Below are 48,248 nucleotides of genomic sequence, written 5' to 3'. Positions count from 1 at the left end.
TCGGCTGATCCTCGGTGCCGGTCGCATCGCTCAATACCAACGTTGGCTGATCGGCGACAGCTTGAACATTCACATTCACGGTTTGGGTGGTGGTCGATGTCTCCCCGGTTTGCGGTTCGGTGACCACGCTGCGCACGGCCAACGAAAAATCCACATCCGAGTTTTCCGGCGGGGTCAGCACCAGATCCTTCAGGTCCTCGACCCGCAACTCCCAGCGTCCATCGCCCAGATCCTCACCGGCGGACAGGGTGGCACCCTCCGGGACGCCTTCGATGTAAATCTTGACCGTCTCGCTGGAGTCGGTCTGGTTGATTTCGATGTTCAGCGGTATGCCACTGTCCTCCTGGCCCACGACATCGGAGGTCTCCATGGTGATGCCATCCAGACGCGCCACGGTCTGGGCATCATCAATCGGACCGGATTCTTCCTCGGGTTCGGGTGTCTCTTCTTCTGGAGAAGACGTGCCGACATCCGGTTTTTCGGTGACCTCCGGAGCGGGAGGTGGAGCGGCCACCACCGGGGGCGCGACCTCGACGGAGGGCATATCGGGCTGATTGTTCGCTCCCGCCGAATTCGCGACGGGAGCGTTCCGTTCCTGGGTAGCCGCGGCGTCAGGTGCGGTCTGAGGCGTGACGGACTGGCCAGACACGTCGGTCTCGCCACGAATCCCGGTGTCGCCGGACTGGGACTCCTCACCGGTGGCGGCTTGATCGGGACGTTGGGACTGTTCCCGGTCGGCGGGGGCATCATCCTCCTCGCCGGGCTTGGACTCTTCCGCGACCGATCCCGACTGGGCGATGGCCTGTTCGATATCCTTTCGGCTTCCCATCTGCACGCTACCCATCACCACCATCTGCTCGGCAACGGTGTCGGACTGTTCGTTGGGATTCTCCTCGGCGGACAGGTCAACGCTCTTCACGTCTTGAAGAACGGTCATGTCATCGAGATTTTGACGATCCTCCTCGATGCCGATTTCATCCTTTTCGTTTTGCTGATTGTCAGACATGGCCGCACCCGCTTGGTTAACGTGACCGGAAACTGGCATGATGGGAAGATCCCCCTCACCCCCACCTAATAAATCACTTTGCAAGTTCTTCACAGCAAAAAAAATTTTCCTTACAGTTAATATACATTCATACTGCTTGAATTGGCTAGATAAAAAAGCTATCCTAGATCATAAGTGATAGAGAAGTCGGTTTGTAAAAGCTTGCCAATCTTGACATATCTGCAATGCAATTCTGACGGAAAGAATGTTTGTGGCATGAAAAAAACAAAACTATTCCATGGGGTTGGATGGCCAAAAACTCTAATTCCGAAAAACTTGATTGGCCGAAACATGTTGGACCTGGTGATAACTTCAACAGTCCTGAACGTGTTGGCGCTCGCCCTACCCCTGACCATGTTGCAAATCTATGACCGCATCCTGCTTTTCGAGGCGATCACCACCCTGGGACTGCTCACGACCGGCGTCTTGACCGCCATCCTGCTCGAGGCCATTCTGAAAATGGTCCGATCCTACGTCGGCAGCTGGCTCGGCGCCCGATTCGAACATCTGGCCGGATGCACCGCCGTCTACCGTCTGCTCGCCTCCAGCCTCGGACACATCGAACGCCAGGGCTCCGGCGCCCATCTGGAACGCATCAACGGCATTCACGCCCTCAAGGATTTCTACGCCGGCCAGGCGGTGCTCACCCTGCTGGATCTCCCCTTTGCCGTGCTGTTCCTGGTTCTGATCTATTATCTGGCCGGCTGGCTGGTGGTGATTCCGATCTTCATCTTCGGTCTGTTCATCGGCGTTTCCTTCCTGATCAGCCGCTGGCTCTACGATGCCGTGCAAAAACGAACCCTGTGGGAAGACCGACGCATCGACTTTCTGATCGAGGTTCTCAACGGGGTCCACTCGATCAAGGCCATGGCCATGGAAGCCATGATGCTGCGTCGCTATGAAAAATTGCAGGAGAGCTGTTCCAACGTCTCGCAACAGGTGGGACTGCTCGGGGTCACCTCGGGCAATCTGGGCATGCTCTTTTCGCAACTCAACATGGTGGCGGTGGTGGGTCTGGGATGTCTGATGGTCATCGAACAGAAACTGACCATCGGTGGACTGGCTGCATGCAGCATGCTTTCCGGACAGGCGATCCAACCCTTGCAGCGCGCCTTCGGCATCTGGGCCCGTTTCCAGTCGATTCGCGTAACCCGGGACCGGCTGGCGATCCTCTTCGATCTGCCCCCCGAATCCGACGCCGAGACCCCGGAACTGGACTCCGTGGCCGGGGGTCTGGAGATGCGGGATGTCTCGTATCGCTTCGCACCCGACAAACCACCGATTCTGGAGAACATCAACCTGACCGTCGCACCGGGCGAGACCATCGCCATCTCCGGAGGCAACGGCAGCGGCAAGACCACCCTGTTGTGGCTGATGCAAGGCGCGTTGCGCCCCTCTTCGGGAGCGGTGTTGATCGATGGCCGAGATATCGCCGAATTCGATCCCTCCAGTGTCCGCGGGAAAATCGCCTATCTGCCGCAATCCGGCATTCTCTTCAAAGGGACGATCATGGACAACCTGACCATGTTCCGGCCCTGGAAGGATACCGAGGCCGAATCCTTCGCCAGCCGGTTGGGGCTGCTGGATTTCGTCACCAAGATGCCCAACGGCTTCGAAACCCTGGTCGATGACGGTGCCGCCGAGATTCTGCCTCAAGGAGTCAAACAGCGCATCGCCATCGCCCGAGCGCTCCTCGACCACCCCAATCTGGTGCTCTTCGACGAGGCCAACACCTCCATCGACAGCCGGGGCGACGAAGAACTCAAGCAGGAGTTGATGCGTTTTCACGGCAAGGTGACCCTGATCATGGTCAGCCACCGCCCTTCGCTGGTTGCTCTGGCCGACCGGATCTACCGAATCCAGGATCGCACCCTGGTGCAGCAGGAGAAAAAGGAGAACAAACCACCCCCGCCTCCCGCACCCGGAGACCCCGCACCCGTCACGCCGCCGCCAGCCGTCACGCCACGACCTCCCGCACCCGTCACGCCGCCGCCAGCCGTCACGCCGCCGCCAGCCGTCACGCCGCCGCCCACCGTCACGCCGCCACCAGTCGTGACGCCTTCAACGGCGACTCCGCTCCGGCAGACGCCCAAGACGAACGCCTCCGCGCCCGTCGCGCCACCCGTTCAAACCGGGCGCGTCGATGCCAGGACGGAACCGACTCCGCAGTCCACCAACCCACCAACATCGGCACAGCCCCAACCGGAACAAGCTCCCACGCCTCCCGGACCGCCGATCCCGCGCCCGCTCCAGATCACCTTGCCGGAAAACCGGATCAAACCACCCTCGGCCCCAGGCACGCCGCAAGCGGGCAGTCCGCCCGCCCCGAATCCGGCACAGGCCTCCACGACGGATCAGACCAGACCAACGCCGGTCCGCCTGCCCGTACCGCCCAAGGGGGCTGACGAGACTTCAGGCCCGCGTCCGAATTTCAGGGAGTTGTTGCGCGCCAAGACCGCGGGGCAGCCCCCGCCCCCGCCCGCGACCAGCCAACCCGAACCCCTGGCCGTGACCCTGACCAAACCGGGGACCGCTCCGACCCGGCAGGCGAGGTCTGGAACGACTGACGACACGCCGACGCGACACGCAGTCCAGGGAATGGATCACGCCAGACCGGCTGGGCTGGCGACGGGCGGGACGAATGGCGACGTTTCGGATCCGCATGCTGCGAACGAGTCTGGCCAGGAGAGCGACGCGGACGTGATCACCAAACTTGCCTTCTTGAATTCCGGCGAGAAAAAGCCATGATGAAACGTCCGCAAGAGTCGCTGATCGACTATCCCAAGCCGAGCGGCATTCTGGAGGAGTTCGCGCGTCTGTCGGACTTCGGGGCCTGTCTGGTGCCGTTGCTGCACGCCCTCGGCTATCGCGGCGACCTGCGCCATGTGGCCGAGGCCCTGCCCCACTTCGCCGAATCCCTGGATCTGACCGCCATGCGCAACGTCATGGCCAACCTGACCTTCCAGAGCCATGAATTGCGCATGGCACTGACCGAAATCGATCCACGCCTGATGCCCTGTCTGTTCGTGCCCGATGACCGGGGCGCCATGGTCATCTACGAGCAGATCGGGGATCTGTGGCTGATCTTCGATGGCGCAACCGGGCAGATCGGTCGGATTCCACCCATGAATATCCAGGGATCGGCCTTTTTCTTCAAAATCTTCGACCACGAACTCATGTCCCTGGAGCAGAACCGCATCGGCTGGCTGCGCATGGCCACCAACCGTTTCCGACGCTACTTCTACTTCATCGTCGGACTCACCGCCGCCATCACCGTCCTCCAGATCGCCCCGCCGCTTTACTCCATGGCGGTCTACGACCGGGTGATCGGCTCCCACTCCATGCAGACCCTGGTCTATCTGGTGATCGGCGTGCTGCTCGCCCTGGGCTTCGACTGGATGCTCCGCGCCATGCGCGCCCGCATCCTCATGCACGTCGGCGCCCACATGGACAGCATCGTCAGCAGCGCCATCTTTCTGCGCATCCTCTCGCTCATCCCCTCCTACACCGAACGGGCCCCGATCGGCTCCCAGGTGGCACGGGTCAAGGATTTCGACAACGTACGCGAATTCTTCACCGGTCCCCTGGCCCTGGTCTTTCTGGAGATGCCGTTCACCATCGTCTTCATCGTGGTCATGGCCATGCTGGCCGGGTCTCTGGCCCTGATCCCCGCCATCACGGCACTGCTGTTCCTGGTGCTCTGGTTCGTCATGACCCCCCTGGTCGATAACGAAGGGGCCAAGGCACGACGCGCCCGCGCCAAACATCAGGAGTTCACGGTCGAGGTGCTCAACAAAATCCGCGCCATCAAATACCTGGGCGCCGAGGAGATGTGGTTCGAACGGTTCCGGGAACTCTCCGCCGAGGCGGCCATGCAGAACTTCCGCTCCTCGCTGATCACCGCATCCGTGAACACCATCGCCCAACTGCTGGTGGTCGCCTCGGGCCTGGTGACGGTCAGCCTCGGCGTGCTGCGCGTGCTGGCCGCCGAAATGACCGTCGGGGGACTGGTGGCCTCCATGATCCTGGTGTGGCGCGTCCTGGCCCCTTTGCAAAGCATTTTCTTCGCCATGACCCGCATGGAGCAGATCCGCTCCAGCGTCAAGCAGATCGACGGACTGATGAACGTCAAGCCGGAGTTCGAAGCCTATGCCCCCATCGAACCGATCAAGACCTTCAAGGGCGCGGTCAGTTTCGTGCGCGTCAGCCTGCGCTACACCAACGAGGCCGAGCCGGCCCTGATGGGCGTGAGCTTCGAGGTGAAACCGGGCGAGGTGGTGGTGGTGGTCGGCAGCAACGGCTCGGGCAAATCCACCATCATCAAGCTGCTGGCCGGACTCTACGTTCCCCAGGCCGGCAGTATCCGCGTCGATGGACAGGACATCCGCCAGATGAACCCCATCGAACTGCGTCACGCCGTGGCCTATGTGCCGCAACGCTGCGATCTCTACCACGGCACCATCGCCCAGAATCTCCGTCTGGCCCACGCCACCGCCAGCCTGGAAGAGCTGGAGGAGGCATGCCGCAAATCCGGGGCCCTCGAAGATGTGCGCGCCCTGCCGCGCGGCTTCGATACCCGCATCGGCGACAACACCGGACTGCTCTCCTCGAGTCTGATTCAAAAACTCTCCCTGGCACGCGCCTATCTCAAGCCGTCGCAACTGTTTTTGTTCGACGAACCGGCCAGCGCCCTGGACTGGGAGGGGGATCAAGCCTTCCAGAAAGTGGTGAACGGGTTGCGCGGCAAGGCAACGGTGTTTATCGTGACCCATCGTCCCAGCCACATGCGGTTGGCCGATCAACTGTTCTTCTTCGATCAGGGGTATCTGAAACTCGCCGGACCACCCGGCGAGGTGTTGCCCAAGATTCCCCAAAACCTGATCTGACCCCCACGGAACCGAATCTCGATGTCCTCCGAACCCGCCACCGAATCCAAAACCATCCCGACCGGAAATCGTCAACAACGCTTTCTGGCCCAATCCATGATCCTGGAAGAGGGCGGCTTGCCGCTGCTGATTCGCGCCACGGGCCTGTCGATCTCTCTGGCGGTGGTGGTCTTTCTGGTCTGGGCCTCCTTTTCGGTGCTCGAGGAGATGGCGCCCGCCCCCGGCGAGGTGGTCACCCACAATCCGGTGCAAAACGTCCAGCATCTGGAGGGGGGGATCATCCAACAGATCCTGGTCAAGGAGGGGGTGATCGTTGCCCAGGGGGATCCGTTGATCCGGCTCGACCCGGCACCGATCGAACCGGAACTCAAGCAGTATCAAGCCCGTCATCAATCCCTGGCCCTGCTGATCGAACGGCAGAGATCCTTTCTGGAGGGACGCACGCCCCGTTTCGCCGCAGTCGCGCCGGAGTATGCGGCCCTGGCCGCGGATCAGGAGAACCTGTTGAACAGCCAACGGGACTATCAGGCCAGCAGCGGAGAGGTGATCCTGCGTCAGATCGCGCAACGGGAGACCCAGATCCGCGAATTGCGCAACCAGATGGACCCCCTCGAACGTCGCAAGGAACTGCTGGAAGAGGAGCAGGCGATTCAGGAAAAAGGGTTGGAAAAGGGGTTGGTCTCGCAGTTGTCGGTGCTCTCCACCAAGCGGGAGAAGACCCGTGTCGTCGAGGAGATCAAACGCAATCAGGGCTCCATGGCCCAGACCAGGATGGAGATCCTGGAGTTGCGGGGCCGGTTGAAGGAGAGCGAGGAGCAGCGCCGCCACGAGGCCCAGAAGGAGCTGAACAACGCCCTCTCCGAGCAGGCCCAGGTGGACGAACTGATCGCCCGTCTGGAAAACCGCGTCACCAGACTGGTGATCACCGCGCCGGTCCGGGGGGTGATTCAGGAGATGGGGGCCAACACCTTGAAAGGGGTGATCCCGCCCGGCGGACTGGTGGCCAAGATCGTGCCCCTCGACGGCACGTTGCACGCCGACATCCGCATCACCACCCGCGACATCGGTCATGTGAAGGTGGGTCAACCGGTGACGGTGAAGGTTCTGACCTACGACTATGCCCGCTACGGAACGATTGCCGGCGAGTTGCAATCCGTGTCGCCGGATGCCTTCATGGATGAAAAGAAGCAGCCCTACTTCAAGGGCAAGGTGAAGCTCTCCAAGCACTACCTCGGTTCACATCCGGGCGTGAACGAAATCCTCCCCGGCATGACCGTGCAGGCCGACATCCATACCGGCAGCAAGACCTTGATGGCCTATCTGCTCAAACCGATCTACTCATCGATCAACGAGGCGTTCCGGGAGCGCTGAGCGGCACCTCGGAGGAGAAGGCGGTGCTCTCCCGCCACAACAACTCCGTGGCCTCCTCCAAGGTGGGGATGTCGGCGTGGGAGGCGGAAGGAGTCGGAGAGGAGAGCGGCGAAATGGATCCGGCCTCCAGATCCGGCTTGATCAACTCGAAATCGGCATCGATTCCGGTCGATTCGAGCATCTCCTGGGGATTGACCGGCTCGGCGGCAAAGATCGGGCGGGTGGAACCGGATGCACGCGATGGCATCGCCTCGATGGCGGCGTTGGGGACGACTTCGGGGGTGGCGGGAATGATCGCGCTCTTCTCCGGCACCGGGAAAGCGTTCTTGACAGGCGTGGGCAGGGGAGATGCGACCGTCGGGGCGTGATTCCGAACCGGGGTCATGTTCTCGTCGGGCTTCCGCCCCCATGGAACACGCTCGACGGGAGGCAGAACCGGCGGGACGACGGAGGTCAGAGCCGGCTGTCGCGGCGCGGACGCCATCTCCGGCTGTCGCGGCGCGTTCACCATCTCCCGGTTCGGCGCGGATGCCATCTCCGGCTGTCGCGGCGCGTTCACCATCTCCCGGTTCGGCGCGGACGCCATCTCCGGCTGTCGCGGCGCGTTCACCATCTCCCGGTTCGGCGCGGACAAAGGCTTGTCCGGATCCCCGCCCGGCAGGGAGGCACGCAGGATCCCCATGGCCGCCATCAGACGGTAACTGGCGGAAAGCTCTTCGTATTTCTCGTTCACCAGCGCGTTCTTGGCCGTGGTCAGTTCGTTTTCGGAGTTGAGCACGTCGAGCAGAGGCCGCAATCCCATCTTGAACTGCTCGTGGTAGGAGGCCGTGACCCGCTGTTTGGCCTCCAGATGGTCCTCCAGCTTGACGAACCGCTCCCGTGAGGTGCGGATCCGCTCCCAGGCGGTGCGCACCTCTTCGTAGACCGTCTCCTGCGCCTCGTCGTACAACCCCTGGCTGCGTCCCAACTGTTCGGCGCTCTCCCGCACCGTGGCCAGATCCGCGCCACCATGAAAGAGGTTGACGTTCATGCGCACCATGGCACGCACGTTTTCGTTGTAACTGCGCGTGCCGTTGACATTATCCGTGTTGGAGTAGCCCAGATCCAAGCCCACCTTGGGCCAATAGCGCGCGTAATTGCCGGCATGGGAGGCGCGACTCGACTCCAGATCCCCCTTGGAGCGTTTCAGGGAGGCGCTGTGGCGTGTGGCCCATTCGATCGCCTCCTGGAGGGATTTCGGCAGAAAACCGACCGGAGAGAGCGCCGGGTCGAGCACGCCCGGCTCCCGTCCCACCATGCGGCGGAACCGGGTCGCGGCCTTGCGCACCGCCCCTTCCGCGGAGGCCAGATCCGAGATGATCAGTTTGAGCCGGCTCTCCGAAAGGTCGGCATCCACCGAGGTGACGATGCCCAGACGGGCCATGTCGCGCACCCGCTCCAGGATCAGGGTGTGGACCTCCTCCTGTTCGCGCAGCAGGTGTTGCAACTCCCGCTGGCGCAGCACCTCGAGATAGGCGAGCACCGTATCCAGGGCGACCTCTTCGGAGGCCTGCTCAAGGGCGGCCTGTTCGGAACTCTCGCGGGCATCGTTTTCGGCCACCTGGTGCCAGGTGGAAAAGCCATCGAACAGGGGCTGATTGAGGGTAACCTGCATTTCGCCCCGTTGCAGCCGCACCTCCCCTTCCACCGGACGGGTGGAGGTGGTGTTGCTCCACTCATTGCCCGTGGCCAGGCTGAGATCCAGGGTCGGCAGATAGCCGGACACGGCGCGGGCCCGGCGTTCCTTGATGGCCTGGAGCGAGCGGCGTGCCGCTTCGATGCGCGGGGTATCCTTCAAGGCGGAACGCATGGCCTCTGGAATCGAGTCGGCCAGGGCCGAGGCGCACGGCAGGGCGATCGCCATGCACGACAGGCCACCCAGACAACGGGCGACTCCCCATCCAGGCCGCCCCATGCGTATACGATTGCCACCCGACATCCGATTGACACCCCTGACATGAACAAGAATTCACCCTTTACCTCCCATCCAGCAAGTCTCAAGCCAGATTGGCAAGGTTTGTCGGGTTTTTTCGAGATCGTCCACGGATCCCCGCTCCAAGGGGGCGTGTCGGAAGGTGCGGCGACAGGCGATCGGATCGGGCAGGACAGGGGCACAAAAGCAACCCAATCAAACGAAAAATGACAGAAATCGGGAGGTATAACTGGAAAAAATTGCAATTCAGGTCGAAATTGGCTGGATTTTCTTAAAGAAAGCGATTACACTGCCGCCCGAATCCATTTGGAAAACAGTGCTCCATTCAAGAAAGGTTCTGGCATGCCGGACGAACGGGCAGAACGGTTCGAAGTGTTGGCGCGGGTGCTTCTGGAGCTGCCGGGAAGGCGCGCCTTCATCGGCAACACGGTCAATGTGAGCGACAGTGGGGTCTACTTCGACATCGGCTACGCGCCAAACACACTGGAACTGCACGAGCTGGGACTGTTGCATCTCATGCCGCTCAACTCCGCGCCGATCCGGGCATGCACGGTGGCCCGGATCACCGAAACCGGCATCGCGGTCCATTTTCTGGAAGAACAGCCCAGCAGTTTCGCTTCCCAACTGTTGCCCGCCACGGAAATCGCCGCCTGAGCTGGAAGCTCCGGAACTCCTGCTCCCGGTGAGGCATCGCGTCTTGTCCGAAGACGCGATGCCTCTTTATGTCAGCACGCCCTGACCTGTCGCAAACCGCGATCGCGTCTCAAAGGCTGTTTGGCATTTGCCAAACGGCCTCTCAAAGACCACGCGAATAACGCTTGCGCTCGTGCTCCTTCAAGAGCTTTTTGCGCATGCGCAGGCTCTTGGGGGTCACCTCGACCAACTCGTCCTCGTTGATGAACTCCAGGCACTGCTCCAGGGAGTAGTTGAGGAACGGGGTGAGCAGAATGGCGTCATCGGAGCCGGAGGCGCGGATGTTGGTCAACTGCTTGCCCTTCATCGGGTTGACGACCAGATCCTGGTTGCGGCTGTTGATGCCCACGATCATCCCCTCGTAAACCGGCACCCCCGGAGGCACGAACAGCCGTCCGCGCTCCTGGAGATTCCACAGGGCGAACGCCACGGTCTTGCCGGCATCCATGGAGATCAACACCCCGTTGCGCCGCGCGCCCAGGTTGGGCTGGGTGAGCGGACCGTATTCGTGGAAGATGCGCGCGATGAGCCCGGTGCCCGAGGTCATGGTGCGGAATTCGGTCTGGAAGCCGATCAGGCCGCGGGCCGGAATCACGTAATCGAGCCGCACCCGGCCCCGTCCATCCGGCACCATGTCCTTGAGATCCCCCCGGCGCATGCCCAAGGCCTCCATCACCGCCCCCTGGTTGACCTCTTCCACATCCACGGTCAGCAGTTCGTAGGGCTCCTTGAACTCGCCGTTGAACTCGCGCAGGATTACCTCCGGACGCGACACGCCGAGTTCGTACCCCTCGCGGCGCATGTTCTCGATCAGGATCGACAGATGCAGTTCGCCGCGTCCGGAGACCCGGAAACGGTCGGAGTTGTCGGTTTCCTCGACCCGCAGGGCGACGTTGTGTTCCAGTTCCTTGAAGAGCCGTTCGCGCAGTTGGCGGCTGGTGACGAATTTCCCCTCCTGTCCGGCCATGGGGGAGTCGTTGACCTGGAAGGTCATGCTCACCGTGGGTTGATCCACGGCCAGGGGCGGCAGGGGTTCGACGTGTTCGATGTGGCAGAGGGTGTCGGAGATGCCGAGGTTCTCCACCCCGGTGAAGGCGATGATCTCGCCGGCGCGGGCGATGGGAACCTCGATCTTCTCCAGACCGAGAAAGCTGAAGATCTTGGCGATCTTGGCGTTGCGGCGCGTGCCGTCCGGGGCGGCCACGGTGACCAGGCTGTTGGCCGCCGCGATGCCGCGCTCGACCCGCCCGATGCCGATGATGCCGACATAGTTGCTCTTGTCGAGTGCCGAAACGCGCATGCGGAACGGTCCGTTCGGGTCCACGGCGGGGGGCGGCGTGCGATCGACGATGGTCTCGAAGAGGGCTTCCATATCCCGTCCCGGAACGTCGGGATCGAGGGTGGCCCACCCTTGCAGCGCCGAGGTGTAGACGACCGGGAAGTCGAGTTGTGCGTCGGTGGCGCCGAGGCGGTCGAAGAGGTCGAAGGTGCGATCGAGCACCCACAGCGGACGCGCGCCGTCGCGATCCACCTTGTTGATCACCACGATCGGCTTGAACCCCATGTCGAAAGCCTTGCGGGTCACGAAGCGGGTCTGGGGCATGGGACCATCCACCGCGTCCACCAGCAGCAGCACCGAATCGACCATGGAGAGCACCCGTTCCACCTCGCCGCCGAAGTCGGCATGGCCAGGGGTATCGACGATGTTGATGCGGTACTCGCGCCACTGGATGGCGGTGTTCTTGGCCAGGATGGTGATGCCACGCTCCCGCTCCAGGTCGTTGGAGTCCATGATGCGCTCCTGGACTTCGCCGCGTTGGGCGAGGGTTCCGGATTGCTGGAGCAGTTTATCGACCAGCGTGGTCTTGCCGTGGTCCACATGGGCGATGATGGCGATGTTGCGCAACAGATCAAGCACGATTGGTTTCCTTAGTTGGACAGATCTTTACGGGTCATGGGGCGCGAACATCCGGGCCATGGCTGACACCGAAAGTCACCGAATGGAAAAAATCCCATCAGTATAGCCAGAATGGAACGGCAGATCAATCCCCCGCGACCGCGCTTTTCGGCAATCCGGTCACTCGCTGATGGCGTCGAACCCCCCGCCCTCCCCGAAAGGCATGGGATTCTCCCCCTCCACGCGGATCACGATGCCGCACGGCACGCAGGCGATGGCGCGTCCGGCGCCCTGGACCCAGCCCGCGCGGGTGCCGATCATGCGCGGGCTGCGGTGCTCGAGCAGACGCACCCGTCCCCCCTCGACCTGCACCACCACCGGCCCCAGACGTCCGGCCACCTCGTGTTTCGCATCCGTGTCGAGTGCCAGTCGCAGCACCGGTCGATTGTCCCGCGAGACGATGGCGCTCTTTCCCGGCGTGGTCACGGTGAGCACGGCGGAAGCCAGGATCGTCACGGCGCTCACCCCCATCAACCAGCGATCCGCGGGCGTGACGGCGCGCCGGAACAAATCGAGCGGAGTCATGGGGTCGGGGGTGCGGCGATGAAGCCGGGGGTCTGGACGCGGCTGCCGTCCGCGCGGATCAGCAGGGCCGCGCAGTCCGGGAATTTCTCCAGCAGGGCCAGTCCTTTGGTTTCGCCGAGCACGAACAACGCGGTGCTCAAGGAGTCGGCCAGGAACGAACTGGGGGCCTGGATCGAAACCGAGATCAACCCGGAGCGGGCCGACTGGCCGGTGGCCGGATCGAGGATATGGTGATGACGCACCCCGTCGTGAAGGAAGAACCGTTCGTAATCGCCCGAGGTGGAGATGGCGATGGACCCCTTGATATCCATCACCGCCACCACGCCCTCGGCCTGCCTGGGATCGCGCAGACCGATGTGCCAGGGTTTGCCGCCCTTGTCGCCGACGATGCGCATGTCGCCGCCGGCGTTGATCAACGCATGGGCAATTCCCTCCCGCTCCAGGATCTCCATGGCCCGATCCACGGCATACCCCTTGGCGATTCCACCCAGATCGAGAGCCACCGACGCATGGGCCAGACGCAAGCGATGGGCGTCGATCTCGATGCCCGGACCCGTCAGGGTGGCGCGTCCGGCACGCCACGCCTCGATCCTGGCAGCCTCGGGCGGGGTTTCGGGAGGGGGATCGCGAGAGAACCCCCAAAGATCCGAAAGCGGACCCAGGCCGATGTCAAAGGCACCCCCCGAGAGCCCGTCGATCTCCATCCCCAGGGTCACCACCCGCTCCAACTCCTCGGAGAGCGGCTGCCAGGCGCCCCGTTCCGCCGCGTTCAGACCGGCGACCTCGCTGGTGGCCACGAATCGGCTCATCCGGGCCTCGATGCGCGCCATCTCCTCGAAGGCGGCGTTCATGGCCGGTTGGGCCCGTCCCTTCTCCACCCCCCAGGCGGAGATGGTCACCAGGGTGCCCATCAACAGACGGGTATCGGTCTGGATGCCGCGCGGAGCGGGGGCGAGCAGGGCGCGGACCAGGGCCACGATCAGCAACGCGCCGACGATCCCCGCGATGATCAGCCGTCTGCTCATCCCATGTCCCCCCACAGCACCTGACAGGCCACCACCGTGGCCATGGCGGCGGTTTCGGCGCGCAGCACGCGCGGACCCAGGGAGACGGTGACGAAACCCAACTCCTCGCGGGCCAGACGCACCTCCTCGGCGCTCAATCCCCCCTCGGGTCCGATCAGCAGAGTCACCGCCGCTCCGGGATGAGGCAGCGCGCGCAACCGCTCGCCCCGTTCTCCGGCGGACTCCCAAAACAGCAGACGCGGCCCTTCCGTGAGCAAGGGTGGCAGCTCCGACCAACCCACCGGATCGTAAAGCTCCGGGACGCGGGTGCGTCCGCACTGCTGGGCCGCCTCGATGGCGATGCGCTTGAGACGGCGAGATTTGTTGTCGCTCTGACGCGCGTCCGGACGGCAGACCCCATACCGGCTGATCAGGGGGATCAGGCGATCCACCCCGGCCTCGACCGCCTTTTGCACCGCCAGTTCGATCGCGCCGCTCTTGGTCAACCCGAGAATCAGGGTGACGCGCAGGGGAGAATCCTTCAAGGCCGGCACGAATCCGACCGGCTCGACCCACAGCGTGGGACCGGTTTCCACGATCGTGGCACGCCACTCGCCGGGTTCGCCACAAAAGAGGATCACCGTGTCGCCGCGTGTCAGACGCAGGGTGCGCAGCAGACGATTCCGCTCGGCCTCGTCGAGGGCCAAGCGTTCGCCGAGGCGCGGAGAGTGTGGGACGAACAGTCGCGGGATCATGGCGTTATCAAAAAATCGCGAATTTTTGGGATCCATTCCACCGAGGACACATTGCCCACGGACCCATTCCGAGATACTTTTTAGAAGGTATTGGGGGATTCCGGGAATGGGATCCCTCAACGCGCACGGTTCGAAGTACTGTTCGAAGCGTGCTTGAATCGACGGCTTCGCCAACGGGCGGGCCAGGGAACGCCCGTTGGCGAAGCCCCAGGGGTTAAACTACCACGCATCGCGGGTCTCATCCACCTGGATTCTTGGATTCTTGTTTATTGCGCGCCGATCGAACCGTTCCATGACGTTGCCCTTTCCACTACTGCCGCTGACGCCCTGGCATCCCCCCGATCCGTTTCCGGAGCTGGCTGACCTGGTGATCGCGCCACGCTACCGGGAGCTGCTCGCCAGCACCGACTCGTTGACGCGGCGTCTGGAGAATCTCACCGGTCTGCCGTCCCGGGTCCGCCTCGAAGAGCAGACCCGATCCACGACCGGCGCCGAATCCGAAGAACCCTGGGATCCCGACTGGCTCGCCACCGGGTCCGCGCCCTTTCTGATCCGCGCCGCCTGGCTGCGGCTCGGCGATCTGGAAATGGTCTTCGCCCACTCGAGGCTCTCCCTGGCCGGCATGGACCCGCACGTCCAGCAGGCCATCGAGGTGGGGGATCAACCCCTGGGATCCCTCTTTCTGGCCCGCGACGAACAGGTGGAACGTCGTCATCTGCAACTGTCCGCCTGTCGCGCTCCCGCCCTGGCCGAACGGCTCGGTCGGGATGCCGACCTGCCCTTCATCCTGCGTCGCTCCCTGTTTCTGGTGGCCGGCCAGCCGCGCGGTCGCATCCTGGAGCTTTTCCTGACGGATCTCTCCCGATGAATCGTCTGATCGCCCGCCTGCCCAAACCGTGGATGCGCGAATGCCTGCTCCTGATGCGCGTCGATCGTTCCATCGGCACCTGGCTGTTGCTCTGGCCCGCCTTGTGGGGGATGGTCGCCGCCGGCTCCGGCACGATCCACCTGGGGTGGCTGGTCGTCTTCTCGCTGGGAGCCTTCGTGATGCGCTCCGCCGGCTGCGTGGCCAACGACCTGGCCGATCGCGACATCGATCCCCTGGTCGCCCGCACCCGCAACCGCCCCCTGGCCGCCCGACGCGTCACCCCGACCCTCGCCAAACGGTTGCTGTTCGCACTGCTGGTCATCGCCCTGCTGCTGGGACTCACCCTGCCTGTCCAGGCATGGCAACTCTGTTTCGTCGGCGCGCTCCTCGCGGTCACCTACCCCTTCGCCAAACGGCTCGTCCCGGTGCCGCAACTCTATCTGGGCATCGCCTTCGCCTGGGGGGTGCCGATCGCCTGGGTGACCGTGGCCCACACGCTGGAACCCACCACCTGGCTGCTGTTCGGGGCCGCCATGACCTGGACCATCGCCTTCGACACCATCTACGCCATGATGGATCGGGAGGATGATCTGAAAATCGGCGTCAACTCCACGGCCATTTTTTTCGGCAGATACGACATCGCCGCCACCGGCCTGCTGTTCGTGGTAACCCTCGGTCTGCTGGTCGAGGTCGGGTTGCGACTCGGCATGGGCTGGGGCTATTTTCTGCTTCTTGGCGGGGCGCTTCTGCATGCGATCTGGCAGATCGTCTCGATCCGCGACCAGGAGAACAGCGCCCTGATGCGTGCCTTCGTGGCCAACAAGTGGTTCGGAATGCTCGTTTTTTCAGCGTTCCTCGCCGGAGGGTGACCCACCGCGAACAGGAGATCGCAAATTTTTTCTGGACAAACCACCCGGAAATGGTCTAGAGTTGCGGTTCTGGTTTCGGGGCGTGGCGCAGCCTGGTAGCGCACAAGCATGGGGCGCTTGGGGCCGGAGGTTCAAATCCTCTCGTCCCGACCAGTTTTTTTTCGCAGGCTTTTATTGATTTTCCCCCCTTTGAAGGCACGCTCGCTTTTGGATCGTGCTTTTTTTTATTCCCTCGCTGGAAAACGCCTTCAAAAAAAAAATACACACCCCTCTTGAAACTTCGCGCGGCATGGATATATCCAACAAGGTAGAGCACCAATCTGTCTTCCCTGGAGATTTGGAGAGCCGACCATGACCGCTTATCCCGTTGCCTTGCACCGCTCTTCCGAGCTGACCCGCGCCGAAGGTGGGGACAGCTTTCGCCAGTTCGTGCGTCACGCCTTCCAGGCCCCGATCCTCACCGCCGAGGAGGAACAGGAACTGGCCACCCGCTTCAAACGCGACAACGATCTGGAGGCTGCCCATCAACTGGTGCATGCCTACCTGCGCCTGGTGCTGAAAATCGCCCGTGAATACGGCAACTACCACCTGCACATGCCCGATCTGGTCCAGGAGGGGACCGTGGGGTTGATGCATGCCGTGAAAAAATTCGACCCCTCCCTGGGCAACCGCCTTTCATCCTATGCGGTGTGGTGGATCCGCGCCTCGATCCACGAATTCATCCTCAACTCCTGGCGCATGGTCAAGATCGCCACCACGCAGCTCAAACGACAACTCTTCTTCAAACTGCGCCAGGCCAAGGACTCCCCGCTCCCGTTGAACTGGGAGGAGGCCGAGGAGTTGGCCCGCAAGTTCGGCACCGATCCGTCCACCATCCTGGAGATGGATGGCCGCATGAGCGGTTCCGACACCTCGCTCAACCAGTCGATCCTCGAGGAGGATGGCGAGATCATCGACCTGATCCCGGACCGCCGCCCCAACCAGGAGCACCTCTGCATCGCCCATGAGCAAAAAAACCGTCAGCGCGACATGCTGCGCCAGGGGCTCAACCATCTGAATCCCCGCGAGCGGATGATCATCACCGAACGGTTTCTCTCCGAACGGCAACAGACCCTCGACACCCTCTCCACCACCCTGGCCATCAGCCGAGAACGGGTGCGCCAGATCGAAAAACGGGCGCTCGAAAAACTCAAGGCCTTCATGGAGAGTCTCCCCGACGGTCGCGAATTGGCCCTCGAGACGGTTTGACCAGCTCTGCATCCCCATTGTAAACTTGCAGGATGGGGGGAGAACCCGCACTCACCCCCCGTACCATGATGGACCTCCCTTCGGGAGTTCCATGGTAAACTTGACAGGATGGGGGGAGAACCCTCCACCCCCCGTACCATGGACCTCCCTTCGGGCGTTCCATGGCAGAATAGTCGACATGCCTGAAAACCCATGCAGCCGTTCCAGGCGTATCGTTCCGCTCTGAACCGCACCTGTTTTGGAAGGCGTCGTTTCTTTTTGCAAGGCTTCAAGCGTCGTTTCCAGAAACCGGAACCAACGCTCACGAAAGCCGCGCGCGACGCCTGTGTGGCCCCTCCTTCGGGAGTTCCACGACAATCCTGACAGATCCGGGCCATCTGGATGGGGATTCCTGGATGATCGACTGGCGCAACTGGCTTCCCCACGTCACAAAGCCCCCCGCACCCCGCCCATCGCGTCATCATCCACCCCACCCGACACCTCCCCCGAACACGTCCCCCATCGGCGTGCCGACCCTGTTTCTGGCCTGGATGATCCCCGGCATCCTCATCGGACTCCCCAGTGTCGGCGAACACCGCCCGGCCCTGATCGCCATTGCCCTGCTGCCCGCTTTCGCCGCCACCTGGTCACGCTTCGAGACGCGCCGGTCGTCGGTTCTTCTCCCCCTGCTCCTCGGCCTGATCTGGGGCGGCATCGTCGTGATCGGCTTCCCCCTGCCCAACCCGACGCCGTTGCCCGACACCCCCAAACACCGGATCACCCTAGAGGCCATCGTGGCCGATCGGGACGACCGGGACGATTCAACGGTGCTGCTCCTCGACGCGGCGCGCGGGGAGAACTGGCAGCCGGACGGGCTGGCGCGGATATCCCTGTATCGACAGAAAACAAACGTCCACCCCGGTGACCGGATCCGGCTGACCGCCCGCTTTCATCCCATGACCGGCGCGCGCAATCCGGGCGGGTTCGACTATCGGAACCATCTGCTCGAAAACAACATCGTCGCCACCGGTTCGGCATCCGGGGCGATCGAAACCATCGGCACCACGGAGACATGGTTCTGGAACCGACAACGCCAACGGATCGCCGAGTGGATCGGCGCCACCCTGCCCGAATCGCAACGGGGGCTGACCGAAACGTTGCTGGTCGGCAAGCGCGGCCATCTGGACAGCGCGTTGCAAAACGCCCTGTTCGTCTCCGGCACCTTCCACCTGGTGGCCATCTCCGGGCTGCATCTCACCCTCATCGGTGGCGCGGTCTTTTATCTCAGCCGCCTGCTGCTGACCCTGATCATCCCCCTCTCCCGTCGCTGGGATCTGAAACCCGCCGCCGCCCTCCTCTCCCTGATCCCGATCACCGCCTACGCTTTTCTGGCCGGATGGTCGGTCTCCACGCAACGCGCCTTCATCATGGTGGGACTGTTCCTGATCTCCGTGGCGCTGCGCCGGCAGCGTCAGGCGTGGCGCATCCTCACCTTGGCCGCGATTCTGATGCTCTCCTGGCAACCCTCGCAACTGCTCAATGCCGGCTTCCAGCTCTCGTTTCTGTGCGTGGTGGTGATTCTGTTTCTCAACGCGCATCTCCCGGCCCGCAACTGGCGCGAAAAATCGGTTTTCGCCCTTGCTTGCACCACAGTCATCGAACTGGTCATCGCACCCATCTCAATGTGGGCATTTCACCGCCTCACCCCCTTTGGAGTGCTGGCCAATTTTCTGATGATCCCCTGGGTCGGAGAACTCTCCACCCCGCTGGGACTGGTCGCCATGGTGGTGCAACCCGTCTGGCCCTGGCTGGGCAACGGCCTGATCGAACTCACCGGCTGGAGCCTGGAGATCTACCGCTGGCTGATCGAACAGATCGTCACCTGGCCAGGGGCGGACACGAGGATCGCCGGCCCCATCCTGCCAGGAGTGGCTCTGTATGTGTCCGCGCTGCTCGTGGCCGGCACCCTCCGCGACGCGGGCCCGTGGGCCTGGCGCCGGCTGGTGTTCGTGCTGGTGGCGATCCTCGGATTGCAGTGGCCCAGGAGCGCGATTCCGGAACATGAACTGCGCATGACCGTGCTCGACGTGGGTCAGGCGCTGTCCGTGCTGGTCAAGAGCCCGGGTGGCGGCTGGTCGCTCTTTGATGCCGGGGGCACGGTGAACGCCCGGTTCGACATCGGCGAGGCCACCATCTCCACCGCCTTGTGGCATCATGGGGTGGAACGGCTGGAACGGGTGGTGTTGAGCCATCCGCAACGGGACCACATGGCCGGCATGGCGCGGGTGATCCGCAACTTCCCGGTGGGATCGCTCTGGATCGGGCAGTGGTCGGACAAGGACGAATCCGGAGGGATGTTCCAGGAACTGATGGCCACCGCCGCCCGTCGCGACGTGCCGGTGGTGCGCATCCAGGGTCCGGCGGCCCTGCGCGACGGATCGGCGCTGATCCGCATGCTCCCGCCCATGGATGCCGCCACGAAAGCCTCTCTCAACGACCGCTCCCAGGCCATGGAGATCACCCACGGCGCCCATGCGTTTCTTCTGACCGGGGACATGGAAGCGCGCGAGGAGTCCTGGCTGATCTCCCGACGCGCCCTGGGTCCGATGAGCGTGGTGATCGTTCCCCATCACGGCTCGCGCACCTCCTCGACCCCGAACTTCGTTCAAACCACGCGACCCGAACACGCGGTGATCAGCGTGGGAGCGACCAATCCGTGGGGATTTCCCAAGCCCGAGGTGGTGCGACGCTGGGAGGAGGCGGGCGCACGCATCTGGCGCACCGATCGGCAGGGGGCCGTTTCGTTCATGAGCGATGGTCAACGGCTCGAAGTGACCTCCGCGGAGTGACGCGCCAGACTGAAACCCTTGGTGAATCAGGAACCGGACGGCACTTTGAGCAGGATCTCCGCAGCCTCGGCAATGGCGCGAAACCGTTCCGCCGCTCCCCCCCGATCCGGATGGTGCAGCAACGACAACTCCCGATAGCGACGCCGGATCGCCCCGGAATCGGCATCCGGACCCACCCCGAGCACGGCCCGTGCCGAATCCCGCCTCTCCCAGCAATCCAGACGCCGCCAGAATCCGGCCAACAGTGCGATCACCTGCTCACGGGTGGTCTCTTCCAGATGGGTGGTATCCAGATAGTATGCCCGCAACGGATCCGGGATCTCCACGGCCACGGGATCGCCCGCCCGCCACGGACGCAACACGATGCCCAGGCAGTGGATCTCCAGATCCCCGCGTTGCGCGCGCCGCAACTGCCCCTGCAACAGATAGAGCTGATGAAACAGAAAAAAATGGGTGCGGAACAGGGAGAGTTCATCCGACAGCACGCAGCCATCGAAGGGGGGTACGCCCTCCTTTTGCAGACGTTTCACCAGGTCGTATTCCCGCAAGCCCTCCGGATGTGCGGCGAGAATGCCCAACAAATGCCCGCTCAACGGCGTGGCCCCGGAGAGGTCGGAGAGCGGGGGATCGGCGGGAGATCTTGACAAATCAGGACAACCTCAATAGATAGGGTGGGCGACTGGATGGACCCGGAGCGGGATTTTCGGGCCCATGGCGTGAATTTCGCCCTTCAACCGACGAATCCGACCCGTCCGAAACACCTTTCAACCGCCCTATTCAACCCATGACCCTCTCGGGTCGCGATGGAGAGCGCAGCATGAAAATCAATCTGTTCGTCCTGGACGAGATGCAACCCGCCGCGATCAGCGCCCTGCTGACCCGCTCGGAGAACGACATCGAACGACTGTTGTCCGTGGTCGCGCCGATCATCGAGCGCGTCAAGAACGAGGGAGATGCCGCCCTGGTCGATTTCAACGCCAAATTCGACAAGGTGGAGATGCAGGCTTCCCAGCTCAAGGCCACCGAGGCGGAGTTCGAACAGGCGCATCGCAACCTCCCGGAGGATGTCAAGGAGGTGATCCGTCGCTCGGCGGCCAACATCCGCTCCTTTCATGAGGCGCAGATGCCCGACGCGATGTGGTTCAAGGAGATCCAACCCGGCATCATGGCCGGCGAAAAGATCACCCCCATCCCCTCCATCGGTCTGTACGTGCCGCGCGGCAAGGGGGCGTTCCCGTCGGTGATGCTGATGCTGGGTCTGCCGGCCAAGATCGCCGGCGTGGAGCACATCATGGTCTGCACGCCTCCCGCGCCGGGCGGACTGGTGGATGACGCCACCCTGTTCGCCGCCGAGTTGTGCGGCATCAAGGAGGTCTACAAGACCGGTGGCGCCCAGGCGATCGCCGCCATGGCCTACGGCACCGAGACCGTGCCCAAGGTGGTCAAGACCAGCGGTCCGGGCAGCAGCTACGTCTCGGCGGCCAAGCGGCTGTTGTACAGCAAGATCGATGTCGGCGCGCCGGCGGGTCCGAGCGAAGCGATCATTCTGTGCGACGAGCACGCCGATCCGTTCGTGGCCGCGCTGGATCTGTTGATCGAGGCCGAACACGGACCCGATTCCACAGCCATGCTGGTCACCCACGATCGCACGCTGGCCGAACGGGTGCTGGAGATCCTGCCGGGGCTGATCGCCGATCTGCCGGAACAGCGTCGCGACTTCTGCACCACCGTGCTCACCAACTACGGCGGCGTGGTGCTCACCTCCAGTCTGGAGGCCTCCATCGCCTTCACCAACGATTTCGCCCCCGAGCATCTCGAGGTGATGACCGAGGATCCCCTGTTCGTGGCCAACCGCATCCAGCATGCCGGCGAAATCCTGCTCGGCTCCCACACCCCGATCACCATCGGCAACTTCTCCCTGGGGGTCAACGCCATCCTGCCGACCGGCGGATTCGCCAAGACCTTCTCATGCGTCACGGTGTTCGATTTCCTCAAGCGCTCCTCCATCGGCTGGGTAAGCCGTCAGGGATACGCCAACATCAAGGATACCGCCCTGCGCTTCGCCCAGTACGAAGGGTTCGCCTCCCACGCCAACGCGATTCTCAAGCGTCCCCATTGAGTGACTCTCCGGATCGGGCATCCACCCCGCGTGGCCGCCCGATCCGGCATCCCTCCCTCAGCGCCGACCTTCTTCACGAACCGCCCGACGTCAAACGCACCCCTCCCGGCGTCAAACACCGCACGAACCGCCCGGCGCCGACCACAAACAATCCGCCGCCCCGCGCCAGACTCACGGACAGTGACGCACGAGCCGCAACCCCACATTGCCATGGCGGAACTCCGGGTCGAGGGCATATCGGGCCGTGGAACGCTGCATCTGGGCGTAGTAGTGCCAACTGCCGCCCCGGATCACCCGTTTATCGCCCTTTTGCGGACCTTGCGGATTCTCCTGATCCGCCCCCGCGTACCCTTTCGGGTCGTAGCGATCGGCGGTCCACTCCCAAACGTTGCCGCTCATGTCGTACAATCCCAGGCCATTGGCCTGCTTCTGGCCCACCGGATGGGTGGTGCCCTCGCTGTTGCGACGCACCCAACCCAACGACCACGAGCCATTCCCCCCGCAATACCGTTCCGGCTTGCCCGCCGATCGGCAGGCATACTCCCATTCAGCTTCGGTCGGCAGGCGGAAGCGGCACTGCCCCCCTCCCTGATTGAGCTTGGCGAGAAAAGCCTGCGCATCGTTCCAGGAGACCTGTTCCACCGGGCAATCATCCCCGCAAGCGGTGAAACGCGACGGATTGCTCCCCATCACCGCGCGCCACTGGGCTTGGGTCACCTCCTTCTGACCCAGCCAGAAGCCGTTCAAACGCACCGGGCGAACCGGTTTCTCGTCGCCGTCGCACCGCTCCTGCCAAGAACCGCATCCCATCTCGAAGCGTCCTGCCGGCACCTCCACGAAGCTCATGCCGGAGAGGGGATCACGCCAAATGGCGGGTATCGAGCCCTTGACCGTCTCGGCGGCTTTCTCGGCAGCTTTCTTGTCGGCTTTCTTGTCGGCGGCAGCTTTCTCGGTGGCGGACTTCTCGGCGGCAGCTTTCTCGGTCGCGGACTTCTCGGCGGCAGCTTTCTCGGCGGCGGCTTTCTCGGCGGCTTTCTTGTCGGCGGCGGCTTTCTCGGCGGCTTTCTTGTCGGCGGCTTTCTTGTCGGCGGCGGCTTTCTCGGCGGCTTTCTTGTCGGCGGCGGCTTTCTCGGTGGCGGCTTTCTCGGCGGCGGCTTTCTCGGCGGCGGCTTTCTCGGCGGCGGCTTTCTCGGCGGCAGCTTTCTCGGCGGCGGCTTTCTTCTCGGCGGCGGACTTCTCGGCGGCGGACTTCTCGGTCGCGGCCTTCTCGGCGGCGGCCTTTTTGTCAGCTGCGGCCCTCTGCTCGGCGACACGCCGCCGCTCCGCCTCGGCCCGCTCCTCGATCAAACGCCGCTCGACGGCCTGGCGCTCCTCGAGTTGACGCTGCTCGCTCACATGGTTCCAATAACTCAAACCAACCGCCAACAACAAAGATCCCCCCACGATCCATGTCTTGGCCCCGGTGGGATGCCACCCCTGGAACAGTGCGCGCCACAACCCGCTCAACGGGCCACCACCACGCCCCTCCGGCTTGATCTTCTCCAGATCCGTTCCACACCGCCGACAGATCTGCTCACTCTTGAACACCGGCATCTGACAGGTTGGACAATGCGACATGGCAATCACCCTTCAATGGCCCTTGAAACCCGGTCACGGATCTTGCACACGCGACTTCCGCAAACCGTTCAACCCCTCTTTCACACCGCATCGTAAGAGAGTTGGCGCTGTTTTTCAATAATCATGCATCCACTTGAACACCAACTTCTCGCGCTTGAGCCCACGGATCAGCGTCTCCAACGACTCGAGCGTCGATTGGACGTTGAAATGAAAGTCATGCATCAAAATCACGATCCTATCCGCTTTCACCGTCTTGCCACCCGTCAACCTCTGGCGAATACGGTTCAACAGCGACTCGACGGGTTCCAACGCACCCCTGCGTCCCGGACGCCCCCATTCGATGTCCCAGCCATAGATCACGAAACCGTTCTCGAACAGCTGTTCGATCCCCTTGGGAGCCTTGTTGGCGATATCCCTGGGATGGGAATCGGCACTTACGTAGCGATTCTCGTAACGCCAGTCGATGCGACCCGGCAAACGGGTCGGATAGGGTGGTTGCGTGAAACCAAGAACCTCGTTATTCTTGCGGAAATCGGCCAACATGCCATCCGGATCGGCATAAAAGGTCCGATACCGCTCCCAGGCGTGGCTGTAGGAGTGGTTGGCGATGCGTACCCACGGGGAGTCCTGAAGCAGCCTCAAGGTCTCGCGACGTTCGGCGTTGGCGACCACATGGTCGCCAACCAGAAAAAAGGTGCCCGGCACCTCCTCGCGGGTCAGCACGGCCAGAATCTCCCGCGTACCCGTGAGCGGACCATCGTCAAAGGTCAAATAGACCTGTTTGTTCTCCAGCGACTCCCCGGCCACCGCCGAGGCCATCGACCACCCGACCACCAGACCGATCAGGATCATCCAAACCGATTGTTTGCACACCGTCATCGCTTGCCGACTCTTTCCCCTCAGACCTGAACCCGGTTGAACACACGCACCATGAGCCTCGATCCTGCCATCACCCCGCCAGTCAACACCGAAGCGATGAAACCCGCCGCCGACAAACCAACCGGTTGGCGCCGCCGCTGGGCGATCCTGCGCGTGACCACCCGCCGGCAACTGATCACTCCGATGCTGCGCGGCAACCACGACCCCACCTTTTATGCCCGCGCCTCGGCTGTGGGGTTCTTCTTCAATTTCACCCCGACCGTCGGCGCGCAAATCCCCCTGCTGGTGGCGATCTGGACCCTCACCCGCACCCTCGTGCCGCGCTGGAATTTTCACCTCGGCGTGGCCTGCGCCTGGACGCTTCTGACCAGCGTGCCCACCGCGCCGCCGATGTATTACGCCTTCTATCTCACCGGACAACTCATACTCGGACGCTGGGAGAGCCCGGCGGGTTTCGATCTCTTCACCAATGCCCTGCACGGCATGCACACCGGATCCGACTGGCTGGAGTCGCTCTGGATGGAACTGACGCAGTTGTGGGATCTGTTCGGCATGCCGCTGTTCATCGGCTCTCTGCCGTGGGGATTCGGCACCGGCTGGCTCGCCTACATCTGGACCGTGCGCATGATCAACCGTCACCGCGCCCGCCGCCACGCCACCACCACCCGGAGGTCGCCAGGCGCCCTGCCCGACTCCTGATGCCGCACGCGCCCCGCTTCAACCCAAGACTCCTGATGCCGCACGCGTCCCGCTTCAACCCAAGGCGTCGAGATACCGCACCCGAAACCGCACCCCCAACTCCTCCTCGGCAATGCGCCGACAGGCGGCGATATCCACCCCCTCAACCCCCTGGATGGCCGTGGCCGTGATCTCCGGCACATGCGCCCGCGCGGCGCGCATGAACCCCTTCACCGCCTCATAGGATCCCGACAGGGCCGGACGGCAGATGCGCGTGTAGGTCGCCTCGTCCTGGGCGTTGAGCGACACCGACAAGGCATCGATCAATCCGGCGAAACGCGGCGTCACATCCGTGCCAAAAACCCGGTTGGCCAATCCATCGGTGTTGATGCGGATCCGCTTCGGACCGCGCCGCTTGATCTCGGCGGCCACCTCCAGCAGGGTCTCCAGGCGCAGGGTCGGCTCGCCGAAACCACAGAAAACCACCTCCTGATAACCGGACACATCCCCCAACGCCTCAAGCACCCGCCGGGCATCCGGATGACGGCGCAACGTCAGATCGTGCCCCTTGACCACGGTCTGCCCCTCCCATTTGGGACAGAATGCACAATGCAGGGTGCAAGCCTTCGTTAAATTGACATACAGGGCATTGCCGATCACATAGGCGAGTTTCTCGTCCTCTGCCGCCGAAGCGGGCCGATCTTCCTGGTGGATGCGGAACAGGCGAAGATAGTTCCCGGTGGTGACCCGCGCCACCTCCTCCAGGGGACGATCCAGCAGTTGCGCCAGAAACTCCGCCACACGCACCACATAGGCCGGTTCGTTGCGCTTGCCCCGATGGGGAATCGGCGCCAGATACGGAGCATCGGTCTCGATCAGCAGGCGCTCCAAAGGCAAGGTCCGGGCCACCTCTTGCAACTCACGCGCGGCCTTGAAGGTGAGAATCCCGGAAAAGGAGAGGTGAAACCCCTGATCCAGTGCCCAGCGGGCCATCCGGGCCGAACCGGTGAAACAGTGGATCACCCCGCCGCAGGTGGCCGCGCGCTCCTCTTCCATCACCCGCCGGGTCTCCTCTTCCGCCTCGCGGGTGTGGACCACCAGCGGCAACCCCATCTCTCGGGCGGCGCGGATGTGGTTGCGAAAAACGATCTCCTGTTGCGCGCGCGGGCTGAACTCGTAGTGCAGATCAAAGCCAGTCTCGCCGATGGCCACCACCTTGGGATGATGACAGCGGGCCAGGATCGCCTCCACCGAAAACTCCGGCACCTCGGCGGCATGATGGGGATGGATCCCCACCGACGCGTAGATATCCGGATCCTCCCCGATCAGCGCCAACAGCGGCTCCACCTCGCTCAAGCGGGTGGTGATGGCGTTGATCCACGCCACGCCCGCCGCGCGGGCCCGGTGCAAGACCTCCGGCAGGTCGTCCCGAAAATCGGGAAAATCCAAATGGGCATGACTGTCCGCAAAACGCAACATCGCTCAAGACTCCCCGCCGGTCGATGGTGAGGGCGCGCCGTCCGATCCACTGCCCTCGCCCTCGCGCCGCGCGCCGGAACCCCGTCGCCGGCGACGCCGACGCCGGGCCGGCTTGCCCGGCTCGGCCTGGGTGGACTCCTCCTCTCCGGCCTCATCACCGCCATCCTCGTCCCCCCTGGCCGACCCTCCGACAGCGCCGCCATCTTCGTCCCCCCTGGCCGACCCTCCGACAGCGCCGCCCGAAACCACCGGATCCCCGGTCGCGCCGTTCTCCATCATTTCGGAACCAGCCTGGGATCCGGCTTCGCCTCCGGCACCGCTCCCCTTCCCGCCGCGCCTCCGGCGTCGGGAAGGACGCTTGCGAACCCCCTCCTCGGTCTCCCCGGTCTCCCCGGTCTCCGTCGGCGCTTCGACCACCGGACGCGTTACCACCTCCACCTCGGCAACCTCGGCGGGACGTTTCCGAACCCGTGACCGTTCCACCGGCCTTTCGGCGCTCCTGTTCTCCGCGCGCTCGCCCCGCTTCTCGCCAGACTGACCCGCCCCATCCCGGATCACACCACCGGATGCCGCCCCGTTCGCACGGATTTCACCCCGGTTTCCGGACTCCTGACGCGGACAACGCATCGGCACGCCCCGCTTGCCTCGCGACAAACCGGTGGACGGCACCGGAGCGCGCGGCGTCTCATCCCCCTCCGTCGCGTCGCCACCCTCATCGGCATCCGGATTCACCGTGCCGACATACTCTCCGGCCAGTTTGTCCAGGTCCATGGTCTCGATCACACCTTCGCCAAACCAGATCTCCACCCGGTTGACCAGCGGGAACAGTCCGCGCACCACCCCCTCCCGGCCATCCTTGAGGGTCACCTTGGATTTGGGTTTGGGGAGATTCTTGCGCAACGCGAGATAGACATCGTTCTCATAGGCCAGACAGCACATCAACCGGCCACACACCCCGGAGATCCCCTCCGGGGTGAGCGACAGATCCTGATTCTTGGCCATGCGCACCGAAACCGGATGAAACCGGGTCAGGAACTGACCGCAGCAGAGCATCTTGCCGCACGGACCCAGCCCGCACAACAGCTTGCTCTCGTCGCGCACCCCCACATGACGCATCTCGACCCGCACGCGCAGATCGGCGGACAACAGCCGCACCAGATCGCGAAAGTCGATGCGCTCCTCGGAGGTGAAATGGATGATCGCCTTGTTCCCGCCCAGGGGATAGACCACCTTGGAGAGTTTCATCGGCAGTTTCAACGCGCGAATCCGCTCGCGACAGATGCGTTGCGCCTTGAGTTCCTGTTCGGCGCGCCCGTCGAGAAACCGCAGATCCTTGTCGTTGAGCCGCCGCACCACGCGCCGGATCGGACCAGGATAGGGTTCGGAGGGCAACTCGAAGATGTGACGAATGGTGGCCACCACCTCGCCATCGGCCACCTGCACCAGCAACCGATCCCCCACCGACACCGCGCCGGGGTCGCAGGCCACCCGATAGACCATGCAGGAGTCGGGAATCGTCATCCCGAGCAGTTTTCGACCCGCCGGCGCCACCACCGGCACCGGAATCTTCATCATCGGCGGCGCGTAAGGTTCCTCATCCGCGTCCAACTCCTCCAGATCCCCCGGACCGAAACCAGGCTCCGCCTCCCCGTCCCCGCCGGACACGTCCGGATCGTCCCCAAACGCCACGGACAGGTCATCCCTCCAGCCCAGGGACAACGCCCCGCCCTTCTCCTCCGGTCCCGGCGACTCCGGATTCAACGCCCCCTCCGGATCGTCCGGAACCCTATCCCGCCATGCGCCACTCATGTCAAAATGCCACTCCTCGCATCCGCGCCAGACGGATGAAAATCGACTCCAGGGTCAAACGCGGATTCAGATTGATCGTCCGGCACTCACGCAACAGGCTCGTGACCGCAGAGACGGTCTCCAGCCATCGCTCGACCTCCCCGGCCCTACCGCCCGCCACCTCCTGGTGGATCCGTTCCGCGCACCAGGTTTCCAACAACTCGGGCACCAGGGCAAACCGTTCCGACTCGCTCCAGACGCGCGCCGACTCGATCAAGTCCGCCAGGGAGCGTCCGCCCAGGGCGTCCAGATCGCAAAACAGACGTTGACGCCCCTCCAGCATCCCGACATCGCACCAGCGCAGCGCCACCCCGACGCTTCCCCCCGCCAGTCCGATCGCCGCCTGCCGCGCATCCGGATCACTCTCCGGAGCGAGTCGTTCCAACAACCGTTTCAGACTCGCGTCGTCCAGCAACGCAAAGCGCTCCTTGAGGCACCGGGAACGGATCGTCGGCAACAAGGCGCCAGGACGCTCGGTGACCAGAATCAACAACGATCCGGACGGCGGTTCTTCCAGAGTTTTCAACAACGCGTTGGCCGCGGCCTCGTTCATCCAGGCGGCATCGTCGATGATGGCGGCTTTCCAGGCCGCCTCCAGCGGGGTGAAGGCGATGAAACGGGTCAAATCGCGCACCTGGTCCACCGAAATGCGCGACTTGTTCTCCTCGACCTCAAGGATGCGCAAATCCGGATGGTGTCCTTCGGCGCACTTGCGACAGGTCAGGCACCGACCGCAACCCGAAACACCCGACGCCTCCCGGATCGGCGTGGGACAGAACAGGCTCTGGATCCAGGCCAGCGCCAGGGTGCGCTTGCCGACCCCGCCGGGACCGTGAAACAGCCACGCATGGCCGGGACGTCCCATCTCCAATGCGTGCCGCAAGCGGGCCACGATGGCGTCATGACCCACGATGGTGGAGAAAACCGATTCGGTCATGGTGCAACCCAAAGTTCGTGACAAGGCATGCGGCCAGTCGCCACTGGCATGCCGCCTCTGGCGGCCTGTTTTTTGGGCCCTGCGCGCGGGATCGTTTGGCCAAAATCGCAAAACGATCCCGCGGCCAAGGCGACGCGCAGCATTTTTTTCGCAAAAAGCACTTTTTTGCAGAGCGCGCCAAGAAAACAAAGACAAAACCTCGGAGGCGCTGCTTCCGAACCTCCGCCGGAGAGCTTCGGCCCCGGTCCGCCGTAACGGTTTACCATGGAACTCCCGAAGGGAGGTCCATGGTACGGGGGATGAGGGGGCTCCCCCCATCAGGCACGTTACGACATCACCACCGCCCGCCACACCGCCTCGGCCACCACCGCCTCGTCCGCATGCGCATCCACCACCCGCCACCGCTCCGGATCCTCACCCGCCATGGCCAGAAAACCAGCCCGCACCCGTCGATGAAATCCGGAACTCTCCCGCTCGAACCGGTTCGGACCCAACGCCCGCCCCAATCCCAACTCAGGATCAACATCCAACAGAATCACCCGGTCCGGCTCCAGCCCCTCCTGCACGAACCGATGGACCTCCCCCATCCACGCCAGATCCAATCCGCGTCCATACCCCTGATAGGCCAGCGTGCTGCCGGAAAACCGGTCGCACAACACCCAGGAACCCCGCGCCAGGGCCGGTCGGATCACCGCGCGCAGATGCTCGATGCGCGCCGCCAACATCAACAACCACTCAGCCCGCGGATCGAACGCCCCAGGCCCACCCCCCACGACCAGCTCACGAATCCGCTCGGCCATCTGACACCCGCCCGGCTCGCGCGTGGTCACCACCTCAACCCCCAACCCCCGCAACCGCCCGGCAACACCTGCCATCTGACTCGACTTGCCCGCCCCCTCGCCCCCCTCGAAGGTCACGAACCGGCTTGACCGGCGAAGATCGCCCGAGTCGGAATCCACGCCAACACCACCCGCCCCCCTCGGAAGACCCACGGCACCAGCCTCCCCCCTCGGAAGATCCACGCCAACACCACCCGCCGGATCGCCCTCAAGGCTGCTCATGAGGCTCCCTGGATCGAACCTCCCCGCGCCCACCGCGCTGATAACGGTTCACCTTGGCGCGATGCTCGGCATAGGTCTTGGAAAAATGATGCCCACCATCCCCGGTGGCCACAAAGAACAGCTCCTCGGTCGCCTCCGGATGGAGCGCGGCATGGATCGATGCCGCGCCGGGATTGCAAATCGGCGTCGGCGGCAAACCATGAATCACATAGGTGTTGTAGGGGGTCGGCGTGGCCAGATCCTTGCGGGTCAGATCGCCATCGAAATCAGGCAGGCCATAAATGACCGTGGGATCGCTCTCCAAACGCATGTGACGACGCAACCGGTTGTGAAACACCCCGGAAATACGTCCACGCTCCTCGGCCCGACCCGTCTCCTTTTCGATGATCGAGGCCAGGGTCAATGCCTCGAGCGGAGTCAGATTCACCTCCGGCGCGCGCGCGGGCCACTCCCGTTCGAGAACCTTTTTGGTCATGCGCACCATGCGGGTCAACACCTCTTCGATGGTGTCCCCCCGCACGTACTGGTAGGTCTCGGGAAACAGCCACCCCTCCAGGGAGGGAGCGTTCACCCCGAGACGACGCACGAAAGCGGTCTCGCGCACCCGCTGTTCGGCATCCGTCCAGCCGAGCTTGCGCAACCGCGCCGCAATCTCCTCGACCGTCACCCCCTCGGGAAAGAAGAATCGATGCCGCACCACGTCGCCATGTTCCATGCGGATCAACAACGACGCCGGAGACTCCCCGGCGTCGATCTGATACTCGCCGGCATGCAAACGGATCGGTCCCGGACGATGCATGCGCATCAACAAACCGAACCACACCGCAGATCCCACCACCCCCTGGGACTCCAGATGCAACGCGATCCGTTTCGGTCCCCACCCCTTGTCGATCATCACCCGCCTGGTCACGGGGGATGGGGTGTCGAGAAAATCGACGAAAGCGTAAGCGACCGCTCCCAACACAATCAGCCCCCCCAGCAACGCAATGGAGGCGATATGCAGGATCCACCGTTTCAATGAAACCGCTTCATGAGCAGGGTGGCGTTGGTGCCGCCGAATCCGAACGAATTCGACAGGGCATACTCGATCACCTTGTCGCGCGCCGTGTTGGGAATGTAGTCGAGATCACACTCCGGATCCGGATCGGTGAGGTTGATGGTCGGAGGGAGCACGCCATTCTTCAACGCCAACGCGGTGAAGATCGCCTCGACCCCGCCGGCGGCCCCGAGCAGATGACCGGTCATCGACTTGGTGGAGGAGATCATCACCTTGCGGGCATTCGCCTCGCCCAGGGCCAGCTTGACCGCCAGGGTCTCCATGTGATCGCCGATCGGCGTGGAGGTGCCGTGGGCGTTGATGTAGCCGATGCGCTCGGGATCGACCCGCGCGTCGCGCAGGGCGGCGGTCATGCACTGGGCCGCGCCCGAACCGTCCGGCTGCGGCGCGGTGATGTGATAGGCATCGCCGGACATGCCGTAACCGACCATCTCGGCGTAAATCGTGGCGCCACGCGCCTGGGCGGACTCCAGGGTTTCGAGCACCACCACGCCCGCCCCCTCGGCCATCACGAAGCCGTCACGCCCGCGATCCCAGGGGCGCGAAGCCCCGGTCGGGTCATCGTTGCGGCTGGTCAATGCCTTGGCTGCGGCAAAACCACCCACCGCCAGTTCGCAGATCGCCGCCTCGGCCCCGCCGGCCAGCATCACATCCGCTTCGCCACGCTGGATGATGCGCATCGCGTCGCCGATGGCATGGGCGCCCGTGGCGCACGCGGTCACCACCGAATGGTTCGGACCCTTCATGCCGTAACGGATCGCCACATGGCCGGAGATCAGGTTGATCAGGGACATGGGGATGAAAAAGGGGGAGATGCGCCTGGGACCGCGCTCCTTGAGGATGAAGGCCTGATTCTGGATGGCGGTCAGACCGCCGATGCCGGAACCGATGATCACCCCGATGCGCGTGGCATTCTCCTCGGTGACCGTCAGCCCGCAATCCTCCCAGGCCAGTTTGGCGGCGGCCACGCCGAAGTGCATGAAGAGATCCATCTTCTTCACGTCCTTCTTGTCCACCCACTGCTCGGGATCGAACCCACGGCACTCGCCGGCAATCCGACAGGCATACTCCGTGGGATCGAAACGGGTGATGGGACCGATGCCGGAACGACCTTCGGTCAATCCTTGCCAAACCGGAGCAATCCCGATTCCCAATGGGGACACCAATCCGATACCGGTCATGACCACGCGACGCTCAGACACAGCTCGCTCTCTCCTTAAGCGCGATGAACGGTCGGCACCGAGGCGCGAAGATCAGCCCGAACCCGCTCGGACTTGAGCCGTCAGGGTTCGATACGCATCCACGCCTGGCGCGCCAACCGAATTCGTGAAGAAAACCTGCCCGATGGGGATCTCCCCATGCGTGGAACTTCCGGCTCGGGAGTTCCACGCATGGGCGCGATCCACCGGATCAATCAAACCAGGTGCGACGATCAACCCTGATTCTTTTCGATGAAGTCGATCGCCTGCTGGACCGTGACGATTTTTTCAGCCGCGTCATCGGGGATCTCGCAACCAAACTCCTCCTCCAGGGCCATCACCAGCTCGACGGTATCCAGGGAGTCGGCGCCCAGATCATCGACGAAGTTGGCCTCCTCGGTGACCTGGCTGGCATCGACGCCCAGCTGTTCGACGACGATCTTCTTGACCCGTTCGGCAATGTTGCTCATGTTTGCATTTCCTTATTGATGGATGACAAAACCTGCCCAGTTGAAACCCAAGCCCCCGCGCCCGCCGTGATCGAATCCGCGGCGAGGCTTCAGGCCATGTGAAGACCTCCGTTGACGTGGATGGTCTCGCCCGTGATGTACCCGGAACGTTCGGCGGCCAGAAACGCCACCGCGTTGGCCACGTCTTCGGCCTCGCCCATGGTACCCAGGGGAATTCGGGAAAGAATAGCCTCTCTCGCTTTCGGATTCAACGCATCGGTCATCGCGGTACGGATGAATCCTGGCGCGACGCAGTTGACGGTGATGTTGCGGGAGGCGGTTTCGAGCGCGACGCTCTTGGAAAAGCCGATCAAGGCCGCCTTGGAGGCCACGTAGTTGGCCTGTCCCGGGTTGCCGGTGACGCCGACCACGGAAGCGATGTTGACGATGCGTCCGTAGCGGGCCTTCATCATGGGTTTGAGCACCATGCGCGTCATGTGGAAGACGCTGGTCAGGTTCACCTCGAGTACCCGGTCCCAATCCTTGGGCGACATGCGCACCAACAGGCCGTCGCGGGTGATGCCGGCGTTGTTCACCAGGATGTCGATGCGTCCGAACTTCTCCTGGGTCAGTTTGAGCGACTCCTCCAGACACGGCAGGGAGGTGACATCGGCTTCAAATGCCTCGGACTCGGGGGAGATGGCGCGCACCTCCTCGAGGGCCTCGAGAAGCCGTATCGATTCGTTGCTGATCAGAACGAGCCGGGCTCCGAGTTGGGCCAGACGCACGGCGATGACCCGCCCGATACCGCTGCTCGATCCGGTGACAATGGCGACACGATCCTGCATATCGACTACCCGCGTTCAATCAAGTCAAGATGAATGGATGATGGGGGGATCCCCCCACCTGCGGACCTCCCTCGCGGGAATTCCACGGTGATGACGATGGATGCATCCGCACAGATTACCAGAAGTCAGACATGGAGGGCAACGATTTGCAAGAGACAAAACATCCCGATCGTTGCAATCCGTGCTTCAAACCCGGTTTTCCGCCCGTTTTCTCAGCGCCCGCCAACAAATGACGATGAACAGAATGCCGCCGACCACCGCGATGGCGCCACCGGCGCCGGTCACCCCCATGGCGATCTTCTTGGCGAGGGTGTCCAGACCCTGGGCCTCGCCGGCGGTCTTGCGCTGGATCCCGAGAATGCCGGACCAGGCCAGACCGAATACGTGCAGCATCGATCCACCGGCATAGAGCCAGAGTTGCCAGAGCGTCAATCGGACCGGCGGCGCCGCGAACCCCAGACGCGGCAGCAGCAGATAGCCCAACCCCATGTAGGCCACGGTCACCGAGACGATCGAGCCATGATAATGAGAGGGAATGGTGACGTTGACCCCCTTGATCAGGTAACCGATTCCGCCACCCAGACCGAACAGCGCCAACGACAGGATCAGGGCCAGGCGCAACGGTCGGGCATGGGGATCCTCGGAAACGCCGTTCCGCCAGGCCAGAAAGGCGGCGAGTCCGGCTGGCAGGGCGGCAACGCCGTTGCCGTATTTCATCAGATCGGCAAAGCCCACCTGGAATGCGGCCTCGCCGGGCACGTAACGAGCGTGCAGCACCGGCGCGACCAGCACCGGGAGCGCCCCCAACAAAAACAGGAACGCCGCGACCCGCGGGGTCAGCGAATGGGTTCCGCCTCCGGCGGTGGCCAGCCACAGCCAGGCCACGATCACCAGTTGGGTATGGGTGAATTGCAGGACGTGTCCGCCGCCCCAGAAAAGCGCCTCGTAGTAAAGCAGACCATCCAGCCCCTTGTTGAGAACCAGATAGCTCCACGACCAGAAGATCAGGGATGCCACCAGGATCAACAGGCCGGTCCGCACGCCGAACCGGAGCGCTCCGGCACCGCTCGACCACCCTTCCGAGGGACGGGGGGTGAGCAGGGCATGCAGGGCCATCACCCCGACGCCGGCCAGAAACAGGATCAGACCGAGAAAAAAGGCACCGTTCTCGAGCACCGGGACATAGTTGTTCATGAAGGGGGCATCGACCCCCAGAAACGGCGCGAAGGTGATCAACAACGCGCCGATGGACGAGACCCCCAACGCCGCCAGACCGATCCGTCCGCTCCCCTGGCGCAGGTTGAAGCTCGCCAGCAGGCCGGCAACGGAGAGAAACCACACCAGAACCGACAGATCGACATGCACCACCAACGCGGTCTTGAAGGAGCCGGTCCAGGGGATCAGATCATGGATCATCGGCATGCGGGCGATCAGGATCAGGATCACCACCAGCCCGGCGCCGATCAGCGAATAGAGCGCCAGACAGAACCAGCCCACCGCCAAACGTCGCGCGGAGCCTTCGGGCATGGGCAGGGAGAATTCGTTTTCAGACATGCATCACCTCTTCGTGTCGCCAATCAAAACAAGCAGGACCATCCCCGCGATCGGGTCGGATCGTATCACCCCGGTGGGGAGACGCACCACCCCGCGCGATGTCCCGATCCATCGCACGCGTCACGGCTGACGCATCAGCGCCAACAGTCGCGCCTCGATCCCCTGGCCATCGGCGAGCACGCCCGCCAGGCTCGCGTCGAACCAGGCGCCCCGACAGCCGATCCGGATACCGGCCACAAGCATCGGATCGCTTCGTTCCATCACCTCGACCACCCCTCCCGCCCGGACCCGCGCCCGCAGAAACGCCAAATCCTCCGGAGGGAGTTCCGCGGGCCGGACAATCTCCCACGCACCGCCCGGCAGCAACGTCAACGCCTGATCGACACCGCTTCCAAGCCAGGCGCGCCGACCCTCCCCATCCCGCCAGCGGGCCAGCAGCGCCGTCTCCAACAGCTGTCGTTCCTGTTCCAGGGCGCGTTGGGTCAGCCGCATTTCGTGGTTGCGTCGCTCGATCTCGGCGCGCACCCGCGCGCCATGCAACGCCTGTTCCCGCAGTCGCCGCTCCTGGGCGACCATCTCCTTGACCCGCGCCCGCGCCTTGCGGTGCGCTTCGGCGATCAGACGGGCCGCCTCGACGCGCGCCTGATCCAGAATCCGCTCCCGCTCCTCCACCCGTCGGGACTCCACGAAAGCCAGCATCTGGTTCAAGGTGTGCTTCATGAGGCCATTCCCAAACGCGACCGCACCAGCCGTTCCAGATCCGGCGGCATCCCCCGTCCGGTCGCATCCGGCACCACCAGGGTCAGGGGACGCGCGGAGGTCGAAAACCGTTCCATAAGCTCGGGGGATAGTTCCCTGGCGCGGGAGGCGGAAAGAAGCACCAACTCCCAATCGCCGGCCAGAGCCTCCTCCACCGCGCGGGCCACCTCGCCCGGCCCGATATCACGCGCGCGCGCGCCAGTCAGACGCCAGGCGGCGGCATCGATCTCATCCCCGATGAAGAGCGGCGCGGGCATTCAGCCCAAACGATTCAGGATCAGGATCGAGACGATCAGACCGTAGATGGCGATCCCCTCGGCCAGTCCCACCAGAATCAGCATGCGGCCCATCAACTCCGGCTTTTCGGTGATGGCGCCGATGGCGGCGGCACCGACATTGGCCACCGCATAGCCGGCGGACAAGGCGGAGATCCCGGTGGCCAGGGCCGCGGCCAGATAGCCCATGCCCGGATCCAGCGACCCGCCCGGGGCTCCCGCCGCAGGAGCGCTGGCGACGGCTGGGGAGATGAAAAGAACCAGGCTGGCCCCAACGGCCAGGATGGCGGTGAAGAGAGTCAGGGCGATGGCGATCTTGGCGCGTGGCGACATGGCCGTTCCTTCCGCAAAAGAATCAAGATGAGAGCACGGTCAATCCGGCGGTGGCAGGGGTCGAAACGGTCGCCCGCCGCCGGTCAGAAACCGGACAAAAAATTCGAACAGGATCAATCGGGTGGTCTGCACCGACACCACCAGCCCCTCCAGAGCCAGGATCAGGCCATTGCCCAACAGCAGCACCATCCCGCCGGCCACCGCGCCGCCGGCCAGATCGGCCAGGGTCACCACAGCCTGGGAGAGGCCGGCATGGGCCAGGGCGAAGGCGCCGACCCTGGCAAAGGAGAAGGTGTTGACCCCGAGTTGCAGCACGGTTTCGAGCAGATGGGCCAGCCGCCCCGGCAGCCGGGACGGAGAGTCCAGGCCGTTGCCGACCACGAAGAGCCCCAAGCCCAGCAAAGCCAGATCGTACCCGATCGGCGTGAAAAAGGCGAGCAGCGCTCCCAGATAAATCAACACCACCCCGCCCTCGTGACGCCACCAGGCCGGGCCGTGACCGCTCCAATGGGCGCCCAGGGCGGAAAAGGCCACGCCGGTGAGGATCAACCCGGCCCCAAAGGTCAGGGGTGCGGCCAGCACCGCCAGGGGGTGGGCGGTGGGATGAAGCCAGAGGGGCGACAGAATCGCCTCGGAACTGAACAGGGAACCAAACAAAAAGCCGAAGAGAATCGCGGCAGCCCCACCGCCGATCAACAGCCAGGCCGCCTCGAAACGTTTGCGCAACGCCACGCCGACACCGAGCAGCACCGCCCCCTGGCCGACATCGCCGAACATGTATCCGAACAGCAGCGGCGCCACCACGGCCAGAAGCCGGCTCGGATCCACCTCGTCGCGGCCCGGCATGCCGAGCAACCGGGGAAAGAGTTCGAACGGCCTGGCCCACCAGGGGTTGACCAGGGTGAGGGGCGGATCGCCCGGCCCGTCCTCGGCGAGGGAGGCCAATCCCCGCACCCCGGCCCGACGCAGATGCCCGTTCACCTCGGCGGCCCCGATGCCCGGCGCCACCCACCCCTCGAAGCGGTGCAGGGTCTGCCCGGCTTCGACGGTGCGCGCGGCCTGGAAATACCACTTCAAATGGCGCACCGCCTGAATCCACGCGGCAACCCGATGGCGCGCGCCGATGGCCAGGAGACGCTCCTGGATCTCGCGGATCCAGGCCGAGGTGATTTGCAGCCGTCTGGCGGCCTTGTCGGCCACCTCCGGTCCGGTGCCGCTCGCCCACTCCGGCAACGTCATCGGACGGCCATGCAGCGCCGCCACCTGCTCGGACAGGGTGGCCAACGGCTGCTCGCGCCCCACGGCCAGCAGGAACATGCGCCGCTCCCCATGCAGCAGGCGGGTCAGAAGGCCGGGGACTCCCACGAGTGGCGGGGCCTCCAGGGGGAGGGCATGGATCACGCCGCGCACCCCGACCGATCCGGACCAATCCCGTCCGAACGGCTCCAGTCGCAACCCGCCGCTTCCCAGCGCCCCGGCCAGATCCCGCACAAGCAGCCACTCGGCCTCGCGGGCCCGTTGTTCGTGTTCGAGTTGAATCAGCGGTTCGGCTTCGGCGCCCCACGCCTCGAGCGCCGCCAGGGCCCCGTCGAGCAACTGCAACGGCGCGGCGTGGGGAATCGGCGGGATTTGCGCCTCTCCGAGCGCCTCGGGCCAGCCGAGCCGAAAACGCTCGACCAGGCCATCGAACCGCTTGAGTCGTTCCAGGATCTCCGGGGTGAGCACCGGTCGGACCTCCCCGGTCACGACCTCGGGTTCGAACGGTGCCGCGCGCGCCAGGGTCTCCAGTCCCAGGGGCAGATCATCGTCCACGGCCAGAAGCCGCAACCAGCGCGCCGCTCTGGGGCGGGCGATCATGCCGCCTCCGCATGGACGAACAGGGCGCGCCGGCACAACTCGCCACGCAGCCGCAGCAACTCCAGGGCGGCAAGCCCCAAATGGATGAACACCGCGCCCGGTCGCAACGCCTGCTCGCGAAACTGCCGCTCCAGCAGGGCGCGCGGCTGGGCTCCGATCCAATCGGTGTTTCCCGAAGGCTCGCCCGCGCCCAACGTGGCGACCACCTGACGGGCCAATCGGGTCAGCGCGGACCAGGTTCGTTCATCCGCCCCCCCATCCGGCCAGCGCTCCCGCCACGCTTCGATCCACCACGCGAAGGGATCCGTCACGTCGGCGGACATCTCCAACCGCTCCAACCCCTCGAGCCGCGCAAACCAGGCATGATCCGGACCCGAGCGTCGCGCCCGCCAGACCGCCACCTCCAGATCCGGCAACACCGCCCACCAGCGCACCGCATCCCGCCACGCCTCGGGGGTCCAGCCGGCGACCCGCTCCACATGTCGGATCCAGGCCAGCCGCATCCGCTCCTCCAGATGGTGGACATCCCCCCTGGGATCCACCCCCTCCAGCCAGGTGACCAGAAAGGTTTCGCGGGCACGAGCCAGAAAAGCTTCGAGCGAGACCACCCCGACCAGACGGTTCCATTGCGCCGCGGTCAACCGCTCGCCGTGCCGGGCCTGCAATCGGGCCTGAAGTCGCGCGAAACCGGGATCGCTCATCGGAATCAGCTCTCCGCCCCGCCGGTCAGCAGAGCCGCCAGTCGTCGCGCCGCCACGCCGGACTCGGCCCAAACCGAAGGATCGGGGGTCTCCCCCCCCTCCTCCTTGAAGAGCGCCGCGCGGCGGTGATGGCGTTGCAGGGAATCGAGCTGACGACGCAGGGCCCTGGCGCGCTCCTTTTGAATGGTCGCCATGCGCCGGTCCGCGCGCGCCTCGATCGAGGCCGCCACCCGACGCGCCTCCAACAACAGCATCTCGGCCTCCCGACGGCTCTCGGCCACGCTCAGAAAGGCATCCCGATCGGCCTCCAGCGCACGATTCATCGCCTCCTCGAGCCAGAGATCGGGAGATGTGTCATCACGATTCACGGTTGCGCCCCACGCTTTTGTTGGCGAATCCATGGAATATCCGGAAAATCCGTGCCGATCAAACGAAAGCCCCTCAATTCTGATTCCGATCCTTCCGCGCCCGTCCACCCCGACCATGCCGATCCCGACTGCCACCATGATAGCAAAAACCGACCGATCCACCAATCGATTCCAACACCGGAGCATGGAATCTTCCGTGCATCGGGCTTGACGGATGAAGCATAACGGAGGATATATAAACTTTTGCGGACCTTGCCGGTTTCGCACGATCGACCTTTCGCCCCCTTGAAGGACGAGCAGACCCGTGACCACCGCCAACCCCAACCCGGATCCCCTCACCCTCGAAGCTCCCGATCATCCGGTCCAGATCGCCGAATCGGTCTGGTGGGTCGGCTCGCTGATGGGGGACGATTCGTTTCAGTGTCATGTCTATCTGATCGTCCACGGCGACCACTCGGTGCTCATCGATCCGGGTTCGGTGCTGCTTTTTCCCATTGTTCTGGAAAAAATCCAGAAGATCATCCCCTTCCACCGGATCCGCCACTTCGTCTGTCAACACCAGGACCCGGACATCGCCGGGGTGCTGCCGATCATCGACCTCATGCCCGACCGTCACCCCCAGGCCACGGTGGTGAGCCACTGGCGCATCAACGCCCTCCTGAAACACTATGCCCTGCGCATGCCCATGCTCTGCATCGAGGAGAACGGCTGGCAACTCGATCTGGGCGGCAGAATCCTGAAATTCATCTTCACCCCCTATCTGCACTCGCCGGGCGCCTTCTGCACCTTCGAGGAGAGCACCGGCATCCTCTTTTCCAGCGACCTGTTCGGCGGCTTCACCGAAACCCTGCATCTGTTCGCCCAGGACGAACGGGTGATGGAGGGAATCCGCTTTTTTCATGAACACTACATGCCCAGCCGGGAGATCCTGCTGCACGGTCTGTTCAAGCTCGAAAGCCTCCCCTTGCGGCTCATCGCCCCCCAGCACGGCAGCATCATCCCGGAACGGCTGATCCCGTTCGTCTTCACCCGCTTGAAGGAGATCGACTGCGGCCTGTATCTGATCACCCACAGCTGCTCGAACGTGCAACGCCTGGTGATGCTCAACGACCTGCTGCGCAAATCCATGGAACGGATGGTGATGAGTCGGGATTTCTCCGAAGTGGTCAACACCCTTTTGCATTCGGCCATGCCGCTGCTGCCGGTCAAGACCCTGCGTTTCCATGGCCTGCTCCACGACCAGACCATCCGCTTCGGGCCCGAGACCCACTATCGCGGCGCGGTGACGCAACCGCCGGCAACCCTGCGCGATCGCCTCGGCCTTCCGCTCGAGGCGTGGCGCCAGCCGGATGGCTCCGTGCTCTTTTCGGTTTCAGGCTCCCCCTGCACGGAGGAGACGACCGATCCGGAGGTGGTGCAAACGCTGATTCTGCCCCTTTTCGCGCCGGGCAGGCCGAACGTCGATGGGGTGGCCACCCTGGGGTTGACCGAAACGATCACCCTGGATCCCGAAACCCGCTCCATCCTCGAACAGCTCGGACTGCCGCTGGGGGTGGCGCTGGAGCGAGAGATCATCTTCCACTCCCTCAACAAGGAGCGCGAGAAGTTCTATCAGATCTCCACCCGCGATCAACTGACCGGCCTGTATACCCGTTTTTACATGCGCGACGCCGTGGCCCGACTCTGCGATCTGCACGATCGCGGCCATCAGTCCGGATTGGCCCTGGCCGCCTTCGACATCGACCATTTCAAACGGGTCAACGACACCTTCGGCCATCCCGAGGGGGACGTGGTGCTCAAAATGGTGGCCGGGGTGCTGCTGGAGAGCGTGCGCGTCGAGGATGTGCCGGTGCGCCTGGGAGGCGAGGAGTTCGTGATCTTTCTGATCGCCGCGGATCTGGAGGGGGTGACAAGAATCACCGAACGGATTCTGGAAAAGGTGCGCGCCCTGACCTTCACCGGAGCCATGGCCGGTGAAAAAGTGACCATCAGCTGCGGCCTGGCCTTTCGCGACCAACACGAAACGTTGGATGCGTTCATGCAGCGCGCCGACCTGGCCCTCTATGCCGCCAAACGCGGCGGACGCAACCGGGTCTGCCTGGCCGGCGGCGCGTCCACCGAGGCGTAAAACGCCCTCACACGCCCGCCACGAAGGCCACCACCCCCTCGATCAGCCCGGTCACCCGCGGGTCGTCCGGATCCGCGCCGTTCAACACGTTGCGCGCCACCGCCTGGCGCAATGCCGCCCCGTCTCCCGCGTCCCAGGCGGCCAGAAAGGCATCGCGACGTCCCGTGGCCTGACGCACCAGTTTTTTCATGCGCCGCGCCATGCTCAGATCGGTCACCCCGCGCTGGCGCAGACTCTCCTCCAACCCTTCGAAGGTCATGTCCCACAACGCCTGGGCCACCTCGTCCTCGCCACGATGGTGCAGCCGATGCACCACCCCGGCCACGAGCAGGATCATCACGTCGAAACGCAACGGGAAATCATCCGTCACCCCGAGCCGGTCTCCGGCGCTCCAACCCAACGCTTCCGTCACCATCCGATCGTGCAGAGCCATGATCCAGCTCCTGGAAGCACGCTCGATCCGATTTTTCTCCCGATTCCGCCACAACCACCACATGGAAACTTGGCTCCCGCCTCCCGCCGAGGGTATCATGAAACGAACCGGTAACCACCGATCCCCTCAAGACCCGGAAAGATCATGAACAAAACCTCACATCGCATGCCATTGGCCTGGACGCGCGCACTCATCGTGGCCCTTGCCCTGGCGGGCTGTCAAGCGCAGATCCACGAAAGCGGCGTCATTCTCGACGAAGACGCCCTGCACCGCATCCACGCGGGCATCACCACCCGCGCCCAGGTGCTCGAACTCCTCGGACCGCCCACCCTGGTCAACCCCTACCGCAGCAACCGCTGGCTGTATGTCCAGGATCGCAAATTCAAGAACATGCAGCGCACCTTCGCACGGGTCGCCAACCGGGTCGAAATCACCTTCGACCGCTCCGGCGTGGTCCAGGATGTCCGGAAAAACTTCTCCGACAAGCCCTGGGATCCCACCACCCTCCCGGAAGCCGACAGCGACAAGGGTTGGATGCACTGGCTCTGGGACACCCAGTATGCCCATCCGGCGGTCAACCCGCACGGACCGGCCCCAGCCGATGCGTCCTCACCGGACAAGTCCTCCGCTGGAGACGCCGACGCGTCCCCCTCCTCAGCCGACGAGAAAAAACCGTGGTGGAAATTCTGGTCGCGCGGCGAAAAAACCACCCTGACCTCGCCGCCCGCGCCCTCCCTCGACGATCACCCGCCGCTCCACGACGGGGATGGCGCCCTGCCCGGCTTCCTCGCCCCCTCGGAGCGTCTGCGCGCCCCCCTGCGGGATCCGCTCGCCCGCGAGCCCGGCCCGGCGGACGGAATGGAAGAACACCCGGATCCGCTCCTGTCGGGACAGGATGCGCTGCACAAGGAGGCGGAAGCGGGACTCCAGGAGAAGCGTTCGCCCGAGAGCGATGCCAAGGATCCCTGGTGGAAATTCTGGTCGAGCGATCCCAAACCCTCTGCCCCGCCCGAGCAGACCCCCAACAAACTCCAGGGTTCGGGACTCATCAAGGAATGACCATCGCGCTCATCGGTGGAACCAGCCTTCTGGAATCGCGCCGTTTCCAGGACGCGGCCCCACGCCGGATCCAAACCCCCTACGGCGCGGTCACGCTGCTCGAACAGGATGGCCTGCTGTTTCTGCAACGCCACGGCCTGGGCACCTATCTGCCTCCCCATCTGATCAACCATCGCGCCAACCTCTCCGCGCTGCATCTGGCCGGGGTCAAGAAAATCCTGGCCATCAGCTCGGTCGGCAGCCTGCGCCGGGAGATCCCGCCGGGAACCTTCCTGGTCCCGAACGACTTCCTCGCCCCATGGGTCAACCTCTCCCTGTTCGAGGATGCCCGCGGCCATCAGACCCCCGGTTTCGACGCCGCCTGGCGTCAGCATCTCCTGAATGTCTGGCGCCAGACCGATCTGCCCAACCCCCACGACGGCGGGGTCTACTGGCAAACACGGGGGCCCCGTTTCGAAACCCCGGCGGAGATCCGCATGTTCCAATCCCATGCCCACGTCGTCGGCATGACCGTGGCCTCGGAGTGCATCCTGGCCGCGGACCTGAAAATCCCCTACGCCGCCCTGTGCGTGGTCGATAACCTGGCCAACGGCCTGGATGAATCCCCCATCACCTTCTCGGCCTTCAAGGAGCAGGTCAAGGCCAACGAGGCCACGCTGCTGCTCATTCTGGAAACCCTCCTGCTCTCGCTCGCGCCATGAACCTCTTCATTCGTGATGCCCGCCTGCCGGATTACCCGGATCCGGTCCACATCGCCATCCAGGATGGTCGCATCCTGGCCATCGGTCCGGAAATCACCCCGGCCACGCCCGAAATCCCGATCCTGGATGCCGGCGGTCTGGCCGCGACCCCCGGCCTGGTCAATGGCCACACCCACGCCTCGATGACCCTGTTCCGGGGGTTCGGCGACGACATGCCCCTGATGCAGTGGTTGCAAACCCGCATCTGGCCCGCCGAGGCCCGACTCGACGAGGAGGATGTCTACTGGGGCGCGCGGTTGGCCTGTCTGGAGATGATCCGCTCCGGAACCGTGGCCTTCGAAGATATGTACTGGCACTTCCACGGCATGGCGCGGGCGGTCGAAGACAGCGGCCTCAAGGCGGGAGTGGGCGCGGTGATGATCGACGTGGCCGGCCCCGAACAGGGAGAAGCCTGCCGCCGACTGGCGGAAACCACCTTCGAGGAGTCGGGCCGCTACTCGGATCGGGTCCGCTTCACCCTCACCCCGCACGCCATCTACACGGTCAGCCCGGAGAGCCTGCGCTGGACCGCCGATTTTTCCGCGCGTCACGATCTGCCGGTCCACATCCATCTCTCCGAAACCGGGCACGAGGTCGAGACCTGCCTGAAAAATCACGGCGTGCGACCGGCATTCCATCTGGATCGTCAGGGACTGCTCACCCCACGGGTGATCCTGGCCCACGGCGTCTGGCTGGATGACGACGAACTCGATCTGATCGCCCGACGAGGCGCAACCCTGGTCACCAACCCGGTCTCCAACATGAAACTCGCCGTGGGCGGGGTCTTCCCCTTCGCCCGTGCCCAGGCGCGCGGCATTCCCATCGCCCTGGGCACCGATGGCGCGGCCTCGAACAACACCCTCGATCTGTTCCAGGAGATGAAATTCCTCGCCCTGATCCAAAAACACGCCCAGCACGACCCCACCGCCCTGCCCGCCCACCAGGTGTGGGAGGTGGCGACCGGCGCCAAAGCCCCGCTGGTGGGCCAGACCGGTCAACTCACCGTCGGCGCGCCGGCGGATCTGCTGCTGCTGCGCCACCACGAGCCGGAGATGACCCCGGAACACGATCTGATCTCCAATCTGGTCTACTCGGCCACCGGACATGTGGTGGATACCATGATCGTCGCTGGCCGGATCCTGATGCGAAACCGCGTCGTGCCGGACGAGGCGGAGATCCGACGCGAGGCGCGCGAACGGGCACGGCGGGTGTGTACGCCGTGAACGTCACGGTCGAACTCAAGATCAAACGCGGCGAGGGCATCCATGTCACCCGCGTCGCCATCGCCGGCCAACCGGTCGGCGAGGATCGCGCCGTCTCCGACGAAGAGTTGGCCACCTTGCGGCTGGTGGTGGATGGTGTCCGTCAACTCCTGAACCATCCCGGCCCGCCCGGCATGGCCGAGGATGCCATGCGCGCGGTCGGCATCGAACTGTTCCACACCTGGCTCTCCCCGGTCTGGAAACGGATCCTCCCGGCCCTGCCACCCGCCGGCCAAACCACCAACCTGGCCATCGTCAGCGACGCACTCGAAATCCTGCTTCTCCCCTGGGAGGCGCTGCTGCCGCCAGAACGCGATCCCCTGGGACTGGACATGGCCTTCGCCATCCAACGCCGCGTCCTGGGGCTGCCACCCGCAAACCGCTGCCGCGCCCTCTCCCCCGGTCCGCTACGACTGCTCTTTCAGGCCAGCGCCCCGGATGGATTCCCCATCGCCACCACCACCCAGGCTCGGGATGCCTTCGCGGCCTGCCTGCCGGACGACTCCCAACTCGATGCCCCGCGCATCGACCTCCGGATGGTCGAAAACGGCACCTGGGACGCGCTCCACCAGGAGATCGATTCCCATCAACCCCACGCGATCCACCTCTCCGGACCTGCCCTGATCCGCGGCACCCAGGGATTCTTCGGCTTCGAGGAGCCGGAAGACCGGCTGGTCGATGCCCGCACCGCACGGGAGATCGTCCACGAACTGCTGCGTTTCTCCGGGGCCGGAATCCTGATCATCTCCGGACGCGAACAGGGCAAATCCCCGCCCCTGGCCGCCACCGGAGCGCTCTGTCAGGGTCTGATCGCCTCCGGCGAGTTTCCCATGGCCCTCGCCTGGCCGGAAACCCTGGAGAGCGACGCGGCACGACTGTTCTTCGGCACGCTGCACACCGCGCTCGCCCAAGGCGAACGGGTCGATGCCGCACTCACCCGCGCCCGACGCGCGCTCCTGCCCCTGACCGCCACCTCGGGCCGTCCCGATTGGTTGCTGCCGACCCTGTACGCACGCGGCGAACAACCCCACCTGTTCCACGGCGCATTCCAGCTCGCCCATCGCACAAAATGGTTGCATGAGGCGCCGAAATGACCAATAGTATCCCCAGACATGAAGACCGATCACGGCTTCATGAGGTGAGCATCCTCAACATTCATCAAGTCCATTATCTAGGAAGGATCAGGCATGAAACCCGGTAAAGTTCTGGTCGCGCAAGGCGGTGGTCCCACGGCGGTCATCAATCAATCCCTGGTGGGCGCGGTCCTCGAAGCCCGCAAGTTCCCGCGGGTGGAACGGGTCTACGGCGCCCTGCACGGCGTGCGCGGCATCATCAACGAGGATTTCCTGGACCTGACCCAAGAGACCACCCACAACCTCGAACGGGTCGCCGATACCCCCGGTTCCGCCCTCGGTTCCACCCGCGACAAACCAGACGAAAAATACTGCGCCGAAATCCTCAAGGTGCTCATGGCCCACAACATCCGCTGCTTCTTCTACATCGGCGGCAACGACTCCTCCGACACCCTGCGCATCGTCGAGGACTCCGCCAGGAAGGCCCAATACGATCTGATCACCATCCACATCCCCAAGACCATCGACAACGATCTGATGGTCAACGACCATACCCCCGGCTTCCCCTCGGCGGCACGCTTCGTGGCCAGCGCCTTTGCCGGCATCAACCTCGACAACCGCGCCCTGCCCGGCGTCTATGTCGGGGTGGTCATGGGCCGGCACGCCGGATTCCTGACCGCCGCCTCGGCCCTGGGCCGCAAGTGTCGCGATGATGGTCCGCATCTGATTTATCTGCCGGAACGCAACTTCGAGATCGGGCAGTTCCTCTCCGAGGTCAAATCGATCTACGACAAACTGGGACGCTGCGTCATCGCCGTCTCCGAGGGGATCCACGACGCCGAGGGGACCCCGATTCTCTCCTCCATGCTGGCCCGCACCTTGGAAAAAGATGCCCACGGCAACGTCCAACTCTCCGGAACCGGCGCCCTAGCCGATCTGCTCACCAACGCCATTCGGGATAATCTGGGCATCAAACGGGTGCGCGGCGACACCTTCGGTTACCTGCAACGGTCGTTTCTGGGCGTGGTGTCGGATGTCGATCAACGCGAGGCGCGCGAGGTCGGCGAAAAAGCCTGCCAGTTCGCCCTGTGGAACAACGCCTGCGGCACCGTGACTCTGCACCGCGTCGGACACTACGCCGTGGAGTATCGCCTGGACCCGATGATCTCGGTGGCGGGCAAGACCCGCGTCATGCCCGACGCCTTCATCACCCCCCAGGGCACGGACGTGACCGATGCCTTCAAGTTCTATCTCACCCCTCTGTTGGGATCCGGCATGCCCGATGCCTTCCGGTTGCGCGCCCCGCGCGTGCCGAGAATCCTGCCGGGGAGTTGATGGAAGGGACGGAAACGATGGTGGGGCTGTTTGCCCGGGGAGTGGATCGGACTCAAGGAACGGGCACGATGGGACGGCTTGACCGGGGAATGGCTGGACGTGAAGGGATGGAATCGATGGGGCTGCTTGACCGGGGAATGGCTGGACGTGAAGGGATGGAATCGATGGGGCTGCTTGAC

The 48,248-nt window shown here is 64.0% G+C and carries 41 protein-coding genes and 1 tRNA gene; 17 read left to right on the top strand and 25 right to left on the bottom strand.

What is annotated here, in order from left to right; all coding sequences use genetic code 11:
• Positions 1 to 1,006, bottom strand: a 1,006-nt coding sequence (locus ACV4UY_RS09055; protein WP_491607277.1) for a hypothetical protein, incomplete at its 3' end; no start/stop codon positions are given.
• A 330-nt stretch (positions 1,007 to 1,336) separates the two neighbouring features.
• On the opposite strand from ACV4UY_RS09055, the gene ACV4UY_RS09050 reads away from it, so the two are divergent.
• Genes ACV4UY_RS09050 through ACV4UY_RS09040 form a run of 3 tightly spaced genes read left to right on the top strand, consistent with a single transcriptional unit; the run spans position 1,337 to position 7,302 of the window.
• Complete coding sequence (locus ACV4UY_RS09050; protein ID WP_491607276.1) at positions 1,337 to 3,793, top strand: peptidase domain-containing ABC transporter; 2,457 nt, start codon at positions 1,337 to 1,339, stop codon at positions 3,791 to 3,793.
• The gene (locus ACV4UY_RS09045; RefSeq protein ID WP_491607275.1) at positions 3,790 to 5,931 is read left to right on the top strand and encodes a peptidase domain-containing ABC transporter; all 2,142 of its coding nucleotides are present in this window, start codon (positions 3,790 to 3,792) and stop codon (positions 5,929 to 5,931) included. The genes ACV4UY_RS09050 and ACV4UY_RS09045 overlap by 4 nt, the downstream gene beginning before the upstream one ends.
• Positions 5,932 to 5,952: 21 nt before the next feature.
• On the top strand, positions 5,953 to 7,302 hold the full coding sequence (locus tag ACV4UY_RS09040) for an HlyD family type I secretion periplasmic adaptor subunit (protein WP_491607274.1): 1,350 nt from the start codon (positions 5,953 to 5,955) through the stop codon (positions 7,300 to 7,302).
• Here the strand turns inward: ACV4UY_RS09040 and ACV4UY_RS09035 are convergent.
• The gene (locus ACV4UY_RS09035) at positions 7,277 to 9,280 is read right to left on the bottom strand and encodes a TolC family outer membrane protein (protein ID WP_491607273.1); all 2,004 of its coding nucleotides are present in this window, start codon (positions 9,278 to 9,280) and stop codon (positions 7,277 to 7,279) included. The genes ACV4UY_RS09040 and ACV4UY_RS09035 overlap by 26 nt on opposite strands.
• Positions 9,281 to 9,616: 336 nt before the next feature.
• On the opposite strand from ACV4UY_RS09035, the gene ACV4UY_RS09030 reads away from it, so the two are divergent.
• Positions 9,617 to 9,928, top strand: coding sequence for a PilZ domain-containing protein (locus ACV4UY_RS09030; RefSeq protein ID WP_491607272.1), 312 nt, complete (start codon positions 9,617 to 9,619; stop codon positions 9,926 to 9,928).
• A gap of 142 nt (positions 9,929 to 10,070) precedes the next feature.
• Here ACV4UY_RS09030 and typA read toward each other — a convergent pair whose 3' ends face one another.
• From typA to ACV4UY_RS09010, 4 genes are all read right to left on the bottom strand, one after another.
• The gene (gene typA, locus ACV4UY_RS09025) at positions 10,071 to 11,885 is read right to left on the bottom strand and encodes a translational GTPase TypA (RefSeq protein WP_491607271.1); all 1,815 of its coding nucleotides are present in this window, start codon (positions 11,883 to 11,885) and stop codon (positions 10,071 to 10,073) included.
• Positions 11,886 to 12,044: 159 nt separating this feature from the next.
• On the bottom strand, positions 12,045 to 12,449 hold the full coding sequence (locus tag ACV4UY_RS09020) for a NusG domain II-containing protein (protein ID WP_491607270.1): 405 nt from the start codon (positions 12,447 to 12,449) through the stop codon (positions 12,045 to 12,047).
• The gene (locus tag ACV4UY_RS09015; protein ID WP_491607269.1) at positions 12,446 to 13,474 is read right to left on the bottom strand and encodes an FAD:protein FMN transferase; all 1,029 of its coding nucleotides are present in this window, start codon (positions 13,472 to 13,474) and stop codon (positions 12,446 to 12,448) included. The genes ACV4UY_RS09020 and ACV4UY_RS09015 overlap by 4 nt, the downstream gene beginning before the upstream one ends.
• The gene (locus ACV4UY_RS09010; RefSeq protein ID WP_491607268.1) at positions 13,471 to 14,208 is read right to left on the bottom strand and encodes an RsmE family RNA methyltransferase; all 738 of its coding nucleotides are present in this window, start codon (positions 14,206 to 14,208) and stop codon (positions 13,471 to 13,473) included. Before ACV4UY_RS09010 ends, ACV4UY_RS09015 begins: the two co-directional genes overlap by 4 nt.
• Positions 14,209 to 14,500: 292 nt before the next feature.
• On the opposite strand from ACV4UY_RS09010, the gene ACV4UY_RS09005 reads away from it, so the two are divergent.
• The 5 genes from ACV4UY_RS09005 (at position 14,501) to ACV4UY_RS08985 (ending at position 20,021) form a co-directional block, all read left to right on the top strand.
• Positions 14,501 to 15,076 carry a chorismate--pyruvate lyase family protein gene (locus tag ACV4UY_RS09005; RefSeq protein ID WP_491607267.1) on the top strand — a complete coding sequence of 192 codons (576 nt, stop codon included), beginning with the start codon at positions 14,501 to 14,503 and terminating at the stop codon, positions 15,074 to 15,076.
• A complete protein-coding gene (gene ubiA / locus ACV4UY_RS09000; protein ID WP_491607266.1) occupies positions 15,073 to 15,945 on the top strand; it encodes a 4-hydroxybenzoate octaprenyltransferase in 873 nt (290 codons plus the stop codon). Before ACV4UY_RS09005 ends, ubiA begins: the two co-directional genes overlap by 4 nt.
• Before the next feature lie 76 nt (positions 15,946 to 16,021).
• Positions 16,022 to 16,098: transfer RNA gene (locus ACV4UY_RS08995), tRNA-Pro, on the top strand.
• 198 nt (positions 16,099 to 16,296) lie between these two features.
• A complete protein-coding gene (locus ACV4UY_RS08990) occupies positions 16,297 to 17,193 on the top strand; it encodes an RNA polymerase factor sigma-32 (protein ID WP_491607265.1) in 897 nt (298 codons plus the stop codon).
• Positions 17,194 to 17,699: 506 nt separating this feature from the next.
• Complete coding sequence (locus ACV4UY_RS08985; protein WP_491607264.1) at positions 17,700 to 20,021, top strand: DNA internalization-related competence protein ComEC/Rec2; 2,322 nt, start codon at positions 17,700 to 17,702, stop codon at positions 20,019 to 20,021.
• Between the two features lie 26 nt (positions 20,022 to 20,047).
• On the opposite strand, the gene ACV4UY_RS08980 is transcribed toward ACV4UY_RS08985, so the two are convergent.
• Entirely contained in the window at positions 20,048 to 20,668 is a 621-nt protein-coding gene (locus ACV4UY_RS08980; protein WP_491607263.1) for a DNA-J related domain-containing protein, read from the bottom strand.
• A gap of 170 nt (positions 20,669 to 20,838) precedes the next feature.
• Between ACV4UY_RS08980 and hisD the strand changes: the two genes are divergently transcribed.
• Positions 20,839 to 22,140 (top strand): histidinol dehydrogenase, encoded by a 1,302-nt coding sequence (gene hisD / locus ACV4UY_RS08975; RefSeq protein WP_491607262.1) that lies wholly within the window; start codon positions 20,839 to 20,841, stop codon positions 22,138 to 22,140.
• 171 nt (positions 22,141 to 22,311) lie between these two features.
• Here the strand turns inward: hisD and ACV4UY_RS08970 are convergent, their stop codons facing one another.
• A complete protein-coding gene (locus ACV4UY_RS08970; protein ID WP_491607261.1) occupies positions 22,312 to 23,757 on the bottom strand; it encodes a formylglycine-generating enzyme family protein in 1,446 nt (481 codons plus the stop codon).
• Between the two features lie 114 nt (positions 23,758 to 23,871).
• Complete coding sequence (locus ACV4UY_RS08965) at positions 23,872 to 24,636, bottom strand: polysaccharide deacetylase family protein (RefSeq protein WP_491607260.1); 765 nt, start codon at positions 24,634 to 24,636, stop codon at positions 23,872 to 23,874.
• Positions 24,637 to 24,687: 51 nt separating this feature from the next.
• On the opposite strand from ACV4UY_RS08965, the gene ACV4UY_RS08960 reads away from it, so the two are divergent.
• Positions 24,688 to 25,335, top strand: coding sequence for a DUF2062 domain-containing protein (locus ACV4UY_RS08960; RefSeq protein ID WP_491607259.1), 648 nt, complete (start codon positions 24,688 to 24,690; stop codon positions 25,333 to 25,335).
• Between the two features lie 54 nt (positions 25,336 to 25,389).
• Here ACV4UY_RS08960 and ACV4UY_RS08955 read toward each other — a convergent pair whose 3' ends face one another.
• From ACV4UY_RS08955 to ACV4UY_RS08885, 15 genes are all read right to left on the bottom strand, one after another.
• Entirely contained in the window at positions 25,390 to 26,793 is a 1,404-nt protein-coding gene (locus ACV4UY_RS08955; protein WP_491607258.1) for a TatD family hydrolase, read from the bottom strand.
• Between the two features lie 3 nt (positions 26,794 to 26,796).
• On the bottom strand, positions 26,797 to 28,602 hold the full coding sequence (locus tag ACV4UY_RS08950) for a PSP1 domain-containing protein (protein ID WP_491607257.1): 1,806 nt from the start codon (positions 28,600 to 28,602) through the stop codon (positions 26,797 to 26,799).
• 1 nt (position 28,603) lies between these two features.
• Entirely contained in the window at positions 28,604 to 29,578 is a 975-nt protein-coding gene (holB, locus tag ACV4UY_RS08945) for a DNA polymerase III subunit delta' (protein WP_491607256.1), read from the bottom strand.
• 326 nt (positions 29,579 to 29,904) lie between these two features.
• A complete protein-coding gene (tmk, locus tag ACV4UY_RS08940; protein ID WP_491607255.1) occupies positions 29,905 to 30,639 on the bottom strand; it encodes a dTMP kinase in 735 nt (244 codons plus the stop codon).
• Entirely contained in the window at positions 30,626 to 31,657 is a 1,032-nt protein-coding gene (gene mltG, locus ACV4UY_RS08935; RefSeq protein ID WP_491607254.1) for an endolytic transglycosylase MltG, read from the bottom strand. Before mltG ends, tmk begins: the two co-directional genes overlap by 14 nt.
• Entirely contained in the window at positions 31,654 to 32,898 is a 1,245-nt protein-coding gene (gene fabF / locus ACV4UY_RS08930) for a beta-ketoacyl-ACP synthase II (RefSeq protein ID WP_491607253.1), read from the bottom strand. Before fabF ends, mltG begins: the two co-directional genes overlap by 4 nt.
• 230 nt (positions 32,899 to 33,128) lie before the next feature.
• Positions 33,129 to 33,365 (bottom strand): acyl carrier protein, encoded by a 237-nt coding sequence (locus tag ACV4UY_RS08925; protein WP_420904952.1) that lies wholly within the window; start codon positions 33,363 to 33,365, stop codon positions 33,129 to 33,131.
• 89 nt (positions 33,366 to 33,454) lie between these two features.
• Positions 33,455 to 34,192: a 3-oxoacyl-[acyl-carrier-protein] reductase gene (fabG, locus tag ACV4UY_RS08920; RefSeq protein WP_491607252.1), complete on the bottom strand. Its 738-nt coding sequence runs from the start codon at positions 34,190 to 34,192 to the stop codon at positions 33,455 to 33,457.
• 186 nt (positions 34,193 to 34,378) lie between these two features.
• Positions 34,379 to 35,746 carry a cbb3-type cytochrome c oxidase subunit I gene (locus ACV4UY_RS08915; RefSeq protein WP_491607251.1) on the bottom strand — a complete coding sequence of 456 codons (1,368 nt, stop codon included), beginning with the start codon at positions 35,744 to 35,746 and terminating at the stop codon, positions 34,379 to 34,381.
• Positions 35,747 to 35,866: 120 nt separating this feature from the next.
• On the bottom strand, positions 35,867 to 36,466 hold the full coding sequence (locus ACV4UY_RS08910; RefSeq protein ID WP_491607250.1) for a hypothetical protein: 600 nt from the start codon (positions 36,464 to 36,466) through the stop codon (positions 35,867 to 35,869).
• A complete protein-coding gene (locus ACV4UY_RS08905) occupies positions 36,463 to 36,762 on the bottom strand; it encodes a hypothetical protein (protein WP_491607249.1) in 300 nt (99 codons plus the stop codon). Before ACV4UY_RS08905 ends, ACV4UY_RS08910 begins: the two co-directional genes overlap by 4 nt.
• Positions 36,763 to 37,113, bottom strand: a complete 351-nt coding sequence (locus tag ACV4UY_RS08900; RefSeq protein ID WP_491607248.1) for an ATP synthase subunit C — start codon at positions 37,111 to 37,113, stop codon at positions 36,763 to 36,765.
• A gap of 39 nt (positions 37,114 to 37,152) precedes the next feature.
• The gene (locus ACV4UY_RS08895) at positions 37,153 to 38,970 is read right to left on the bottom strand and encodes a V-type ATP synthase subunit I (RefSeq protein ID WP_491607247.1); all 1,818 of its coding nucleotides are present in this window, start codon (positions 38,968 to 38,970) and stop codon (positions 37,153 to 37,155) included.
• Entirely contained in the window at positions 38,967 to 39,671 is a 705-nt protein-coding gene (locus ACV4UY_RS08890; protein WP_491607246.1) for a hypothetical protein, read from the bottom strand. The genes ACV4UY_RS08895 and ACV4UY_RS08890 overlap by 4 nt, the downstream gene beginning before the upstream one ends.
• Before the next feature lie 5 nt (positions 39,672 to 39,676).
• The gene (locus ACV4UY_RS08885) at positions 39,677 to 40,039 is read right to left on the bottom strand and encodes a hypothetical protein (protein WP_491607245.1); all 363 of its coding nucleotides are present in this window, start codon (positions 40,037 to 40,039) and stop codon (positions 39,677 to 39,679) included.
• A gap of 304 nt (positions 40,040 to 40,343) precedes the next feature.
• Here ACV4UY_RS08885 and ACV4UY_RS08880 point away from each other — a divergent pair, with 304 nt between their 5' ends.
• Positions 40,344 to 42,167 (top strand): oxygen-binding di-iron domain-containing protein, encoded by a 1,824-nt coding sequence (locus ACV4UY_RS08880; protein ID WP_491607244.1) that lies wholly within the window; start codon positions 40,344 to 40,346, stop codon positions 42,165 to 42,167.
• Positions 42,168 to 42,174: 7 nt separating this feature from the next.
• Here the strand turns inward: ACV4UY_RS08880 and ACV4UY_RS08875 are convergent, their stop codons facing one another.
• Positions 42,175 to 42,600, bottom strand: a complete 426-nt coding sequence (locus ACV4UY_RS08875; RefSeq protein WP_491607243.1) for a ubiquinol-cytochrome C chaperone family protein — start codon at positions 42,598 to 42,600, stop codon at positions 42,175 to 42,177.
• A 144-nt stretch (positions 42,601 to 42,744) separates the two neighbouring features.
• On the opposite strand from ACV4UY_RS08875, the gene ACV4UY_RS08870 reads away from it, so the two are divergent.
• The 5 genes from ACV4UY_RS08870 (at position 42,745) to ACV4UY_RS08850 (ending at position 48,069) form a co-directional block, all read left to right on the top strand.
• Positions 42,745 to 43,659 carry an outer membrane protein assembly factor BamE gene (locus ACV4UY_RS08870; RefSeq protein ID WP_491607242.1) on the top strand — a complete coding sequence of 305 codons (915 nt, stop codon included), beginning with the start codon at positions 42,745 to 42,747 and terminating at the stop codon, positions 43,657 to 43,659.
• On the top strand, positions 43,656 to 44,360 hold the full coding sequence (locus ACV4UY_RS08865) for an MTAP family purine nucleoside phosphorylase (protein ID WP_491607241.1): 705 nt from the start codon (positions 43,656 to 43,658) through the stop codon (positions 44,358 to 44,360). Before ACV4UY_RS08870 ends, ACV4UY_RS08865 begins: the two co-directional genes overlap by 4 nt.
• Positions 44,357 to 45,622, top strand: a complete 1,266-nt coding sequence (locus ACV4UY_RS08860) for an amidohydrolase family protein (RefSeq protein ID WP_491607240.1) — start codon at positions 44,357 to 44,359, stop codon at positions 45,620 to 45,622. The genes ACV4UY_RS08865 and ACV4UY_RS08860 overlap by 4 nt, the downstream gene beginning before the upstream one ends.
• Entirely contained in the window at positions 45,619 to 46,755 is a 1,137-nt protein-coding gene (locus ACV4UY_RS08855) for a CHAT domain-containing protein (RefSeq protein ID WP_491607239.1), read from the top strand. The genes ACV4UY_RS08860 and ACV4UY_RS08855 overlap by 4 nt, the downstream gene beginning before the upstream one ends.
• Before the next feature lie 93 nt (positions 46,756 to 46,848).
• Entirely contained in the window at positions 46,849 to 48,069 is a 1,221-nt protein-coding gene (locus ACV4UY_RS08850) for a 6-phosphofructokinase (protein WP_491607238.1), read from the top strand.
• Positions 48,070 to 48,248: the final 179 nt, after the last annotated feature.

This window comes from Candidatus Magnetaquiglobus sp. (assembly GCF_058402785.1).
The sequence above is the reverse complement of the archived record's forward strand: the minus strand, read 5'-3'. Positions and strand labels throughout refer to the sequence as shown.

Coding starts and splice junctions, on each gene's coding strand:
- ACV4UY_RS09050 (WP_491607276.1), top strand. CDS start 1,337: ATGTTGGACCTGGTGATAACTTCAACAGTCCTGAACGTGTTGGCGCTC.
- ACV4UY_RS09045 (WP_491607275.1), top strand. CDS start 3,790: ATGATGAAACGTCCGCAAGAGTCGCTGATCGACTATCCCAAGCCGAGC.
- ACV4UY_RS09040 (WP_491607274.1), top strand. CDS start 5,953: ATGTCCTCCGAACCCGCCACCGAATCCAAAACCATCCCGACCGGAAAT.
- ACV4UY_RS09035 (WP_491607273.1), bottom strand. CDS start 9,280: ATGTCGGGTGGCAATCGTATACGCATGGGGCGGCCTGGATGGGGAGTC.
- ACV4UY_RS09030 (WP_491607272.1), top strand. CDS start 9,617: ATGCCGGACGAACGGGCAGAACGGTTCGAAGTGTTGGCGCGGGTGCTT.
- ACV4UY_RS09020 (WP_491607270.1), bottom strand. CDS start 12,449: ATGACTCCGCTCGATTTGTTCCGGCGCGCCGTCACGCCCGCGGATCGC.
- ACV4UY_RS09015 (WP_491607269.1), bottom strand. CDS start 13,474: ATGAGCAGACGGCTGATCATCGCGGGGATCGTCGGCGCGTTGCTGATC.
- ACV4UY_RS09010 (WP_491607268.1), bottom strand. CDS start 14,208: ATGATCCCGCGACTGTTCGTCCCACACTCTCCGCGCCTCGGCGAACGC.
- ACV4UY_RS09005 (WP_491607267.1), top strand. CDS start 14,501: ATGACGTTGCCCTTTCCACTACTGCCGCTGACGCCCTGGCATCCCCCC.
- ubiA (WP_491607266.1), top strand. CDS start 15,073: ATGAATCGTCTGATCGCCCGCCTGCCCAAACCGTGGATGCGCGAATGC.
- ACV4UY_RS08990 (WP_491607265.1), top strand. CDS start 16,297: ATGACCGCTTATCCCGTTGCCTTGCACCGCTCTTCCGAGCTGACCCGC.
- hisD (WP_491607262.1), top strand. CDS start 20,839: ATGAAAATCAATCTGTTCGTCCTGGACGAGATGCAACCCGCCGCGATC.
- ACV4UY_RS08970 (WP_491607261.1), bottom strand. CDS start 23,757: ATGTCGCATTGTCCAACCTGTCAGATGCCGGTGTTCAAGAGTGAGCAG.
- ACV4UY_RS08965 (WP_491607260.1), bottom strand. CDS start 24,636: ATGACGGTGTGCAAACAATCGGTTTGGATGATCCTGATCGGTCTGGTG.
- ACV4UY_RS08960 (WP_491607259.1), top strand. CDS start 24,688: ATGAGCCTCGATCCTGCCATCACCCCGCCAGTCAACACCGAAGCGATG.
- ACV4UY_RS08955 (WP_491607258.1), bottom strand. CDS start 26,793: ATGTTGCGTTTTGCGGACAGTCATGCCCATTTGGATTTTCCCGATTTT.
- ACV4UY_RS08950 (WP_491607257.1), bottom strand. CDS start 28,602: ATGAGTGGCGCATGGCGGGATAGGGTTCCGGACGATCCGGAGGGGGCG.
- holB (WP_491607256.1), bottom strand. CDS start 29,578: ATGACCGAATCGGTTTTCTCCACCATCGTGGGTCATGACGCCATCGTG.
- tmk (WP_491607255.1), bottom strand. CDS start 30,639: ATGAGCAGCCTTGAGGGCGATCCGGCGGGTGGTGTTGGCGTGGATCTT.
- ACV4UY_RS08925 (WP_420904952.1), bottom strand. CDS start 33,365: ATGAGCAACATTGCCGAACGGGTCAAGAAGATCGTCGTCGAACAGCTG.
- fabG (WP_491607252.1), bottom strand. CDS start 34,192: ATGCAGGATCGTGTCGCCATTGTCACCGGATCGAGCAGCGGTATCGGG.
- ACV4UY_RS08915 (WP_491607251.1), bottom strand. CDS start 35,746: ATGTCTGAAAACGAATTCTCCCTGCCCATGCCCGAAGGCTCCGCGCGA.
- ACV4UY_RS08910 (WP_491607250.1), bottom strand. CDS start 36,466: ATGAAGCACACCTTGAACCAGATGCTGGCTTTCGTGGAGTCCCGACGG.
- ACV4UY_RS08905 (WP_491607249.1), bottom strand. CDS start 36,762: ATGCCCGCGCCGCTCTTCATCGGGGATGAGATCGATGCCGCCGCCTGG.
- ACV4UY_RS08900 (WP_491607248.1), bottom strand. CDS start 37,113: ATGTCGCCACGCGCCAAGATCGCCATCGCCCTGACTCTCTTCACCGCC.
- ACV4UY_RS08895 (WP_491607247.1), bottom strand. CDS start 38,970: ATGATCGCCCGCCCCAGAGCGGCGCGCTGGTTGCGGCTTCTGGCCGTG.
- ACV4UY_RS08890 (WP_491607246.1), bottom strand. CDS start 39,671: ATGAGCGATCCCGGTTTCGCGCGACTTCAGGCCCGATTGCAGGCCCGG.
- ACV4UY_RS08875 (WP_491607243.1), bottom strand. CDS start 42,600: ATGGCTCTGCACGATCGGATGGTGACGGAAGCGTTGGGTTGGAGCGCC.
- ACV4UY_RS08870 (WP_491607242.1), top strand. CDS start 42,745: ATGAACAAAACCTCACATCGCATGCCATTGGCCTGGACGCGCGCACTC.
- ACV4UY_RS08865 (WP_491607241.1), top strand. CDS start 43,656: ATGACCATCGCGCTCATCGGTGGAACCAGCCTTCTGGAATCGCGCCGT.
- ACV4UY_RS08860 (WP_491607240.1), top strand. CDS start 44,357: ATGAACCTCTTCATTCGTGATGCCCGCCTGCCGGATTACCCGGATCCG.
- ACV4UY_RS08850 (WP_491607238.1), top strand. CDS start 46,849: ATGAAACCCGGTAAAGTTCTGGTCGCGCAAGGCGGTGGTCCCACGGCG.